Below are 56,915 nucleotides of genomic sequence, written 5' to 3' on the forward strand. Positions count from 1 at the left end.
CGTGGCTGGTGAGGGTGCGGCAACTGGCGCGGAACTTTATGTTGGGCATGGCACTGTCTGGGTGAATGGCGATAATGGCTATATTGCCATGCAGGTCAGTGGGTTAGAAGTGCTTCCGGGGGCCGGTCTCACGGATTCAGGTAGCAGAGAACTCGATAGGCATCGTGAACAGAAATTGGATTTGCGTGATACAGTGCGTTTCGAGGTGTAATGAGACGCATAAGAAATGTTCGTGCAGAATCATTGCCTTGGGGGAAAATATAACTTAATGCATCTGCGAAGTGATCACTGTACAAAGCAGGGTTGCATATTATCTGAATCTGGTCATCCAAGAAGGCGGCGTCAATCGGACGGACAAATCGCTCGGGCTCTTGTGACTTGCGGTTGGAAAGTGTTTTAGCAAGGTCTGATTTTATTACTCTGCTACCATCAGTTTTTTGAGCGTCGAGATAGTCTTGACCATATGCCTCGGTCAGTTTTGTATCAATGAGCCTCCGAAGCCAGAGTTCAAGCCCTTCGATTGCACGCTTGCAGCCATCCCGCATTTGAGTTTCTGATATTGTGTGAAGTGGCATGTTTATGTATACTCCCTCGGGTCGTCAACTACCTCACCTAGTCTATCTGGTGTAGTTTGAAGTTCAGCATTCGCCAGAAACGGACGTGTAGCGCGATCTGGCATATGCCAACAGGTAGAAGCGCCCAGATGACCCTTAGCATTGCTAAGCAACAGAAGTCCAAGCACAACCACTTATTAACGGTTATCTTGGAACCCCCGCCGGATCCATGCAATTACAAAACCAAGCAAGTACAAGATGATAACGGGACCCACCCAACCCAAAAAGCCATAGCTTATAACCTTTAGTCTAGTAGACTGATGTTCTTGAAGCACCTGCTCGTGCTCCATGTATGCCGGAGAGAAATTGACTGGGACGTTTAGCGTGCTGTTAATGTCACTGACAAAGGTTTCATATGAATCGGCCAACGGCCCTTCGCCCTCACTTAGAAAACGACGAACCCTCGCTTTAGCCAAAATTAGATTCTGGCGCTCTTCAAGGCTCAAGTCCGCTTTTCTTTCACTATGATACTGATCAAGAATGCCAATTGTGCTTTGAGAGCGCGACATGTCCGCAGCATTTTTCGGATTAACATCTACCAAATATATCATAGCCACAACCACACCTGCGTATAGCACAGAAGATGCGATCCATAGCCTATGCCACCCATTGAGACGCCTCACTCTCTTAGCCCCCAAGCACTACTCAGAATGCGCACTCTTTTTTGACTGAGCTTGCCAGCCACTTAAAATCAAAAAAATACACGATGCCTAAGTTTTGTCGAAACTCTTTGATCCACTCTAGTGAAAATAGCATAGAAAAATAATACCAACAATATGCTGGCTTCTTTTTTGGGAAATTCGGCTGGTGTCATGGGGTAATGATTAACGCTTATCCACATCGGCCAAAGTTCTTCTTTCGGCCAGAAGAAGACGACCAGAGAGTCCTCATATAACGACAACAGCACGCGCGGGGGAATTTTAGCACCTCCCCGATCAGCCCGATCGCCTAGCGTAAAGCGACCTAGTTAATCTGCTTGTTAAGCTCAACTGCTATCTCTCGCTCATCGAGCTTAGTAGAATATATAGGGAAGGATTTACCTATAACACGCAACAACATTTCTCGCATATGATCAGATGTTCTGAGGCCCAAGTGGATTCCAGTGATCCTTCCGGAAACGCAGAAAAAATCCTCATCCGATATTATCCGATATTCCTTTTCATACTCCCAGTGCTTGCTTTTTATCCTCAGTACCTCGTATGATTTAGGTGAAGTCAAAAGAGAGCAAGAAAACTCTCTTAACTGATCAACATAATCGACCTTATACAAAAACTTCGCATCCACTTCCAACTCTATTTCAATTGCTATTCCGGTATGGCCACCCGCGTAATGGGACCACATACGCACGTCAGATTTTTCTCCAGAAAGACTGCACACCCGTGTTCCACCAGGAATAGGAAGCTCAGATATTGATTGTGGCTTCTTAACGGTGCGGTGGCCTCCGAGTGGTGCAAAATTCAGAGGGCCACTATTAAGTGAGCCGCCAATATGCATAACTGATAGAAAAACCCCTTCAAAGGGATCATTGAGTTTGTTATATGCTGCACAATGCAATCGCTCATTTAACAGTATATCGAGCGTGTATTCGATGTTGGCAAGCGAACGAAATTTATAGAGTTTCATAGGCATTTAACATAGATAAATTCGCCAAGAGTGTTCTCAGCAAGGTCGGCACTGGGTCGGCAACTGCATCAACCACCACAACAGCATAGCCAAAAGTTCTCGATCCGGCCAAAAGCGGACAATCATAATTCCCTAAAATAGAAATTCGGAAAACATCCATTACCCTTAATTAATAATGACAGAAGCATTTTGGGCCATCCTAGAGATTTGACCCTAGGAGAGCGCCCCATGAACACTCCCTCTGAAAAACATCACTCCCCGTGGAACAAGGGCAAGCTGGTTGGCCAAAAGCACCCGCTCCGATTGAAAGACGTTTGGGCTATTCGTGTCAGGCTTCAACTCAATAATAGACAACGTGACTTGGCGCTGTTTGAACTAGCCATTGATAGCAAGCTAAGAGCCTGCGATTTGGTCGCATTGCATGTCCGAGACGTCTCTCACGGAGATATGATATCTTCCCGAGCCATCGTAATGCAGAGAAAGACCCAAAGACCGGTCCAATTCGAGATAACCGAAAAGACTCGTAGCGCACTACGCCAGTGGATCAAGAACGAAAGCCTTGGAATGGATGATTTTTTATTTCCGAGTCGAAAATCGAGACAGCTTCATTTATCTACCCGTCAGTATGCTCGGATAGTAAAGAACTGGGTGACATCCATTGGTTTGGACTCATCTTCTTATGGGACTCACTCACTCCGGAGAACGAAAGTCACGATCATCTACCGTCAAACCAAAAACTTGAGAGCGGTGCAACTTCTCCTTGGCCATACGAAACTGGAGAGCACTGTCAGATATCTTGGAATAGAAGTCGACGATGCGTTGATCATGGCCGAACAAACTGATGTCTAGCTGCAAGGTGCCGGGAGAGTATTCGACACCAAGAAGGTATGACAATGCGCCTCGGCGAAACGCGTCGCCGAGGCGCTACTGGCAGAGATGCACTTCAGCGGTGATCAGTCATCATGGCCCAGTTGCAGGGCCACAAAGTAAGCACGGCCCTCTCGGTTGAGCAGCACAGGCACTGCTCGGTCATCCGGCAGGCTGGTTAGCATCTCCTTCAGCTGTTGTGGACCCTCTACCGGCTGCTGGCCCAATCTGACCAGCACATCGCCGGGGCGGATACCGGCGGCAGCGGCGTGGCCGGTCGGGTCGACCTTGGCGATGCGCACCCCGTGCTCGAGACCGAGCCGGCGCTTCTCCATCTCGGTTAATGGCTGGACCGCGATGCCGAGTCGAACCGAGTCGCCATCGGATTGCTCGGGGCCGGCATTCGGCCACTCGCCGACTTCCACCGTAATGGTCTCGCGCTGGCCATCGCGCAACACAGAGAGCTCAACGTCTTCGCCAGGCGCAGTCTCACCGATCAGGCGCGGCAGGGTCGTGGAGCGGTCCACTTCCTGGCCGTTCACTTCGAGGATGACGTCTCCTGCCTGAAGGCCACTGTCCGCCGCGGGGCCGCTGGGGTCGAGTTCGGCGACCAAGGCACCCTCGGCCTGCTCCATGCCGAAGGATTCCGCGAGGTCCTTGGACACCGGCTGGATGCTGACGCCGAGCCAGCCGCGGCTCACGTAACCCTCTTCGCGAAGCTGGTTGGCGACATCCAGTGCCACGTCGATGGGGATGGCGAAGGAAAGGCCCATGTAGCCGCCGCTACGAGTCAGGATCTGGGAGTTGATGCCCACGACCTCGCCATCCAGGTTGAAGAGCGGCCCGCCCGAGTTGCCCGGGTTGATCGCCACGTCGGTCTGGATGAAGGGGACGTAGACGTCCTGGGGCAGCGTGCGGTTGATGGCGCTGATGATCCCGGACGTCACAGAGTGATCGAAGCCGAAGGGGGAGCCGATGGCGGCGACCCACTGGCCGACCTTGAGGTCGGTGGATTCACCGAGCTCGAGGGTAGGAAGATTGTCCGCCTCGACCTTGAGGACCGCCACGTCGGTCTTTTCATCGGCACCGACCAGCTCCGCCTCGAGCTCACGGCGGTCGTTGAGGCGCACCAGGATCTCGTCGGCCTCCTTGACCACGTGGGCGTTGGTCATGATGTAGCCGTCTTCATCGAAGATGAAGCCGGACCCCAATGACTGGCGTGGCGTATCACCTCGGTTGGGTGCGCCATCAGGTGGCATCGGGATGCGGTCGCCGAAGAAGTGGCGGAAGATCTCCGGCACCTCCTGCCCACCAAATTGCCGAGAGGACGTCATGGACCTTTCGACATCGCGGGAGGTGGAGATGTTGACCACGGCCGGCGCGGCCTTGTCGACCAGCTCCGTGAAATCCGGCAGTCGTGACTCGGCAAGGGCTGGCGTTGCCACAAGCAACAGCAGGGCCAGGCTCATCAGCCAGGAGAGCGAATGGCGCTTGGGTATCACGATGGGCTCCTGTCTTTCGAGTGCATGAAACATGACAGCGCCCTTGATACAGCGACCACGTGGCAAAGTTCCTTACCCGAAACCAACCCTGGCCTGCGACGGCTTCGCTCAGACCGTCAGCACGGCATTGACCAGCCAGCCGTTGTAGACCACCAGGCCCAGCAGCAGGGCGCTGGCCTCGATGCGATTGATGCGCCCTTCGCCGCGGAACCCATAGCCCATGACGAACAGGCTCACAACCATGGCCATCATCACCGGCCAGTCACGCAGCATGATATCTACTGAAAGGGCCTCCATCGGCGCGATGACACCGGCAATGCCTACCACCGCCAGCAGGTTGAACATACAGGAACCCACGACGTTGCCCATGGCGATATCGTGTTCTCCCTTGCGTACCGCGGCGATCGATGACGCCAGCTCGGGCAGGGAGGTACCGAGGGCCACGATGGTCAGGCCGATGATCAGGTCGCTCACACCCAAGGCACTCGCCACGGAGACGGCCCCCCACACCAGCATCCGCGAGCTCACCAGTAGCAGTGTCAGGCCGACCACCAGCCAGACGATGGCCCGGCCGAGCGTCATGGCATGTGAGGCAAGCTCCTGCTCGGTCTCCGCGGCCAGCGGGTCATCCTTGCCACGCAGTGCCGTCCAGATCGTCCAGCCCATGAGACCGAAGAACCCGAGCAGCAGTAGCAAGGATTCCAGTCGGCTGAGCTGTCCGTTCCAGAAGAGTGCCCCGGCCACGGCCCCAAACAGCAGCAGCAGCGGCAGTTCACGGCGAATGATCGTCGAGTGGACGGCGATCGGCACGATCAGTGCCGTCACTCCGATGATCAGGCCAATGTTGTAGATGTTGGATCCTAGCGCATTGCCGAGGGCCAGGTCGGGGTTGCCATCCAGGGCCGCCATAATGGATACCACGATCTCCGGTGCCGAGGTGCCGAACCCGACGATCACCATGCCAATTACCAGAGATGGCAGTCCGAGATGTCCGGCCACAGCCGCGGCACCCTCGACGAAGCGGTCGGCACTCCACAGGAGCAGCACGATCCCCAGGATGATGGCCAGAATTGGTAACAGCACAGCGTCTCCTCAATGGTCGCGAGTGGCATGACAGCGTCCCGTCAGATGCCGATGTCTTCGTCGTAATCATGGTCGGCGTGGCGAATCAGTTGGCTATCCTCATCACAGTCGGGGTCATGCACGAAGGTGCGCGTGACATCGACCTCCCCCAGGCTCTGGATAGTGCGACGCCCGAGCAGCACGGGATAGTTCATGTCATCGCGATCCTCCAGGCTGAACTGCTCCTCATGGAGGGTCTGGCCCATGCAGATCGTCATCAGTACCACGGGGCGACGATCCTCCCCACCGGCGCCACTGACCAACAGGTTACGAAATACCTCACGTTCGAAGGTGCGTGATACTACCTCATCCGTGTCCTCATCCTCGACTTCGACGGTGAAGCGCACCCACTCCTCGCCGTCACGTTCGAATGTCTCGATCTCTTCGGCTTGCATCGAGGAAGTGAGCGCACCGGTGTCCAGTTTTACCTTAACCTCGGCCCCCCAGGGTTCGACGGTGGCGGTCTCCACCCAGCCATAGGTCGCCGCGTCTGCACCCATGGCGGCGGTGGCCAGCCCTCCGGCGACAACCAAGATCGTTGCATAACATGCTGATTTTAAATATTTCATATCTAGGCTACTCCTTGCTATAGAACGGTATGCCGCCCTGCGGCTTAGGGCCTTGTGCCAAGCCCCTCCCTGACCAGGTCACTACAGTGAAGTTCCGGATCCCGATAAGTTGGTATGAAGGCAGGACTGGAGGATCCTGAGTGAGGCCGTCAGAATAGCGCCGCAGACCCACCTTGGAGCACCCATGTGAATATCCTGATGTTCACCAACACTTTCCTGCCGATTGTCGGTGGCGTTAGCGAGTCAGTGCAGCGCCTAAAGCGACAGTTGCAGGGGCAAGGGCACAGGGTATTGCTGGTAGCGCCGAAGCTGGAGGGCCAGCCGAAAGAGGAAGAGGGCGTGATCCGAGTCGCCGCCGTTCAGAACTTCAATGGCAGCGACTTTTCCTTGCCGGTGCCGATTCCCGGACAGCTGTATGACGCCATCGAGGCCTTCGAGCCCGATATCGTGCATTCCCATCACCCCTTCCTGCTGGGCGATACAGCCTGTCGCGCCGCCGAGACCTATGGAGTGCCGCTGGTATTCACGCACCACACCCTCTACGAATACTACACCCACTATGTGCCAGGGGACTCGCCACGGATGCAGCGCTTCGCTACCTCCCTGGCGACGCAGTACACCTGGCTGTGCGATGCCGTGATCGTCCCCAGCGAGAGCATTCGTCAGCTGCTTCTCGAGCGCGAGGGCAACCCAGCCATCAGCGTGGTGCCCAGTGGCGTCGCAACGGCACGGTTTGCCCAGGGGAATCGGTGCTACTGGCGTGAGCGTCTCGGGATCCCTCAACAGGCCTACGTGATTGGGCACGTAGGTCGCCTGGCTCACGAGAAGAATCTGGCTTTTCTTGCCGAGGCGGTTAGCCAAGCCCTCCAGGCTTGCCCGACGGCTCATTTCCTCGTGGTGGGTGAAGGTGCGGCTCAATCCAGCATGGTCAACATTGCTAACTCACGGGGCGTTTCCGACCGCCTGCACTTCACCGGTCGACTGCAGGGCCAGGGACTGATCGACGCCTACCACACCATGGATGTCTTTGCCTTTGCTTCCCACAGCGAGACCCAGGGGATGGTGGTGGCCGAAGCCATGGCCGCCGGCCTGCCGGTCGTGGCGGTGTCGGCCCCCGGCATCCGCGAGGTGGTGATTGATGGCGACAACGGTCGTCTGCTTGACAGTGACGATGTCGAGGCGATGGTCGATGCCCTGGTGAGCCTGCAGGAACCCCGGCGCCGTCTTCCTCTTTGCGAGTCTGCACTGGTGACGGCCGCGACCTATGATGAAGCCCGTTGTGCCGAGCGGTGTCTTGCCGTGTATCGGCAGGTCATTGCTCAAGGTGGCCCCTTAACCCACGCCGACGATGGCGGATGGGACCGGATACGCAGCCGACTGGGCGCCGAGTGGCACATGCTGTGCTACCGGGGCCGTCTGCTCAAACGCCTCGTGCGGTCGGAACTGAGTGAGCATGGCCCCGCCTGGTTGCCGGAAAACAGCGAAGGTGCCCCAACACCTATCGGAACGGTCGACAGTGACGTCGATACTGGATCGGATCGCTGATTGGGGGGTTCAAGGCACTTTTCGTCAAACCCAGAAAAACGCCTTACCACCGCAGTCAGGAAACATTAAGCAGGCTATAGGGTGCCTCGCAGGCGTGCCGCTCGTCGCGTTCGTCGATGCTGCCGAGGGCATAGTTGCGGTCGTTGTCGTAGGCCACGAAGAGTCGGTCGTGATCCAGCACCGCGAGCCCTTCCGCCTTGTGCTCGAACTCCAGCGGTAGACCCACCGGCGTGGTCACAAGCGTCGGGCGACGCCCGGCACGGAAGTCCTCCAGGCCGACCTCCCACAGGTAGCCACCAATATGCTCCTCGCCATTCGCCTCGACCTCGTAGCTATTCAGCAGGTAGAGGCGTGCGTGGTAGGGGTCGTACTCCAGGCTTGAGAGGCCACAGTCATAGCGCACCGCGGGGTCATCACCAGGCTCGAAGGCATAGAGTTCGCGGAGCTGGTCGATGAACACCAGGTTGCCGCCCTCGCTGATCTCGTAGTGGGCCCCCACGACCCGGCTCACATAGGCGAAGTCATCGTGGGCACGCCCCTGCTCACGCACCCCGAACAGCAGCAGGCCGTCGCCCCGCTCCCCGGGGATGGCGGCGAGCCCCTCGATCTTGTAGTAGGGAAAACCGATGGCATGATCGAGCTTGCTTCGCAGCTCCAGCGAGCCCTCCACGCCATCCCGCGGGTCCGGGTCCACCACCTGCACCCGCTCCGGCTCGCCCAGCGGCCAGATCAGCAGGTGGTTGTAGTCGTTGAGGGCGTGGCTCTCCGCATCGATACGATCGAACCCCGTGGTGGCCAGCACGTGGCGGCCATCGGCGGTGAGGGCCAGGTCCTCGTACTTGACCGCCTGCTTGATCAGCGGGGTGGTGAAGTACTCGAGCCGACTGTCGTCGGGCCCCTGGGGCGTCATCGGCACGGCAAACACTGCCGAGCGCGCCTCGCCGGGGATGGGCTTGTCGCTGGCCAGTATCAGCCGCTCGCCGTCGAAGAGCACCGCGGACACCTCGGCATTGACCAGCTTACCTTTCTCATCCCGCAGACCAGCTGTGAAGCAGTGGATCGTACCTTGCTGCAGAATTCTGGCGCTCGTCATGGTGGAGGATCCTCCTGGATATCGGGGGGCAAATGAGAGCTTACTAGGCCTATGTGCGAGGGTCGAACGCTCAGCGCATCAGGATGGTGACGGTGCTGTCGTTTTTTCCGGCGTCGCCAGGTAGAGGGGGTAAGAGAGCTGCTAGACTGGAAGCGAGCCTGCTTGCTCTACAGGCGCTGGCGACAACCACGTTACCGAGGAGCGAAAAATGGGATCCAAAGACGAGAGAGACGTAGAAAAAGGTTACCCAAAGGCCGACTTCGTGGCCAAGCTACGTCGACTGGCGGATGCCATCGAGAATGGGGAACGCTTCGACATTCAGATTGCCGGCGAGCGCATCTATGTTCCCGCCAGAGCCGAATTCACCATCGAACACGAACGGTCGGATAATGAAGAAGAGATAGAATTTCAGATTAAATGGAAAAATCAATAGACCAGTGTATCTAATAGGATCGCCACCTCTATCTCAGCGACAGGATGAAGGAACTGAGTGGATCACTTGAGCCAAAAACACCAACTCGGGCCGCACTCCCCCGATTTCACTTTCTCAAAAGTGGAGTCATAGATGTCGAAGGCACCAACCGACTGTGCTATGTAGAGCTGCTCAGCCAGTTAAGCCTGACCTTAAATTGATCAGCTTCTACTGACGGATGATTTCGGCCAAAAGCTGTCTTTTTGGTGTCACTGATATAGCACCTGAGCTCAAATGTGTGAGGCGATGCCCGCTTTTGCGTCAGCAAAAGTGGGTGGCGCGTCAAACGTCACCTACAACGATTTGTTAGATTTCGGCGGTACGGCGCATGGTGTAATGCCCATTTGTTGACCTGTCGGTGAAATAATTGCCGCGAAGCACGTCATTTGATTCTTGGCTGACCTTGAGAATGGCTGCTCCTATGTGAGGGTCCTGCTTTTTTGCCGCACCAGCAGTACTTATGTTTCTGTAGATGTAATACAGGCCAGGACGCGAAGATTGGGCGTCTTTATGGGGAGTGACCATCAATGTCTCAGACTCTGATTCGTCCGAAGACAGTTCGATACTTAACTTCAAAAGACTCTGTTTGATGAAAGCAGTCGCAATCTTCTCGCCAGTTTTGTTACCCCAGTTCCAATGAATATCAACCGTCCACTTACCGTTGAGATCGGGGAAGACCCAGTCGTTTAGCTTAGGAATCCACTGCCACACTGCCCTCCACCCGCCTATTGCTATGCCCAGCAGTACTAAATTCAGAATAGCCACGCCTTTTAAAGCCGTTTCAAATGATGCGAGCCCAGATGCTCCAACCAGCAAGGAAATTAGCACCACAATACCCGCGTAAAGGCCGGCGATCCAAGCGATCAACTTTGTTATCGGTAGTAGATTAATCAACGGGAAGACCACCTTCAAAAACCAAGATTCCGCCTCTTTCGCTCAGAAGGCCAGTGCACACAACCCCCTCGATTAGCGACCCTAATCTAGCTGCCATGTACCGAGAACCTACATTTACACTACCAATAAACTCTCGACATTCTGCAGCAGGAAAAGGTGCGAAATACTGATTTCGCTGCATCAACTGCCACTGTCCAGAAACGATTTGGAATCCATCATGACAAGGCCGGCTGTATAAACTGCATTCGGCAATCTGCTCGGCAAGATCCTGTTGAGCAGGAAAATCGGCATCAGTACAAAGTGAAACAATAGGCAGACGCTCTAAATTTTCCGTTACAACAACTCCAACGCCGCAGAACTCCTCGTTTGGGATGGAGTCACGGACTCTCAGCAGCAGGCTTCTTAATCGTTTGGGTGGGGTCATCGACAATCCTTTATACGAAATCTAGCGGCTGCGCGCAGCGGTAGGTTTGTGGGCTGTATTGAAACATACCAGCCCGACTGACGCCACTGGTTAGGCATCCTGCAAGCGGACACCAAATTGAGTCTCACTTTAAAGCCTTTTGAAGTCGGTATGCGTGTTCGAGGTTCTACGTTTTCTAAGTTGAAACTTTTAATCAGGATTTCAGCATTATCAACTCGCTTCAGCGTGTCGTGCTCCCTGCGCCCTCATTTCACACCGTAGCTGCTAGGTATTGTCTTGCCTAAACGATCCTTACCCAATCGTCTATGACCTCCCAGCGCTTTGGTGCGTCGCCCGAGGATGTGTACACGGCCACACCCTGTGCTCCATCATCAGTGCCTTGGATCACCATCACCATGCAGCTCAATCTGAAATCTGATCGTTGCACCATTTTGGATATGGTGCTGAGATCTTCGGATGATGCCGTAGGGTGGGTCTGAGGGTGGGTATGCCAGTCACCACAGTAGTAAAGCCCTCGTCCCCGCTGCTTCTTAATCTCGCGTTGAGCGCAGTCTGGTTTGGATCGATAGCCGAAGCGTGTACGCAAGTCACCTAGGTAAGGACCGGTGGCCACCTTGATCTCTAATATCCCGTCCTTCAGATGTCCAAAGAGTTGCCCACCAGCTTCTAGCTTCCAGAGCCGGTTCTGTATGTACCTAGCCATATAATCCAGCGCACTCTTCCTCAGCACGATGTGCTGAGCAGAGGTAGGCAAATGCGCCCTAATGATTGGTTCCATCGTCATTTTTCCCAAGCCCTTGAGATTTCACAATGACTCCGATCAAAGAGCTCAGATGGTACTCCGCCGCGCTCGATTACTATGTCTCTATTACCCAACCACATTCGATTCGTCGATTGGGGGACCTTGCCCAATATGACATCAATTATGAGGCGTTGGGCCATTAACACCGTGCTGGACATGTCGACTGCATCGTAGGGATGGAATGTTACCCCGCAGCCAGCCTCACCTAGTACGACATTTTTTTGGCTCCAACCGTGTGTTAGCCGACCGAAGTAAAAGCCATCGGCATCCAGGCCCTCGCTGAAACGATCTCGGCCAATCAAGGCTACCGCATGGCCCGCGAGTGCGAATTCTTCGGTCCACGTCCAAACACGGGTAGGCGGGTGTTCTATAGTGTCTATCCAGTGGTCTATTGCTAGTTCGGCTGGCAGGTCGAGTCCAGCCAACACCAAAACGTCACATTGGGCCAAACCTTCAAGATCTCCGGGCTTCAAATTTTGGAAGGCTCTGGTATGCGGCTGCACATCCCGAACATGGGGAAAGTCCCTTCGGATCTGTGCAGATATAGCGTCAGCTTTTAGCCATCCGAGCCACTCACTACCAAGCACATGTCGGCCAAGGTTTTGCGGCCTGATTTCGTCGTAGTCCACTAGGGTTAGGGAATCAACACCTGCTTGAGCAAGGCCGCGTGCGAGGAATCCGCCGATGGCACCACATCCAACAATCCCTACTGAGGCTGTCCGGAGGCGATCAAGGGTTATGTTTGAGTCACGACCATGCACCCAGAACGGGTCAATTCTCTCAATCGACAGGGGCACAATAGCCTTGGCGAAGAATGTGTTCGCAACAAAACGTGCAGGTCGTGGACTTGACTTGCGAAACCCCTTCTTCAGAAACTTCGCGCTTGCGCCGCTGATGCTTGCAGCTGCAAACATCGGTGCCCCATTTATCATGAACCCCATTACTAACGGCAAGTCATATCCAGCACGCACGTGACGTTCAATGTGCTCACGCCCCACCAAATTGATAATGTCTCGCCCCTTGACGGGATACTGGTCTGGTGTAGGAATCTGCGCCGGCCAGACAACACGGGTGGTTAGCAGGGCTTCAGCTTTTATTCCAGCATTTTTGAGCCACGAAGAAAGTTCACTAGGGTCATCAGCAAAGATGATTTGTCCAGTCCTCGCTGAATGATAGTAGATATCGCGGTCATTCGAACGGGGTGAGAGCAGCGCATAGCAGTGAGGCTCCTTGGAGCCAATCTGCTGCGACCAGTACGAGAGGAACTCACGACGAAATTCTATGGTACGTGCTTCCGAGTCCATGGCTAGTACGTCCACGGCGTGCTGAAGCATTGTCAGCACTCGTGGGCCCACGTGAGCGGAGTATTTGGTGGTCGTCAAGCACAGCACACCATCTCGCTCTATATGAGGCCAGTGCGGCGCGTTATCCATGACTGCCTGCGGAGCAACTACCCGCGGCTCAGAGAGGGGAAAGGCATCATCAATAGTGAGGAAAACGTAGTCGACAGACGGATGCTGTAGATAGCCCTTCGGTAGGTCTACTCGCCAGGTAGCCGCGCAGTGCAGCCGCCTCGGAATAAGACACTGCTCACCATCGCGTATTCGCCGCCAGCCACCAGGACTTGCGAACTTTAGTGCGGCTTCAATAGCTCGCACTTGTTTTGACTGGAAGTTCAGAGCTTAGCTCCCCCAACCGTAACGCCCATTGCCGTCATCGCGGGTATCCGTCTTGCTCTCCGTCGCTACGAAGAAGGTCTTAGCGTCGGTGCCTGAATTACGTGGGTCAGGTAGATTGCCAAAATAGGTGGTGTTAAACACGCTGTCCCATGCATCCCGCGCTTCGTTGCGGGTACAGTCATCTTTCTCAAGTGTTGCCAAAATTTCGAGAGCATCGGACATGCAGTTCCGGAAAAAAGTCACCTTCTCATCACCTTCCTTGGCCAGTTCAGTTGCATTTACCGGGTGCTCGACCTTCGTAGATGTCGCCAAGCGGGAGTTGATCACCTTCCAAGTTTCGAGCAATGCTTGGTCGTCTCGGTTCTTGAAGGGCCTGAACTCGTCTACTACAAGTCTGGTGAGGGCAATTCCACTAGCAGTCTTGTTTTTCCACTCTTTGCGGCTTCTAGCAAAAGCTTTAGTTAAGCGAACAACATGCCTCATCTGTAATCCGTCAACACCATCTTCACCATTCAGTTGGCTGATGGCATTCCTAAACCACTGGGTGACGGCGCGAGCATCAGAGACCTGCCACATGTTGCCGCTAGCCAGCTCGTATATTTCCTTCTCTTTATCCATGCCTTCATCTTGAACCTGGATCCGATAGACCGGCATATCGATGTGATAGCCGGCCTGATACTCTTGGCGAACACAGTTATTATGAACCTCAGCAGGACTCGCAAATCTGAGGTCGTACGATAATGCGTCGCACACTCTTTGACGCGCCTGTAATGGCGTCAAATCAACGCCGTCGCCATTTTTCAGGTCATTGGGAAGAAAGTACACGCCATCGTCGATATCGTAGTCGCAATCTTCATCCTGGATCATGGTCCTCATCTGATAAGAGCCTTGCGAAGAGACTATTTTGGGTTGAGCATGATCATTATTATTCAATCCATTCTTTAGGCGGATGCGGCCGTTATCGCGCCTTTCCCTCATATCCTTACGATCCTTGTCACGCAGTGTGACTTTTTCGCCATGATACTTTGACATCTCACTGCTGCAATCGAAAACGCTCATTTCATTTCCTCACCTCGTTGAACTGCGTACCCTTCTGAAAGAGCAGCACGAAAGGCCTCCAGCTTCGAGCCCGGCTCATTAGATTTTGCCCAAGCGAAATCGACATCAGATATGGCCTGCCGCCGCAACGCGTTGAGCACAACAGGCCTGGCGTCGTCCATATTCTTCAGGTAAGCCAGCAGTTGCTCGGATGGACATTGGGCGGGCAATCTGTATGCAAAGTTGTCTGGTCCGCGAACAGTTGTGATCTTGTTGCTGATGTAGTCGTAACCGACCGCCTGTGCGTTGAGGCTGGTCTCGATGGCGCGCAATCCGCCCTTCCAGCCGACAGCACCACGGTAGCGCTGAGCGTCAGAAATCTCCTCACCCCCTTGGGCCGGCAGCGATCCCAGCATGAAAAGGTGGATAGGACGCTCATTTTGCCCAGTGCTTGCCAGAATCTCGCTAGCCTCAATCGCGCCTAAAGCCCCCGGGTTGTTAGCCCACAATCCACCGTCTGTATAGACGACTCTCGCACCGCTGCCAGGCTCTTGGAGTTCCGCCAGTGCGCGTAGAATCGGCGCCGCGCTGGTTGCCATGCATGCATCGACTAACGTGCGTTGGTCATCTCGACCGTTTAATCGTTCAAGGTGACGGGTCTTAAAGACTACTGCAGCGTGGCGCGCCATATCGATAGCAGGGATGGCCAACCGGATGCCGCGCTTTTCCTGGATATTTAAGAATGTGGTTTCACCCAAAGTTTCTTGCAGGGCCTCCCTGAGGGCGTTCTCACCATGCCTCGTGCCGCAGCCTAATGCTCTAATGATCCCCCCGATAAAGGGCCACGTCCTTAGCCGTTGATAAGGAAATATCTGAGACCCGTGCTCGGCGTAAAGAGCTTCCACATCCTTTAAAGGCCTTCCCGCGGCCAATGCGCACGCGACGATCCCCCCCGTGCTCGTCCCTGCGATCAAATCAAAACAGCGGCCGATATCAACAGGCGGCTGATCCACCCCAGAAACATGGCTGGCGAAGTGATTAAGGTAGGCAGCTTGATATATGCCGCGCATTCCTCCCCCGTCTAGGCAAAGCACTCTAAAAGGCGCCATAGTTCTCCTACATTTTAATTCCCCGAGTGGGGCAGTCATCACAACCTTTAATCCCAGAAACTTGGCCAATCTTCAGAGAGCAGCCCAATGCCGGCCCGAGAGGAGATCGAGCTCAATGTCCGCTAAGGGTCGTGAGCTGACATACCACCGGAACCAGTAAAGGGCTTTTACATTGGCGGGTATGAGGTTCCATTTCGCATTCCCTTGCTATGCCTAATCCTCAGTCAGGTTAGCAGTATCATGCTGAGCCTGCTCGCGACCTTCGTGGTGCATGGGCTTGGCAGGCCGCGCCTCCTGCTTGATACTGTATAAATATCAGGTATCGGAAGGAGCCCACCATGCCACACGCCAAATTCACCCCCGCGGATCCGGCACCGCCGCCTATGGCATTGCCACACCCCCTCGCGCGGACGCGGGCCGGGATCTCTGGCTTCCCGAGCCCGGCCCAGGACTACGAGGGGCGGACCCTGGACCTCAACGAGCGCCTGGTGAAGCGACCCTCGGCCAGCTTCTTCATGACCGTCACCGGCGACAGCATGGACTCCCTGGGTATCCACGACGGCGACCTGCTGCTGATCGATCGTTCTATCGAACCCCGGCCAGGCCACATCCTGGTGGCGCTCGTAGAGGGCGAGATCACCGTGAAGCGCTACCAGCTGAAGGGGCGGCAGCCCTATCTCTGCTCGGCGAACCCGGCCTATCCGCCTATCCCGCTGGAGGACCTCGACTGTCAGGTATGGGGCGTGGTGCGTTCGGTCATTCACGAGTACCCGGTGTAGCCATGATCGGCCTGATCGACTGCAACAACTTCTACGTCAGCTGCGAGCGAGTCTTCCAGCCCCGACTCGAGGGGCTGCCGGTCGGCGTGCTGTCGAACAACGATGGCTGCGTGATCGCCCGCTCCAACGAGCTCAAGGCGCTGGGAGTAGAGATGGGCACTCCGGCCTTCGAGCTGAAGGCGCTGCTGCGGCAGGGGCGCATCCGCCTGCTCTCCTCCAACTACGAGCTGTATGGCGATATGTCGGCCCGTGTTCAGTCTGTGCTGGAGGAGTTCTCCGCCGGCGTGGAGCCCTACTCGATCGACGAGATGTTCGTGCGCTTCGACGGCTTTGGCCACGACCAGCTGCTGGCCCACTGCCGGGAGCTTCACTGCAAGGTGCGGCGATTCACCGGCATTCCGGTGAGCGTTGGGGTAGCCCCCACACGGACCCTGGCCAAGCTGGCCAACCGGGCAGCCAAGAAGGTGCCGGCCTATCGGGGGGTATGCGTGCTATCGGTGGATAGCACCGAGATGGAGAACCTGCTGCGGCATACCGAGCTGGGTGACATCTGGGGTGTGGGCCGCCGGCTGGTGGAGCGGCTGGCTCTGATGGGGATCCGCTCGGCCTGGGACCTCGCGCAGGCCGACCCCAAGGAGATTCGCCGGCGCTTCTCGGTGACCCTGGAGCGCACCGCTCTGGAGTTGCGTGGTATTCCCTGCATCGAGATGAATGACGCCGACGAGCCCCGCCAGCGCATCATGACCTCGCGCTCCTTCGGCAAGCTGACCGACAACCGGGCCGAGATCCACGAAGCGCTGCGCCAGTTCGGCCAGCGCGGTGCCGAGAAGCTGCGTGGCCAGGATAGCCTGGCCCGTGCCGTCTACGTCTTCCTGAAGACCAACCGGCACCGCCCCGACCTGCCACAATATTCGCCGGGAGCCGTGGTCGAGCTGACGCGGCCCACCGACGACAGCCGCGAGGTCCTGCACGCCGTCAACCAGGCCTTCGCTGCCATCTATCGGCCCCACTACCGCTTCATGAAGGCCGGGGTGATGCTGATCGACCTGATCGACGCCAACCGCCAGCAGATGTCGCTGCTGGACACTCCCCAGAACGCTGCGGAGCGCGAACGCAGCGAGAAGCTGATGGCGACCCTGGATGCTCTCAACCAGCGCATGGGGCGTGGCACCGTCAAGCTGGGGATGCCCAGCCCCAACGCGGCCTGGCACCTGCGCTGTGCCAATCGCTCGCCACGGTGGAGCACCCGCTGGCCGGAGCTGCCCAGCGCGAAGGCCAAGTAGCGAAGCGCCTCAGATCTCGACGGCGGTACCGCTAAACACCTCACCATAGCGGCCGATCAGTCCTCTGGGGCCGAGCAGCAACCAGGATCCCCTTTTCCTGACCTGGGTCATTTCTTCGTGGCTGTAGGGCGCCTACCCTTCACTGGCACAACATATGGTGTATATGGATCTATATTTCACCACATATAGTGATACACACAATGAAGGGGTACTCCATGGGAAGCCTGCAGTCCGGCACCGTCAGCGTGGCGTCGACGGTCAACGAATACCTGCAGCGTGCCGACTGGCGCGTCAATGCCAACGCCAACCAGGGCTACTCACTGGGCGGGCTGATCCTCAACGCCTCCGGCAAGTTGATCGCCAACTACTGGCTCGACGAGGTCTACCCCGCCGCAGTGGGTGAGGCCCATCGCGAGGGCGACCTGCATATCCACGACCTGGACATGCTCAGCGGCTACTGCGCCGGCTGGTCGCTGCGCACCCTGCTGGTCGAGGGCTTTAACGGGGTGCCGGGCCGGGCGGAGAGCGCCCCGCCCCGTCACCTCTCCAGCGCACTGGGGCAGATGGTCAACTTCCTCGGCACCCTGCAGAACGAGTGGGCCGGCGCCCAGGCATTCAGCTCCTTCGATACCTACCTGGCGCCCTTCGTGCGTCGCGACCGGCTCGACTACCCGGCGGTGAAGCAGGCAGTGCAGGAGTTCATCTACAACCTCAACGTGCCGTCACGCTGGGGCAGCCAGACGCCGTTCACCAACCTGACCTTCGACTGGACCTGTCCGGCGGACCTGCGCGACCAGGTCCCGGTCATCGGCGGCGAGGAGCAGCCCTTCACCTACGGCGAGCTGCAGGCCGAGATGGACCTGCTCAACCGCGCCTACCTGGAGGTGATGGAGGCGGGGGATTGCCAGGGCCGGGTGTTCACCTTCCCGATCCCCACCTACAACATCACGCATGACTTCGACTGGGAGAGCGACAACGCCGAAAGGCTCTTCGCGCTGACCGCCAAGTATGGGCTGCCGTACTTCCAGAACTTCCTCAACTCGGACCTGGAACCCCACATGGTGCGCTCCATGTGTTGCCGGCTGCAGCTGGACCTCAGCGAGTTGCTCAAGCGCGGCAACGGCCTGTTCGGCAGCGCCGAGCAGACCGGCTCGCTGGGCGTGGTGACGATCAACTGCGCGCGCCTAGGGCATCGTTTCGCCGGCGACCAGGCGGGGCTCTATGCCGAACTGGACCGGTTGCTCGAACTGGGTCGCGACAGCCTGGAGATCAAGCGCGACTGCATCCAGCGGTGGATGGACGACGGCCTCTATCCCTACAGCCGGCGTTACCTGGGGACCCTGCGCAACCACTTCTCCACGCTGGGCGTGAACGGGCTCAACGAGATGGTCCGCAACTTCTTCGAGGACCGCTTCGATATCGCCGACCCCGAGGGGCAGCAGCTCGCCATCGAGCTGCTGGAGCATGTCCGCGAGCGGATGCGGGCGTTCCAGGAGGCCACCGGCCACCTCTACAACCTGGAGGCGACCCCCGCCGAGGGAACCACATACCGCTTCGCCAAGGAGGACCTCAAGCGCTTCCCCGGCATCCTTCAGGCCGGCACACCGCAGGCGCCCTACTACACCAACTCCAGCCAGCTGCCGGTGGGCCACACCGACGACCCCTTCGAGGCCCTGCTGCACCAGGATCCGCTGCAGACCCGCTATACCGGCGGGACCGTGCTGCACCTCTACATGCGCGAGAAGCTCTCCTCGGCCAGGGCCTGCAAGCAGCTGGTACACACCGCGCTGTCCCGCTTCCGCCTGCCCTACCTGACCGTGACGCCGACCTTCTCGATCTGTCCGGTGCACGGCTACCTGGCCGGCGAACACGAGTTCTGCCCGAAGTGCGACGAGGCACTTCTGGCACAGCACGCCTCGGTGTCCGATGCCACGGCCTGAGGCACATCATCCCTCGTCACACCCGACCACCGAGCACAAGGAGCATCATATGCGCCATACCGTCGAGACCCTGCCCACCGAACAGCGCCAGCGCTGCGAGGTCTGGACCCGGGTGATGGGCTATCACCGCCCGGTCAGCCAGTTCAACCACGGCAAGCAGGCCGAGCACCGCGAGCGTCGGCACTTCAGCGAGTCGACCGCCCACGCATAACGCCATCGCCACCCCTGGCGCCCCGTCAAGCCCGGGGCGCCTGCCTGGAAAGTACCAATGACTGATCCCGAACTAAGCCGGCCGCAGCTGCCCGTGGCTGGCCTGACCCCCATGACCACCCTGGATTACCCCGACCACCTGGCCAGCGTGATCTTCCTGCAGGGCTGTCCCCTGCGATGTGGCTACTGTCACAACCCGCAAATGCTCGAACCGAGAAGGGCCAAACCCGATGAGTGGGCGAAGATCGAGGCCTTCCTGGAGACGCGCCAGGGCCTGCTGGAAGGGGTGGTGTTCAGCGGCGGCGAGCCCACATTGCACGCCGACTTGCCGCTGGCCGCCGCGCGGGTTCGCGCCCTGGGTTTCAAGGTCGGGCTGCATACCGCCGGCGTCTATCCCCGGCGCCTGTCGGCGATGCTGCCCCATCTCGACTGGGTGGGGCTGGACGTGAAGGGACCTGCCACGCAGTTCGACGCCATCGTCGGTCGACTCGGCATGGGCGCCGCCCATCAGGAGAGCCTGGCCCAGCTGCTGGCGAGTGGCATCACATTCGAATGTCGCACCACGGTCCACTGGCGCGACTTCGATCTGGAAGACCTGGACGGCCTGGCATTGGACCTCGCCTCACAAGGCGTGGAGCACTATGCCATCCAGGTCGCACGCACGGGGCAGTGCCTGGACGAGGCCTATGCTCGCCCAGTGATGCGGGCCCCCTCGACTGCCGATCTGCAGGCGCTCGTGGAGCGCCTGCAGCCCGCCTTCCGGCGTCTCGAACTGCGTTTATGAAGTACTTGAGGCATGGGCTCTTCTCGGCCAATGGTTCGTACCATGGGCAATTACACGGGACCCTACACCTAGGGGCTAAACACCTAGACTGAAAATACCTTGGCGTCTGGCCCGAGTGGCGGGAGCCACTTCAGCTCATTGGAGATGCACCGCCTCGAAGCGGGCAAGTGCCTCGCCCTCTTCACCGACGAGCGTCAAGTTTTCGCCCTCAACCTGCCAGCTGGTGATGTCGCCGAGCGCATCGAGAAATTCTCTTTCGAGTTCCATCACTTCGCCAGGGCAGGCCATCATGGTGGTGGCAAGCTGACCGAAAGTTAACCGATCGCCGTCGCGTTCATAGTCACCCATCATGCGGTTGCAGCCGGTGGAGCCTGACAGGTGGGCGTCCTCGGAATGCAGCACCAGATGCGCTTCGCGCGCCTCATCGATGGTCACCGCCTGGCGCTCACCCACCAACACCAGCTTCCAGTAGGTATTCTCCAGGGGCTCATTGGCATTATCACCACCCGAGGTCGCATCAAACCCGGCGCACCCGGCAAGAGCCAGGGTGCCGACCAGCAGTGCCGCAAGCGAATACTTCTGTTTCATCGTGGTCACTCCATTGCCATTCATGAGCCTTATCAGGCCACCCGGCGGCATAAGGTTCCGCCACTTGTAATGGAAGATTGAGCCCGCCGAACGCGTCCACCACCTGCACACGATCACGCTTCATCGCTCCACCTCGATCAAGGCCGGATCATCCTCCACCGGCTTGTTGACCCGGTTGCTCACCGGCCAGTGAGTCAGCCGCTCGTGCGGGAGGTGGTGAACCAGGTGGCGGATCGTCTCGCGGTCGGTCAGCTCGGGATCGAGCCAGGGCTCCAGGCTCTGTTGATCCAGGATCAGCGGCATGCGGTCGTGGATCTGTTTGGCAATGCCGCGGGCCGGCTCGGTGATGATGGCGCAGCAGGCGGTGTCATCGTCTAAGGGCGCCCAAATCCCGCCCAGGAAAAGGGGCTGTCGGTCCTCTCGGGTGATGAACCAGGGCTGCTTGCCTCCCTCTGCTGGCATCCACTCATACCAGCCATCGGCGGGTATCAGGCAGCGGTGCTTGTGGAAGGCACCGCGAAAGTAGCGCGAGCTGTCCAGACGTTCGGCCCGAGCGTTGATGGGTGCGGGGCCGCTATGCCCGGCCCACTGGGGCCGGTAGCCCCACCAGATCTCGTCGAACAGCGGATCACCGTCCATCGAATAGCGCAGCACACCCGTGATCCAGGTACCCGGCGCGACGTTGTAGCGCGGCTGCCAGACGTCCGATGGTGGCGGCAACCGAAGCGCGCGAGCGACGGTGACAGGATCGGCGTAGAGGGCGAAGCGGCCACACATGACGGATCAACCTCCCGATGCGAATGGGCCGCAGACCAGTGGGTACAAGGGTCGCCGCACAACATTGCACACGGCTGCTTGGTTCCCCCGGCTCTGGACCTGGTAATTCTAGCTTGCCGAGGATAACCTGGTATCATACGCGGCCCAGAGTCAGGCGCGACCAACCAAGGGCTACGTCAAAGCTGTATGCAGGGTTAATGCTCACGTTGCCTGGGCGGGCTCGGCGGCCACTCTTCATGCAGGTTAGTGCTCTGGATGAGATTCGAAATGTCGGGCAAGTTCTCGCGGCAATGCTTGAAGCCACACTCCCAGACGACCAGGACACGCCAGCCCAGGTGCTGCAGCTCCACATAGGCCCTGTTGTCTCGGCGGACATTGCCAAGGAACTTCTCCTCCCAGAACGCCTGACGTGTCTTCGGAGTCGTGGTGTAGTAGCAGCCGGGGTGCCGATGCCAGAAGCAACCATGCACGAAAACAGCCAGCTTGTAGCGAGGCAGCACCAGGTCGGGGGAGCCGGGAAGGTCCTTGCGATGAAGTCGAAAGCGGTACCCCAAGGAATGAAGGTATCGGCGCAGGAACAGCTCCGGCTTGGTATCACGGCCTCTGATGCCTTGCATCATGCGCGAGCGGGTCGTGCTGTCAACGACGTCGTTCACGCCAACCTCCTGACCATGAACATATTGCAGGTTCTCAACAATGACTAAGCCGGTTCAACTAGTAGATCTGTTCGCGGGCCCCGGGGGTCTTGGCGAAGGGTTCAGCTCTATCAGGAGACCGGATCGCAGCCGTCAGTTCAAGACGCTGGTGTCGGTCGAGAAGGAAGCATCGGCCCATCGCACCCTGACCCTGCGTGCGTTCTATCGCCTGTTGCTCGACAGCGATCGTGGCATGGATGCCTACTTCGAATACCTGCAAGGTGGAAAGCATCCAAGCAGCAGGGACGATGTCAAGGACCTGTGGCTGGAAGCTGAGCAGGAAGCTCTACGCCTGGAGCTCGGCGGCGAAGACGGCAACCATGCCTTGGAAGAGCGACTGCATCAGGGACTGGACCATGACCGCGACTGGGTTCTCATCGGTGGGCCGCCCTGTCAGGCCTACTCCGTTGTCGGGCGTGTTCGCAACCGCGGCAACAAGAGCTACCGGCCCGAAGAGGACAAGCGACACTTCCTGTATCGCGAGTACCTGGACGTGATCGCCAGGTTCCGGCCAGCGGTCTTCGTCATGGAGAACGTGAGGGGCATGCTGACGTCTCGGGTCGGCAAGGAGAGGATCTTCGGCCAGATTCTGGAGGACTTGCGAGACCCTGTTAAAGCAACCGGGCATGAAGGTCCAGAGGGCTGCAGCTCTGCAAGTGAATACACAATCTTCTCCCTCAAGGACGATCGCGTCTACTTCCCGAGAACAAAGGGACTTTTCAATACCCCTGATCCACTAGAGGAACACGAGTACAATTCCTTCGTGATCAAGGCGGAGGAGCACGGTATACCTCAGGCTCGCCACCGAGTCATCTTGGTCGGCGTCCGAAACGACATTGTAAAAGGCGTTGGCGTTCAGACGATGGCCACCAGCCTGAAGGTGGATAGCACTGATGATGAGAAGCGAACGGTCGAGCAAGCCTTCATCGGCCTTCCGCCACTTCGAAGCGGGCTGAGCCGTGAAGACTCCTATGAGGCATGGCACGAGGCCATCAAGCGGGTAGCTACTAAGGTAGCGAATGAGCTGCGATCTCAACCGAGCGAGCACCTCGAACCTGAAGACAGGAAGCGTATCGCAGCCGAGCTTAAAGAGATCGCGGAAACGCCACACGAAGAACTACCAAGGCGCCATGTGCCCAATGGAAAACCCAGACCTGTCGGACCGACGACCGAGCTAGAGAAGTGGTACCATGGTGCGCAGGACCCGAACACCAAAGGCCTGTGGTACAACCATGAGGCAAGAAGCCATATGGAGAAGGACCTTGCCAGGTACCTCTACTGTGCAACCTTTGCCAAGGTCATGGGATACTCACCAATTGGCACCAAGGAGATCTACCTCGACTACCTTGCTCCCATGCATGCCAATTGGAAGACCGGTAAATTTGCGGACAGGTTCAAGGTGGTTCTTAAGGATCAACCTTCCAAGACGATCACCAGCCACATATCCAAAGATGGTCACTACTTCATCCACTACGACCCCAAGCAATGCAGGAGCCTCACCGTACGTGAAGCAGCAAGGCTGCAGACATTCCCTGATGACTACTACTTCGAAGGCAACCGCACCGAACAGTATGTCCAGGTAGGCAATGCGGTCCCCCCCCTGCTCGCTCGGCGTATTGCCAACAAGGTGGTGGAAATACTGGAGCGAGCCCAGAGAGGAGAGCTTCAGCAACCTCACTCCAAGGTGCTGCAGGCCTGAACTAAGACGCCGGGTTCAGGTCTGGCGTGTGAATAAAACTAGCGGCACCATCACCAGTTCATCAGCAATCTGATAAGCCAACTTTACGTTAAAAACCTCCTGTAAAGCCGTCATTTTTCAATTTTTCAAGGGCTTTCATAGCTATGCCGCACTGCCTTTCAGTTGGAATGGAGTGTGGAATCTTACTACATCTGTCCAGAACTCCGGCTTCTGTTGGGGTAAGAAGCTTAGCATTCATCCCCCACTCAAGTGCCTGCTTCCAGAACACCCCCCCACACTCAACAACAAATATATAGGTATTCGCTTCTGAAATTTCGGATTGTTCTTTTCGCTCTTCATTGACAACTGATGCAGCTTCTCCAGGTGTTGAAAGATAATCTTTAAAATCTAAAGAATATTTTATACCCCTTTCCTGAACCTGAGCCCAGCAAGCCTGTTTTTTGGCCCACTCACTCATATTCCTGACACCTTCCGGGGGATGAGTGATTACATCATGAGCAATTTCAGCTGCGAGCAAGAGAGCACGTTCCACAGGTTCAGGGACAGACTGCTGACGCCAGATCCTGTCAAGATCAACGCACTGACCTTTTTTATCTATATCGTGTGCAATCTTCGCCATGGAATAGGTAACGATATTTGCCCTGTAACCGCCTTCATACCATGACTGTTGAGGAACTACCTTTTCGAGGCGGCGGAATATGATCGCCTTCGCAATCATCCTCTTGTACCAAGTCTCATCGAAACGTTTATCAGACTTTTTCCATTCTTTTCCAACTTCTTTTTGGAAAGCGACGAAGTTTTTCTGGGCGCCTTGACTCACTACATGAGGAAAACCAGCCCATGAATTCTCGAACTTTGCCAAATCTGTCTTGTTAAAATACTGAGATCGAGGATATTCAAGATCGAATTTCTTGCGTTCTGCCTCAGTACGCCGACTACGCTCATCAGGATATTGGCCACGCGCCCTCTCGTAGAACCACTTGGACTCTTGGTATGAGTTTCGACCTTTAGGTGCAAGGATCCGCCGAGAAAATTCCTGTAAACGCATCTGGAAAGGGTGGTTAGACGCTAGGTCAGCATCATTGACCTTATTCTGGCTGTTTGCATAAAGCGAAATATTAGGAATTATTTCTTCTGACGCCTCTCGCGGGACAACATTGAGCTTCATCTGAACATATACTTGATCCAAACGAGCCTTCGGACGATTAGGCCTGGGCTTGCGAGCTGCATGGATCGAGGCAGTTGTCTGTCCTCCGTTAACAATCTGCAAGTTATCTGCACGAACCAGAGTCGGGCCATTATCTGTCTCGCGTATCTCAACATTATCCGCTGTTGCCGTGATGCCATTGTTGTAGGCAAAGAACATTTCAGGCTCATTTTCCAAGGTCTCACGAATACCTTTGTTTACCTTTCCACGAGCCTGAAGAAAGCTACGAACGTTCGCCTCGAGAAGCCGAGTTCCCCATTTATCGTAAATATCGCCAAGCTGGCTTCCACGAATAACCGCCATATAACTTTCCAGTGCCGAATCACTCATCGATGCACTCAGCACAGGTATTGCACCACCAAAATCCTTCTCGAAGTCAATTACAAGATCTTCTCGAGTTTGGCCTGACCGAATAAATTTCTCAATCCTAGCCAAGTCCCATACACTGTATGTAATTGGTTTTTCATCGATAGTCCCTGCCGGAAGTGCGTCCGCCTTTACTCGCTTCTCAGCGTCCGTCACCAAGATCAGTTTAATTTTTGAAATACTAGACCATGTAGTAGAAATGAGATCAGCCAACATGAAACCATGACTAGTTTCCTCGAGCCTCTCCCGAAAATCTTCTCTTAGCGCATGTCTAAGAAAGACAGACAATCGATTGAAACGTGACTTTAGTTGTTCACCTTGGAAACGGCGCACTTCATCTGTGACCTCAAAATCACAGATAATCAAGCTCAGAATACCCTGCGCATCCCGAGGATCGCCACCGTAGCCATCTACTTGCAGTGCAACACCGTTCTGGCCTGTTCCCTCGAAATACGCATAATCCGCGCCATCCAGTTCGCCCGCCTCGGTCAGGATGTCGCCCATCTTCTCGAAAAAAGCTTCCTTTGTGTAGATCCCACCAGCATCTGCATCAACCTGGACATCGGCGACAAGTTCCCTGTGAAATTCACTGAGATCCGACATGTATCACATCCCTTATTTACTATTGTAAGATTGAGTCTTTTGGATTTCAGACAGAAGCAGGTCATCCGTAGCAATGAAAGGAGAGCAAGCATCAAGTGAAACTGAATATTTCACATTGATAACACCCATCGGTACGGGCGAGGAAATGCGAGGAAAGCCCTCCTCTACAAGGAATGTCATGCGCCTTCCTATCGTCCATCGTCTATCACTGTAATCATGAGCCCAGTCAAATCCTGCTGCTGCCAGCAGTCGTTCCCATGTTCCATAGGCAGCTAGGGTCGTGGATTGAAAGATATCCTCGACGACTTGGACATGATCCGAAAGAGTCATCCCCTCTGGCTTGATTGCGGCATCGACGTCATAGACCAGCAGGAAGACATCCGCCCCTGTGACATCCGCGAGCTGGTCTGCGGATGAGATCTGTACCTGAGGCCTTGCAGCCCCCCTGCGCGCTTTCACCTCCATGCACATACCATGAAGCTCGAAATCTTTCGCGCCATCCTCGGGGCCTCGCCACGCTTCGATCGCCGCTTCCGCCCCGATCTCGGCACAAAGAAGCTGGAGCACCTGGAGCTCCCCGAGCAGGCCTCTCTGTTCCTCGACACTCAAACGCTCAGAAGATCCCCCCCGGAGCAGATGATGCCAACGAAGAGTGCGCCGCACAGCCCTATCAAGGGCATCTGACGGAGTTTCTCCCTGCTCACCGGCTGATACGATATCCTTGCAGAGACTGGCAAAAAGGTCGACCTGCTCAGGATCACGGAGTGCGACGAGCAGCGCATCTCGCGAACCCAGTTTGCGATATCTGATATCGAGGCTCTTGATCTTTGGAAGCGGGAGAATCCTCTCCGCACCATCAGGCAGGGCCAGAGCGAGCGCCACGTTGTCATTTTCGACAACCGCCCAGAAAAAATCGTGTTGGCCTCGCTTGTCAACGCGGCGCGCTTCATCGAACCCTAGCCCCTGCCAAGGATATGATTCAGACATCTGCCATCTCCGCATCTTCATCGAGGTCTTCATCACCGAACAATTCGCGCAGCATGGTCGTATTCATGACATATTCCACCTTTTCATCGGGCCGCGATGAGACGGGGAAACTGATCCCGAAAGCGACGACAGGTTTCTTTGGGAGAAGATGCTGATACCTCTCTCGGTTCTCGGTCTTTTCAGGAAGTCTGACTGAAAGCAGGAAAAGCACGAGAAGCGGCTTATTTCTCACTCGCCGGTAGATATAGTCAGGAAAATTTGTCTTCCCGGTTTTCTTTATATTATGAAACTCCAAGAATTCGGCTTCAGCGCGAGAGGCGTCTTCTTGAGCAACACCAATTTTCTCAACACCTCTAGAGGCAACTCGGGCACGCCGCCCACTTATCGACAATATGCCATCCTCGATATTTTCGAGCCCGATGCTACGTCGCGCAGGCCCAATTGGCCAACCAAGGATATCGCTGACCTCTTCTTTTTCCCTGACGCTGACTAAGAAGACATCCCATTTTTCCAGTTCATCATGGGCTCGCTGATCAATATATCTGAGCAGTGGCTCGATAGTTGTTCCGACACTTTCTCTAGCATTCCGGAACCGCATCAGAAAGCTACCCACAAGAGAAACATCAACATTTCTCAGCAGATAGCCGCCCTTCTCGGGTTTGATATTACTTGGTTCATACCCGTTTTCACGGAGGGCAGTAACGAATTCCCTAGCCGCACTCCGATTGCCCTCCAAAACATCAGGAGCATTCGTCAGCTTGTGGGTCTCGACATAACCATTCGACAGACCGATTTTCACATGTTTCTCGCCCGAACCGAGTTTGTTTCGCGCGGTAACCAAGAGTGACGAAGGGTGGCTACGCACGGCCAGCCCAAACTGCAGGGGCGTCGCCCTATCCCTCTGCATACGCCTGAGCTCTTCGTGGAGCTCCTCGGTGGCTTCGGCGATATGGGCATACCAGCCGATTGCCTGAGGCGGCATCCAGATCCGGCACAAATCCTCGTAATTCCCCCGGTAGCCAAACCAGCGCCCCATCTGCATAAGGGTGTCATACATCATAGAATTGCGGAGGAAGTAGGAGACGGTCAGCCCTTCAAGAGTGAGGCCTCGCGATAGAGAAAACCCCCCAACTGCAATTACGGTCAAACCTCGCTCACCCGCCACCGAGTAGTCTAAGTCATTGACCCGACTGTTCACCTCCACGACCTTCGCACCTCCAATCGAACTGAGCAACTGCGCCTGGATTTCGTCCCAGTTCGACCACGCTTCATGGAACTCGGTGGCCCATACATCGCGTAGTGCAGCAATCTCTGGATCTAGAAGGCCCCGCTGACCCAAAGACGCGTTGATGCGGATAGAATCCCGGATCGTATCAAGCGCATCCTTAAGCCTGTTGCGGATCAGACCCTGCATCCGCGTGAAACGACTGGCATTCACCAACATCGAGGCGTGCTGATCGCGCTGTCCACGCAAATCACGGATGGTCCTCGCGACAAGGAATGCCCGGAGCGCCTCGATCATGCTGGGAGGAAGCGACACGAGATCGTCGTCTTTTTTGTGCCGGATCGGCAATACATCTTCGTTGTCGATTATGTTGCGTAGATAATATGGCTCTTCCTCGTCCGGCATGCCATCGAGGAAAACCTTGCGCGGACCGAAATAATTGTCCGGGGCATCGAGGCCGATGATGAAATCCCGAGGAAAAAGATCTTCCATTTCCATCGCTTCATCTTTTTCTGGATCGATGAAGATATTTGCGAACGGGGTTGCGGTGTAACCCACGTAACAACTTCGGCGGAAAAGGCCAAGTAGCTCCCGGATCTGACTGTTGATCCGGGAGACCTCGTTACTCCCATATTTCACATTGATCGAAGCATTGTCAGCCTCGTCATCGATCAGCAGCATCGGCTGGTCGACCATTTCAGAAGAGTGATTCGCACTGTGCTCTCGTAGCCATTCGGTCAGGTTGCGAAGGGTATGAGTATTCTTCTTGATCACCAGCACAACGGGGACCGCGTAAGAGGCGATCTGGCTCGTGTTCGAAGTCGCAGTGGCCTTGTTGAAGTCTCGGATCGTGTTGGTGAGGCTAACCGGCGTAAACCTGTCATCAAACTCAGCAACTCCAATCAGCTTGGGCCTTTCACTGGTGCCCACTTGGGCTAGTCGGCCGGTATCGCGACCGATGAAGCCTTCGTCAATCCGGCCTTGCGTCTGGTTGCGCAGATTGTTGTGCAGGCCGGCAATCACGATGATCAATCGGTATCCAACGTCGGCGGCCTTGCAGGCTAGCCCGGTGTAGTTAGCTGTCTTTCCGCTCTGTACATGCCCTACGACCATGCCCTTGCGATCCCAGGCTCTTTTATCTCGTGGATTACCGAGGCGCCCGAGGATCGTGTCTGTTACTTGGTCCGTGCCGGAGATGACGTCTTGGGGAAGCTTGTTCTTTAAAAGAAGTTTCTTGTAGCGCATCCAGTAATACCAAGGGTCAGACCCGCTCTCTATTTCCGGCCGGACTGAATCGAGCCAAGGCTCAAAATCATCCGCCGCAACAACAAGGGAACCAAGTCCCATGCTGACACCGATCCGTTCCTCGATATCGCGAGCCAGTATCTCAGCGTCTTCATCGGTCACATCAGAGAAGCGCGATAGTTGCCGAAAATCTGCAATCAGCTCTCGAATTCCTTCAGGAGTGCGGGGAGCGCCACTCGCTAGCATTTGAGAAACGGTGTTATCGAGCATGTCGAGATGATTGGTCATTCCGGCTCCCCTTGTTGGAGAATTTCTGTGAGCACAGGCTCAATTCGTTCCCATTCTTCACGGAACATATCGGTCGTCTTGAGCATGGAGCGAATGCTGGATTTCGAGATTCCGCGGTCAAGCAGGTGCGGAACCATCGAGTGCAGGGCCTGTTCCAGAGCATCCGTTTCGGCAATCGATGCCTTCACTGTCTCGGCGTGACCCAGCATGTCTGCATGCAATGAGTCCACCGGGAGGCCTGCGCCGACGAGCGAAATGCAGTTCCTGAAGTCCTGCCGCAGAGAATCTGGCAGCCGTTCTTGGAACTCGACAAGGGCTGGATGGTCGAGGTTCGGCTGATAAATAATCGTCCCGTCAGTTAGCACACGGTGCCACATCGGCACTCGTGTCTCATCCGTCAGCTTCTGCCCCTTCTTTCTGTAGGTCCGCTTGGAGGTCTGGACGAAGCGTTCGACAATCTTCTTGAGCCGCTCACGAACAGCCGGTGGTAACTGAGCGGATGCCTTCTTAACGTCGATCTTCCAGTCGGAATCCATCGTATTCGGTATATCCACACGAATACGGCAAAGCTTGGTCAGCTCGGTCTGCCTTGCCAGGCCGAGCCAGCTACCGCTGATAATCAGGCGGTCTCCTCGGTAGATGTAGAATCCCTGAGACCTGAGGTGGCCTTCGGGCCCACCAAGCTCCTCCCACTCCTCACGTCGCAGCACATTGTGATGCGGAATGGTGAAACTGCGAATACGCACGACACCATGCGCGAGAGCCAAAGTTTCTTCGGGGTCTACTTGGGTTGCGGGATTTTTAGATGCAAATGGGTCTATAGGTACTAAATCACGACCATTTATCGATATTGAAAGCTTTCCCTTCCCACTGCGTTCCATGAAGCGATGAAAGACAAGGCGTAGATGCCTCTCAGCATCCGCCAGTGCACTGTTAATGTGCTGTGCTCGCTTACTAGCATCTTGCTGATATCCACCATCAACACGATCAAGCTTTTCCCATAAAACCAAAGTTCCGTTGCCAAGAAAAAGATGCGCATGAGGTATATTATTATCGTCTTCAATCAGCGAGACCTCCCATCGGTCAGTCTCAGCAACTTCATCCAAATCCCATCTCGCACCTGCCAATACACCATCGCATCGCGTAAGGATGGTCAACCTGCGACATTGCGAAAAGCTGGCACTCTTAAGACCGAGACCGAAGCGACCTAGGTCAGTTGACGCCCTATCTTCTCGGGGATTCTTGCTGCCAAGGCGTAATGCCTCAATAAGCTCCGTACGTGACATACCACAACCATCGTCTATGATGGCAATGGATGGAGCATCGCTAAGAGTATCTGCGTGGATATGGACCTTAGAAGCCCCTGCAGTTATTGAATTGTCAACTATGTCCGCGAGAGCGGTTGACAGGGTATACCCTATATCCCTCAAACTCTCTATCAACGCTGAGGCGTGAGGTGTGGCATCCGCTTTTATCAGCTTCCCTACTTCCAATTAAATAACCTGCTATGCCGAGGATATGCTGTTATGTCATCCCCAGCTTAGACCACTTCCTAAGCTGAATGAAACCAGGTATTACAGCCAGCTCAGCGACACTCCCACGTCCGCTGCTGCAGCCCCGGCTCAGCCCACACACCCAAGCCTGCTTGCCGTGACCTCTGCTCGGCTACCGAATAACGCCACTCGTCGCAGTATCGGTCGTACACTGCCCTCGCGGGCCGCGCTGATTTCTCCGATGGTGGCGGCGATCACGCTGCCGGTGCCGGGCTTGACCTAGGCAATGCCCGGTAACGGGATGGTCACGACCGCCAGCAGGACCGCACAGGCCAGCTTCCCCCCCAGCCTATGGCTCGCATCCGGTGCCGCTCGTTGCCGGAAAGCGCAACGCCACCGCGCAGGCCAGAGCCAGAGCCACTCCACGCCGGCCGGCCGGCGTCAGCATATCGACTACCGGATGCGAGGCATAGCCGGCCACTACAGCAAGCCATACGCCGTAAGGCAAAAAGGGGACACAGCACCAGAGCCAACACCACACATGCCAGCAGCGAGTGTGTCAGGGTCCGGTGGCCGAAGCGGTAATCAAGCAGCTCGGACAGCCACGGGAACAGGCGGCCAACGATGCCGTGGCGCCTGTCAAGATCCGGAAGAAGTCCCGCGGCGGCAACCAACCAGGCCTCCGATAGTGTAGGGGAGTGCCCCACTCCGAGGCTGTCCTCGATGAAAGCCGCCTGACCGGCAATCATGTGAGTCGGTGCTAGCATGGGAGTCACCCACTCAGCAAGGAGATCCAAGGATGGCGCGCTTCACACTCGAGAGGGGCCGCTGGTATGGATGGAGCATGTACCCGGGATACGGTGGCCCCTACTTCTCGCCAATTCGGGTCGTCGAGCTGCGTCCGCTTGGGACCGGCAAGAGCCTCCTGCAGCTCAGGTTCTCAAACGTCAACTACGCCGCCGGCGTGCAGCTGTTTGAGAACCCGCTGCGGATCCTCTACCGGGCTCCCGACCACATGCTGGCTGCCCTGGTGAAGGATGCCGACCAGCCACCGGAGCGCACGGCAGTAATCAGCCCGCTGACCTGGGCATGGCTGAATGCCTGCGACCCACATCACCGCTTCGACAAGCGCTTCAAGGATGCCGAGCAGGCGGCCACGCACTATTATCAGAAGGTTACTTTTTGAGATACGTAGGCTGGCTCGCATCCAGCCTGTATGCTGGGATGGGCTTACCCGGCATCAAAATGGAAAGACGGATCAGGCTGGGCCCCGGGTCAGTTGGCGGGTTTCTCCACCAAACAGCCTTCTCGACAGGGTGACGAACAGCAGCGAGACCGAAGCCGCACGACCAATCATTAAAACTATCACAAACTGCAATTTTGATTATTTTTACCTATAGAACGATATTTTCAGATCTCCCGATTCTGCTGAACCACCGATGCCTACTAAGCAAAAAATGGCGGGGGTACCTGCGGGGGTACCAAGAAATTTAAAAAATATAAATAACTGAAAAATCAACTTCTTGCCGATGCTTTTAGCGGGACGCCGCCTCCACCAACTCAATACGAATTAAGCACCTACGGGTGCTTTTTTCGTGTCTGGCCGCCGCCATCCCTCCTTCCTATCCCTTCGACACCACGATGATCACCGCCACCAGCACCCCACCCGCCAGGGCCAGCAGGCTGAACGGCCTGCCCTCCTGCTCCGCACGCGGCAGCAGGTGGGTGGCGCCGACGTAGATCAGTGCCCCCGCCGAGAGGGCCAGCAGGGTGCCGAGCCGCGGCGGGTCGAGCACGCTGATCAGCGGCCAGGGAGCCGGTCAGCAGGCCGACGCTGAAGGTGACGGCGTAGATCATGCCATCGATGAAAGAGTGGAAGCCGATCCCCAGCAGCGAGACCAGGCCCATGGCGTACGCCTCGCCGCCGGGATCCCTCTCGCAGACGAAGGCGGTGACGAAGCGGTTGAAGAGGTGCAGCCCCATGAAGCCGACCAGCAGTCAGGCGGGCGCCCCGGGGCTCATGGCGATGGCGCGCGGCACGATATGCAGGAAGGAGGCGGCGATCAGCACCCCCGCGGCGACGCACATGAAGTAGGCGGTATGGCGCTGCCCCCAGTCGGCGAAGCGGCGGATGGTGAGGATGCCGAGGGTGGTGACCACCGCGGCGGCGGCACTCGCCGCCAGCGCCATCCAGAAGGTGTTGTCCATGCCAGTCCTCCCTGATCGACGGTGTTACCCACCACTCTAGCGCCGGCGACGGCAGAGGCCCCTGCGGCATCTTGCGGCACCGGCGATGCCCATGGCGAGGGGCCGTCATGCGCCTACGACCAAGGTCGCAGACTTGACGCGAAAATCCCTTGCGGCCAGCCTCAAGGGGCGCCATCATCAGCGCCCACTCGCCGGCCCCCTGCCGGGGCGGTCGGGCGAGGCCAAGACACTTATTCTCTACCCGATCTGGATTCCTACCCATGAGCAAAGTCCTGATTATCGGCGCCGGCGGCGTCGGCGGCGTGGTGACCCACAAGTGCGCCCAGCATCCCGAGGTCTTCGACGAGATCCTGCTGGCCAGCCGTAACGAGGCGAAGTGCAAGGCGATCGCCGCTCAGCTGGATCGCCCGATCCAGACCGCCCGGGTGGACGCCGACAGCGTCGATGAGCTGGTCAAGCTGATCGAGTCGTTCAAGCCCGACGTGCTGATCCACGTGGCCCTGCCCTATCAGGACCTGACCATCATGGAGGCGTGCCTGAAGACCGGCGTGCCCTACCTCGACACCGCCAACTACGAGCACCCCGACGAGGCGAAGTTCGAGTACAAGGAGCAGTGGGCCTTCCAGGACCGCTACAAGGAGGCCGGCAACATGGCCACCCTGGGCTGCGGCTTCGACCCGGGCATGACCAACATCTACTGCGCCTACGCCCAGAAGAACCTGTTCGACGAGATCCACCGCATCGACATCCTGGATGCCAACGGCGGCGACCACGGCTACCCCTTCGCCACCAACTTCAACCCGGAGATCAACATTCGCGAGATCACCGCGAAGGGTCGCTACTGGGAGAAGGGCGAGTGGAAGGAGACCGACCCGCTGGCGGTGAAGCGCAAGTTCGACTTCGACGGCATCGGCGAGAAGGACATCTACCTGCTCTACCACGAGGAGCTCGAGTCCCTCAGCCAGAACATCAAGGGCCTGGAGCGCATCCGCTTCTGGATGACCTTCTCCGACAAGTACATCACCCACCTCAAGGTGCTCGAGAACGTCGGCATGACCAGCATCGAGCCGATCAAGGTGGGCGATGCCGAGATCGCCCCGCTGGAGTTCCTCAAGGCGGTGCTGCCCGACCCGGCCTCGCTGGGCCCGCGCACCAAGGGCAAGACCAACATCGGCATCATCGCCGACGGCATCAAGGACGGTAAGCGCCGCAAGGTGCATATCTATAACATCTGCGACCACCAGGCGTGCTACGAGGAGGTCCAGTCCCAGGCGATCTCCTACACCACCGGCGTGCCGGCGGTGACCGGCGCCATGCTGATGCTGGAGGGCATCTGGAAGGGTGACGGCGTGTTCAACGTCGAGCAGCTCGACCCCGACCCCTTCATGGCGCGCATCGGCGAGATGGGCCTGCCGTGGCAGGTGGTCGAGCTCGACCCCGACCACGATCCCCTGGCCTGAACCATGGCGAACGCACGCGAGCAGGGCCTGGACTTCGATGTCCGGTCCTGCCCCTCTCCGGCCTATGTGGTGGACGACGCCCTGCTGCGCCGCAACCTGGAACGCCTCGGTGAGGTCCAGGAACGCAGCGGGGCCCGCATCCTGCTGGCCCTGAAGGGCTTCGCCATGTGGGACACCTTCCCGCTGGTGCGCCGGTACCTGGTGGGCACCACGGCCAGCGGCCAGGACGAGGCACGCCTCGGCGCCGAGACCTTCGGCGGCGAGGTGCACTGCTACTCGCCGGCCTTCACTGAGGAGGAGATGCGGGTGGTGCTGCGCTACGCCGACCACCTCAGCTTCAACTCCCCGGGCCAGTGGCGGCGCTTCCGCGAGACCATCGCGGGCGCGCCGCGCCGGGTCTCCTGCGGCATGCGGGTCAACCCCGAGCACTCCACCGGTTCGGTGCCGCTCTATGACCCCTGCGCGCCGGGCTCGCGGCTCGGCACCCGGGCGGCGGAGCTCACCCCGGAGGTGATGGAAGGCCTCGAGGGGCTGCATTTCCACACCCTGTGCGAGCAGAACAGCGACGACCTGGAGTCGACCCTGGCGGCCTTCGAGGCGCGCTTCGGCCACCACCTGGCGGGCCTCGCGTGGGTCAACTTCGGCGGCGGCCACCATATCACCCGCGACGACTACGACGTCGAGCGGCTGGTGAGGGTGATCCGCGACTTCCGGGCCCGCCATCCGCACCTCACGGTCTACCTGGAGCCGGGCGAGGCGATCGCGCTGAACACCGGCTACCTGGTGTGCACGGTGCTGGATATCGTCGACAACGACGGTCCCATCGCCATCCTCGACACCTCCGCCACCGCCCACATGCCCGACGTGCTGGAGATGCCCTACCGGCCCGAGATCATCGGCGGCGGCGAGCCGCAGGAGAAGGCCCACACCTACCGCCTGGGGGGCATGACCTGCCTGGCCGGTGACGTGATCGGCGACTACTCCTTCGACGCGCCGCTCGAAATCGGCGACCGCCTGGTGTTCACCGACATGGCCCACTACACCATGGTCAAGACCACCACCTTCAACGGCATCCGCCTGCCGTCGATCTGCCGCATCGACGAGGCGAGCCGCCAGGTCCGCACGGTCCGCACCTTCGGCTACGTGGACTATATGCAGCGGCTGAGCTGAGCCCCGCCCTGCCCACCGCCACTGAAGCCCCCTGATGTTACATATAGGGGGCTTTTTCGTGCCCACGCGACACCCCGGCCCTTCACCACCACCGTCGCGGCCTCATAAGGTGGAGGAAAGCCACCGCACAGGGAGTCCGCGATGCCGGAGGTCTACAAGCTCGGCGGCGCCTCGATCCGGGACGCCGATGCCATCCGCCACCCGGGGGAGCTGCTGACCCGCCAGGTGCCGCCACCCCGCGCCCTGGTGATCTCCGCCATGGGCAAGACCACCAACGCCCTCGAGGCGCTGCTCGGCGACCTGCCCGTGGTCACCGAGAAGACCACCGCCAGCACCGCCCAGTGGCTGCTGCCCGCGGACGCCTGCCCGGAACGCTGGCGACTGCCGTAGCGCCCGGGGCCGAGGCGCACTCCAGACGCCGAGGGCACCTTGCGGACGCCGGAGACGCCAACGCCGGGGCGGCAGCCGCCCCGGCGCTGGTCTCCTGGCGCGTTACCGACCGACCTCAGCCGGCGGCGGCCTGCATCGCCAGGGCGGTATCCAGCATGCGGTTGGAGAAGCCCCACTCGTTGTCGTACCAGGCCATGATCTTGACCAGGCGACCGTTCACGCGGGTGTGGTTGGCGTCGAAGGTCGAGGAGTGGGCGTCGTGGTTGAAGTCGATGGAGACCAGCGGCTGGGCGTTGACCGCCAGCACCGGGGAGGCCTCCGCCGCCTCGGCGACGATCTCGTTGATCTCCTCCTTGGTGGTCTCGCGACCGGCGGTGAACACCAGGTCCACCAGGGAGACATTGATCACCGGCACGCGCACGGCCAGGCCGTCGAACTTGCCGTCGAGCTCCGGCAGCACCAGGCCCACCGCGGCGGCGGCGCCGGTCTTGGTGGGGATCATGGAGTGGGTCGCGCTGCGCGCCCGGTAGGGATCCTTGTGATAGACGTCGGAGAGGTTCTGGTCGTTGGTGTAGGCGTGCACCGTGGTCATCAGGCCGTTCTCGATGCCCACGCTGTCGTTGAGCGCCTTGGCCACCGGCGCCAGGCAGTTGGTGGTGCAGGAGGCGTTGGAGACCACGCGATGGTCATCGGTCAGCACGTCCTCGTTGACCCCGTAGACCACGGTGGCGTCGGCGTCCGGGCTCGGCGCCGAGATCAGCACCCGCTTGGCGCCGGCCTCCAGGTGCTTGGCGGCCGCGGCCCGCTTGGTGAACAGCCCGGTGCACTCCATCACCAGGTCGACGCCCAGCGACTTCCAGGGCAGGGCGGCCGGGTCACGCTCGGAGAGGATGGCGATGCGCTGGCCATCCACGGTCATGCTCTCCTCGTCATGCTCCACCTTGAAGGGGAAGTGGCCATGCACGGTGTCGTGACGCAGCAGGTGGGCGTTGAGGGACGGATCGCCCAGGTCGTTGATGGCCACCACCTGCACGCGGTCACGGTAGCCGTTCTCGTACAGGGCACGCAGCACGTTGCGACCGATGCGTCCGAACCCGTTGATGGCTATCTTGAGCGTCATGTCCTCTCTCCTCCAGTGGCGTCTTGTAGGGGTGTCTCGGTAGAGCCCGCTGGCAGAGATCCGGCGCGTCTCGTGGGAACCGGCTTGGTAGCCCGCGGCTCATGATATGGGACCACAATGTGACGCAAACCGATCACGGACTCAAGGATTTTTTAGTAACTTTACAACATAACGTCTCGACATCTTGTCACGAACCGGGCATCGATTCGCCCTGAAACCCTAGGGGAATATAAGGCTGCAAAGGTTCTTGGCGAGGCTCGGCCCGGCAAGTTTCCGGCGGAGGCCATGTAGTAAACTTACCTTGCAAGGAGTATTCTTGTAGTCTGACAACAAGCCATTTCCCGAAGGAGGCACACCGCATGTCGACCCAGCCGCTCCACACCCCCATCCGCCGCACCAAGATCGTCGCCACCCTGGGCCCGGCCAGCGACCGCGAGGGCGTGCTCGAGGCCATGATCGCCGCCGGCGTCGACGTGGTGCGCCTCAACTTCTCCCACGGCTCGGCGTCCGACCATCGCCGCCGCCTCGCCGCGGTGCGCGAGATCGCCGAGCGCCTGGGCCGCAGCGTCGCCGCCCTGGGCGATCTCCAGGGGCCCAAGATCCGTATCGCCCGCTTCGCCGAGGGGGCCGTCAGCCTGGAAGAAGGTGCGCCCTTTATCCTCGATATGGCGCTCGATGGCGAGGCCGGCAACCAGGAACGCGTCGGCTGCGACTACAAGACCCTGGCCGACGACGTCGCCCCCGGCGACCGGTTGCTGCTCGACGACGGCCGGGTGGTGCTCGACGTCACCGCCGTCCAGGGGCGCGAGATCCACACCACCGTGGTGGTGGGCGGCAAGCTCTCCAACAACAAGGGCATCAACAAGCAGGGCGGCGGCCTCTCCGCCCCGGCGCTCACCGACAAGGACCGCGCCGACCTCCAGACCGCCCTGGACATCGGCGTCGACTACCTCGCCGTGTCCTTCCCGCGCAGCGCCGCCGATATGCGCGAAGCGCGTGAGTTATTGGGTGAAGCCGGCCAGGAGATCGGCCTGGTGGCCAAGCTCGAGCGCGCCGAGGCGGTGGCCGATGACGCCACCCTCGACGGCATCATCCAGGCCTGCGAGGCGGTGATGGTGGCGCGCGGCGACCTGGGCGTGGAGATCGGCGACGCGAAGCTGATCGGCACCCAGAAGCGCATCATCAAGCGCGCCCGGGCGCTCAACCGCGCGGTGATCACCGCGACGCAGATGATGGAGTCGATGATCGAATCGCCCCTGCCGACCCGCGCCGAGGTGTTCGACGTGGCCAACGCGGTGCTCGACGGCACCGACGCGGTGATGCTCTCCGCCGAGACCGCCGCCGGCGACTTCCCGGTGGAGACCATCGAGGCCATGGACCGGGTCTGTCTGGGCGCCGAGCGCGAGCGGGTCGCCCAGGCGTCGGGGCACCGCATCCACGAGGGCTTCACCCAGATCGACGAGACCATCGCCCTGTCGGCGATGTACGCCGCCAACCACCTGCAGGGCGTGGCGGCCATCGCCTGCATGACCGCCACCGGCTACACGCCGCTGATCGCCTCGCGGATCCGCTCGGGGCTGCCGATCGTCGGGCTGGCCCACAGCCCGGTGGCGCAGCGGCGCATGGCGCTCTATCGTGGGGTGGTCTCGCTGCCCTTCGACACCAGCGAGATGGCCGCCACCGAGCTCAACGCGCGGGCGCTCCAGTTGCTGGTGGAGCAGGGCATCGCCGAGGCCGGCGACCAGGTGATCCTGACCCGCGGCGATCACATGAACGCCCACGGCGGCACCAATACGATGAAGATCCTCGAGGTGTGAGCCCATGACCGACATCCGCCCGCGACGCACCGTGAAGCGCACCCTCCCCGAGCGCAAGCGCATCGCCCTGATCGCCCATGACGGCAAGAAGGAGGAGCTGCTGGAGTGGTCCGGCCGCTGGCGCGACACCCTGGCCGCCCATGAACTCACCGGCACCGGCACCACGGCGAGTCGCGTGGCCAAGGCGCTGGGGCTCCCCGTGAAGGGACTGCTGAGCGGCCCCCTGGGCGGCGACCAGCAGATCGGCGCGCTGCTCACCGAACAGAAGCTCGACCTGCTGATCTTCTTCTGGGATCCCTTCGCCCCCCAGCCCCACGACCCGGACGTCAAGGCGCTGCTGCGTCTGGCGGCGCTGTGGAACGTGCCGGTGGCCTGCAACGCCGCCAGCGCCGACTTCCTGATCAGCTCCCCCTGGCTCGACCGGCCCTACGAGATGACCATCCCCGATGCCGGCGCCTGGATCTCGGGCCGGACCACCGACTGACGAACAACGAGAGACGCGAGGCTTACGATGTTCCAGCTGACCCGCAGCGTGACCTGGCAGGCCCTCAAGGGCCTGCATGAGCAGACCGCCGACGACCGCATCCGCGACTACTTCGCCAAGGACCCCAAGCGCTTCGAGAAGATGAGCCTGCGGGTGGGCGGCCTGTTCCTCGACTACTCCAAGCATCAGGTCTCCGAGGAGGTGCTCGACAAGCTGATCGAGCTGGCCGAGCACTCGGCCCTGGTGCAGCGCCGCGCCCAGATGTTCTCCGGCGACATCATCAACGTCACCGAGAACCGTCCCGTGCTGCATACCGCCCTGCGTAACCTGGGAGAGGGCCCGCTGATGGTCGATGGCCAGGACGTGCTGCCGGAGATCCAGCGCACCCGCGAGCAGATCAAGCAGTTCTCCGAGGCGGTGCGCAGCGGCGAGTGGAAGGGCTACAGCGGCGAGCGGATCCGCGACGTGGTCAACATCGGCATCGGCGGCTCGGACCTGGGCCCCAACATGGCCTGCCGGGCGCTGCTCAAGTACCGCCACCCGGACCTCAACTTCCACTTCGTCTCCAACGTCGACGGCACCCATATCCAGAAGGTGCTGTCGCGCCTCGACCCGGCCACTACCCTGTTCATCGTCTCCACCAAGACCTTCTCCACCCAGGAGACGCTGCTCAACGCCAAGACGGCGCGCCGCTGGTTCCTCGAGAACGCCGGCGAGGACGCCGACGTGGGCGCCCACTTCGTCGCCGCCTCCACCAACCGCAAGGCGGCCATGGAGTTCGGCATCCGCGAGGAGAACGTCTTCGAGTTCTGGGCCTGGGTCGGCGGGCGCTATTCCATGTGGTCCTCCATCGGCCTGCCCATCGCGCTCTCCATCGGCTACGACGGCTTCATCGCCATGCTGGAAGGTGCCTACGAGATGGACCAGCACTTCCTGAAGGCGTCCTTCCGCGAGAACATGCCGGTGCTGATGGCGCTGATCGGCATCTGGTACATCAACTTCGTGGGCGCCGAGACCCAGGCCATCGTGCCCTACGACCAGGCGCTGCATCAGCTGCCGGCCTTCCTGCAGCAGCTGGACATGGAGTCCAACGGCAAGTCGGTGGACATCTTCGGCCACCCGGTGAACTACAAGACCGGGCCCATCGTCTGGGGCCAGACCGGCTCCAACGGCCAGCACGCCTTCTTCCAGCTGCTCCACCAGGGCACCCGCTACGTGCCCATCGATTTCATCGCCTCGCTGAAACCGGAGCCGGGCTTCGAGGATCACCACTTCGCCCTGCTCACCAACATGCTGGCCCAGGCCAACGCCTTCATGGAGGGCAGCCAGCAGGGCAGCCGCCTCGACCCCTACAGCTGCCCGGGCAACCGGCCGTCGAGCACCCTGCTGCTCGACGAGCTGACGCCCAAGAACCTCGGGGCCCTGATCGCGCTGTACGAGCACAAGGTGTTCGTCCAGGGGGTGATCTGGAACATCAACTCCTTCGATCAGTGGGGCGTGCAGCTGGGCAAGCAGATCGCCGGCGAGATCAGCGAGCGCATCGACACCAACGTCGGCGACTTCGACCCCTCCACCCAGGGGCTGCTGGCCCTGGTGCGCGAGCACTTCCCTGCCGGCGCCACGGCCGAGCCCAAGGCCGCCGAGCCGGCCACCAAGGCCAAGCGAAAGCACAAGGCCTGAGCCTGAGACCCGGCGGGTCTCAGGGCCGGGCAGCCAGGCGGTGCCCAGCCCAATAGCCGAGCCAGGCCGCGGCCAGCCACAGCCCCAGGCTGACCAGGAGATAGGTCAGGGCCAGCCCGGGGCGTGCCTGTGCCAGCAGCTGCAGGGTCTCCAGCCCGAACAGCGAGAAGGTGGTGAAGCCGCCGCAGAACCCGGCCACCAGGAAGGGCTGCCAGCGCGCCACCCAGCCATGCTCGCGATGGACGGCCCAGGCGGCGAACAGCGCGATCAGCGCCGAGCCGAGCAGGTTCACCGCCAGGGTCGCCCAGGGGAAGCCGGGAGTGGCGAGCCACAGGCCGAGCTGGTGGCGGGACAGGCTGCCCAGGCCGCTGCCCAGCCCCACGGCGGCGTAGGCGCGCCAGGCGATCACGGAAGCCCCCCGCCCAGCCAGACGCCCAGCGCCAGGGCAGCGAGGCCGGCGAGCAGGGTCGCCGACACATAGCCGGCGGCCGCCGTGGCGCGCCCCTGCTGCCAGAGGGTCAGCGTCTGCAGGCTGAAGGAGGAGACCGTGGTGTAGCCGCCCAGCAGGCCGGCCCCCAGCAGCGCCCAGGCGGTGTTCGTGGCCACCTCGACGGACGGGGCGCCGGGCAGGCCGAGGGCGGCGGCCAGCAGGCCCATGGCCAGGGCGCCGCTGATGTTCACCGCCAGGGTCCCCCAGGGCAGGTGGCTCCCCAGCCGCCGTCCCAACAGGTTGCCGAGCGCCAGGCGCCCCATGCCCCCCAGGGTCCCGCCGACCAGTACCGCCAGCCACTCCGGCATTCGCACCGCTCCCCGTACCAAAAAAAACGCCACCCGAGGGTGGCGAAAGAGTATCGCATGCTTGCCGCATCGACGGCAGGAGGCGCCGCCGATGGGACAAAGATGACACACAAACCCCAGCATGTACAATTAATGTACATGAATCTGCCGCCACGGGCCGCGGGGTCGTGGCCCCACGGCAAAGCCCGTATCATGTCGGCTGGACACTTCATCGCCCCACACGCCAAGAGACGGAGGTCACCGCGTGAATCCCAAGCAAGCCCTACCCCTGATGCTTGGCTGGCTGCTGCTCGCCCTGCTGGCGCTGGCGGCTCCCGCCCAGGCCCAGCAGGACGGCGGCGAGAACGCCCCGCCGGCCTACGCCACCCTGGCCGACCTGCTGGAGAACGAGCAGACCCGCCAGGAGCTGATCGACCAGCTGCGCGGCATGGCCGGCGACGTCGCCGCCTCGGCCCCCGCCGAGGCGGTGGAGGAGGAGGCCTCGCTGCCGCGGCAGCTGGCCCAGGTCACCAGCCGCGTGGCCGGCGACGTCGGCGCCCAGTTCGATGCCATCGTCTCCGCCATCGGCGGCATGTTCTCGAGCGACCTGGAGAGCACCTTCGATACCGAGGCCTTCATGACGGCGGCCATCAACCTCGGCCTGGTGATCCTCGCCACCCTGGCGCTGTTCATGATCTTCCGCCGCCTGGCGCGGCCGCTGTTCACCGGCATCAGCCAGTGGTCCCTCAACGGTAGCGGACTGACCCCCATCCTGCGCCTGGTGATCTGCGTGGCCCTGGCCGCGGCGGTGGACGTGCTGGTGGTGGCCTTCGCCTACCTGGGCGGCAACCTGATCGCCACCTTCGCCATCGGCGAGACCGGCGAGCTCTCCACCCGCGCCTCGCTGTTCCTCAACGCCTTCCTGGTGATCGAGCTGCTCAAGGCGAGCGTGCGCATGCTGTTCGCCTCGCGCTACGAGGGGCTGCGCCTGCTGCCGATCACCTCCGGCGAGGCCTCCTACTGGAACCGCTGGATAGCCCGGCTGATCGGCCTGGTGGGCTACGGCCTGATGGTGGTGGTGCCGCTGGTCAACGCCTACGTGGCCCCCGCGGTGGGTCAGGGGCTGGGCACTCTGATCATGGTCGGTGCCTTCCTCTACGCCGTGGTGGTGGTGCTCAGGAACCGCAAGCGCCTGCGCGACGCCCTCAACCACAAGGCGAGCCAGGCCAGCATGGCGGCGAGCCGCGTCACCCTGCAGCTGTTCGCGCGCATCTGGCACCTCTTCGCCCTGGCCTACTTCGTCATGGTGCTGACGGTGACCCTGACGCGGCCGGTGGACGCCCTGCCCTTCGTGCTCTTCGCCACCCTCAAGACCATCGCCGCGGTGGTGGTGGGGCTGCTGCTCTCCAGCTTCCTGACCCAGACCATCGGCCGGCGCATCCGCCTCTCCGATGACCTGCGGCGCAAGCTGCCGCTGCTCGAGCCGCGCCTCAACAGCTACGTGCCCAACGCCCTGCGGGTGATCCGCACGGTCATCGTGGTGCTGGTGGTGATGGTGGTGCTCAACGCCTGGGGCGCCTTCGACCTGGCGGCCTGGTACGCCTCCGAGGCGGGCCGCGGCCTGGTCGGCAAGGTGGTCAGCGTGGCGGTGATCCTGGCCATCGCGGTGATGGTGTGGCTGGCGCTGGCCAGCCTGATCGAGCACAAGCTCAACCCCGAGACCGGCGGCGGCGTGCCCTCGGCCCGCGCCCAGACCCTGCTCTCGCTGTTCCGCAACGCCCTGGCCATCACCCTGGTGACCATGACGGCGATGATCGTGCTGGCCGAGATCGGCATCAACATCGGCCCGCTGATCGCCGGTGCCGGGGTGCTGGGCCTGGCCATCGGCTTTGGCGCCCAGAAGCTGGTCCAGGACATCATCACCGGCATCTTCATCCAGGTGGAGAACGCCATGAACACCGGCGACGTGGTCACGGTGGGCGGCATCACCGGCACCGCCGAGAAGCTCAACATCCGCTCGGTGGGCATCCGCGATCTCTCCGGCACCTACCACCTGGTGCCCTTCTCCAGCGTGGACACCGTCTCCAACTACATGCGCGAGTTCGGCAACCACGTGGGCGAGTACGGCATCGCCTACCGCGAGAGCATCGACGACGCCATCGCGCAGCTCCAACTCGCCTTCGAGGACCTGCGCGCCAGCGAGGAGCACGGCCACAAGCTGCTCGAGCCGCTCAACGTGGCCGGCGTGGTGGCCCTGGCCGACAGCTCGGTCAATATCCGGGTGGTGATCAAGACCACCCCCGGCGACCAGTGGGCGGTGGGCCGCGCCTACAACCGCCTGGTCAAGCTGCGCTTCGACGAGGCCGGCATCGAGATCCCCTTCCCCCATACCACCCTTTACTTCGGCCAGGACAAGACCGGCTCGGCTCCCCCCGCCAACCTGCGGGTCATGCAGCAGGACTTCACCATCGATGGCAGCCCTGCCGGGCAGCCCAAGTCGGGTGATCAGGTCACGGACGACCGCTACACCCCGGGCAAGTCGCGCTCTCGCCAGGCAGATGGCGACGGCCAGTCGATCGCCAACCCCGAGCACGAGAAGCCCAGCGGGGATGATGTGGAGGAGAACTGATCCCGGCGCGGACCGCCGCGCCGCCGAACCACAGCGGGGCCGCCTTGGGGCGGCCCCGCTGTTTTTCGATACATCACAGACTGGCGTGAGCCAGTTCGACAGGATCCATGAGCGGCCGGCACTTCACGGGCGGACAGGCAGCAGTGGTGGGAGGCAGGGTTCCCCGGGCGAATGGAGGCCAAGGGCCTCCCGGTAATGTCTTTAACGATTGCAACACCGCCTGGGCGCCTGGCGGCGCCATTCGCCCGGCAGAGCCGGCCTCCCACAAGGCTGCATTCACGCTACCCTTTTCTTTCCTGCTCCACCGTCTTCGTGCGTCGGAAACGCGAAGGGGGCGCCGAGGCGCCCCCTTGCTTGGGTGGAGTGGGGAAGGGTCGGGCCCCGTCAGGACGCCTTCTTCTGCTCCTCCTTGCCCTCGCCCAGCACGTCCTTGTCCTCGCTGGGCTGGGGCAGGGAGGGCAACGACTTGTCGAGCAGCTCGACGCTCTGGCGGTAGTAGAGCTGGCTCTTCTGGTGCTCACCGAGGTTGGCGAAGAGCCGCGCCAGCTCGGCGCAGACCACGCCGCTGGGGCGCTGGCGCTGGCTCGCCTCGAAGTACTCCTTGGCCTTGCCCCAGTAGGCGTTGCGCAGCGCCAGGCGACCCAGGGTGAGCAGCAGGTCGGGATCGTTGGGGCGCTCCTGCAGCCACTTCTCGGCGGTGACCAGCTGGCGCGAGGCATCCACGTCGAGCAGGCCGTAGCGCAGCACCAGGCGGCTGTCCCAGTGTTCCTTGAGGGAGTGGCGCAGCAGCCGCTCGGCGATGGGTTCCTGGCCGCCGCGCACCAGCGCCTCGGCGTAGAGCACGATCAGCTCGACGTCGCCACGCAGGTGGTCGGGCATGTCCGCCCACAGGCTGCGCACCGTCTCGATGTCGCTGCCCTCGCGGGCCTCGCGCACGATCAGCTCGCGGTAGGCGCGCCGCTCCAGCTGGTCGCGCTCCTCCGCGGAGATCAGCTGCTGGGCGCCCAGTCGCGGCATCAGGCGGCGCAGGCCGTCCCAGTCGCTGACGCTGAGGTAGGCCTGCTTGAGCTGCTTGAGCACCTGGGGGTGGTTGGGCAGCTGGCGGTCGAGGCGGGTGAGGATGGCCAGGGCCTCCTCGTACTGCTGGCGGTCCAGCATCAGCTGGGCCTGCATCATGCCCACCGCGGTGTCGGCGCCCTCGGTGCTGAGGTGGGCGCGCTTGAGCAGGGTATCGGCCTGCTCGAAGCGCCCCTGGTAGTGGGCCGCCAGGGCCGCGGCGAGGTAGTTGACCAGCGGGGTGCTGGAGTCGTCCGCCGCCTTGACCAGCGACTTCTCGGCCCGCTTCCAGCGCCCCTCGGCCAAGGCCACCAGGCCGCGCACGGTGCGCTTCATGGCGTTGCGGTGGCGGGTGCGGCTGTTCCACACCTTGAAGCGCGACACCGGGCGGCTCAGGCGCATCAGCAGGCGCAGCGCGAAGTGCAGCACCAGGAAGGCCGCCAGCAGCAGGACCAGGCCGAACCAGAAGGAGGTCTGGAAGGAGGTGTCGCCCACCCGCACCAGCCAGTAGCCGGGTACCGACATCATCAGCTGCCCGAACAGCGCGCCGATGGCCAGCCCCAGGACGATGATCAGTATCAGCTTTCTCATGCCTCATCTCCCTGGCGCGACTCGAAGCGCCGCTCGATGAATTCGGCCAGGGCCTGCTGGGACGCGCTGATGTCGGGCAGCTCGGGACGCACCGCCGCGCCCTTCAGCTCCGCGAGGCGCTCGAGCACCGACTGCACGCCGCTGGCACCGGTGTCGTAGTAGCCCTCGATAAGGGTGATCGCCTTCTCCAGGCTGGCCTGGTAGAGCTCCGGCTCCTCCTTGAGCAGCGCCAGCTGGGCCTGCTCGATCACCAGGCGCACGCTCTGGCGCAGGTAGGACTCCTGCTCCGGCGAGATCAGCGCCTCCAGTGCCTCGTCGTGCTGGCGCACGGTGACCAGGTCCTTGAGCTCCTGGCCGAAGCGCGACAGCTGCTGCTGCCAGGTGCCGCTGGGTGCCTCCTGCATGCTGGAGCGGGCGGTGATCTCCTCGATCTCCTGGGAGAGCGGCTGGCCGGCGATCTGCTCCTGCTGGGCGTTGAGCGCCAGCCACAGGCCGGTGCGATCGACCTCGGGCACCGACTCCAGGGCGGCGAGCTCGCTGGCGATCTCGCGGCGCACCGGCACCAGCGCCGGGTTGTCGGCCTCCTTGAGGCGGGCGTCGGCGGTGCGCAGCAGCGCCGCGGCGCCCTCGACGTCGCGCTCCAGCTGCAGGCGCTGGTTGGCCAGGCGCAGCAGGTAGGCGGCCTCGGCATGCAGCCAGTCGCGCTCGTCGGTCTGCTGCTCGCTGGAGAGCTCGGCCAGCACCCGGTCGAGGGTCTCGTCGACCTCGCCGCGATAGTCGCTGAAGTCGCTCTCCAGCGAGGCGATAGCCTCCTCCAGGGCGGCCTGGCGCTCGGCCTCGGCCTCCTCGAAGCGCGCCTGCAGGGCGTCGAGGTCGCTGGCGGTGGCGGCCTGGCTGGTGCGGGTCTCCAGCTCGGCGATGCGCGCCTGCTGGGCCTCGAGCTTCTGCCACGCCTGCCAGCCGAACAGGGCCGCGGCGATGGCCAGCAGGATCACCAGCACGATGGCCACGGCGCCGGCCTTGCCGCCCTTGCCGTCGCCGCCCCCTGCCGCGGGCGCGGCCGGGGTGGCGTTACCGCCGCCGGTGGCGCGGTTCGACGGGGTGGCCTTGGCAGAGGACGGGTTCGCACCGGGCTTGCCGCCCGTCTCCTTGCCCTTGTCCGCCTCGCCGGCGGAGCTAGACGCCGCCTTGGCGTCGGAGCCACTCGTCGCCGAACCGGCGGCCGCCTGGCCACCCTGGGCGCCGGCCTGGCTGACGCCCTCCTGGCGGGACTTGTCCTGGTTGGCCTTATCATAGCGGCGAGAGCGTCGCCGGCCGGCGGTGCCTCCCTTGCCGGCCCCGTCGCCCGAGGTCGCCGATTGTGCGCCGTCAGACGCCTTCTGCTCTTCCTGCTCGTGTGGTTGCTTGCTCATCTTGTCGCTAGCCCTTTTCGAGATCGTCTTGATCGACATCGGCTTCCTGCGGGTCACAGGCATCGGCCACGGCCGTCGCCAGCGCCGTCGGGGTGGCGCCGCGCGCCACGACGGGGACACGAAACCCCAGCTTGCCGGCCAGTGTAGCCAACCGGGCGCTGGAAACGATTAGCGGTTGGTTCAAGGCGGCGCCCGTGCACCATCTTGCCAGATATTCGAGGATTTCTCCGCTGCTGACCACCAGCGCGCGGAAGTCGCCCGCCGCCAGGCGCTCGGCCAGGTCGGGGGTGGGGGGAAGGAGGCGGCGGCGGTAGAGGGCCAGGCGGGTCACCCGGGCGCCACGCCCGGCGAGGGTGTCGGTAAGCAGGGGGCGCCCGCCCTCCCCGGCCACCAGCAGCACCTTCTCGTCGTCGAGGGTGCGCAGCGAGCCCAGGGTCAGCAGCGCCTCGCTGGTGTCCTCGCCGGCCGCCGCCGGCGGCACATGGACGCGCACCCCGAGGCGACGATGCAGGGCCTCGGCGGTGGCCGCCCCCACGGCGTAGTAGTCGATGCCCAGCGGCAGCTGGGGCCAGAAGCGGTCGAGCGCCTCGGCCAGGCACTCGGCGGCAAAGGGGCTCACCACCACCACCCGCCGGAAGTGGTCGAAGTCGAGCCAGGCGGCGCGCTGCTCGGGGGTCTCGGGCAGCGCCTCGAGACGCATCGCCGCGAGGCGCGCCACCGGATGGCCGCGGGCCTCGATCGCCGCGGCGAGCACGTCGCCGCGCTCACCGGGGCGGGTGATGATCACCGGCGTCGAGGCGGCCATCAGCCGGCGCCGTAGACCTCATCGAGGATATCGCCGGCCCCCATCTCGAGCAGCTCCTCGGCGACGCGGATGCCCAGCGCCTCGGGCTCGTGCATCGAGCCGCGGCCCTCGGCGCGCAGCACGCGGCTGCCGTCCGGGGTGCCCACCAGGGCACGCAACCACAGGGTCTGGCCGTCATCCTCGAACACCGCATGGCCACCGATGGGCACCTGGCAGCCGCCCTCAAGGCGGGTGTTCATGGCCCGCTCGGCGCGCACCCGGGTGGCGGTGGTGGAGTCGTCCAGCGGGGCGAGCAGGCTGATCAGCTCGGGGTCGTGGAGCCGGCATTCGATGCCCAGGGCACCCTGGCCGCAGGCCGGCAGGCACACCTCCGCCGGCAGCTCCTGGGCGATGCGCGCCTCGAGCCCCAGGCGCTTGAGCCCCGAGGTGGCCAGCAGGATGGCGTCGAACTCGCCGTCGTCGAGCTTGCCCAGGCGGGTCTGGACGTTACCGCGCAGGCTCTCCACCTGCAGGTCCGGGCGCGCCTCGCGCACCTGCAAGGCGCGCCGCAGGCTGGAGGTGCCCACCCGGGCCCCCTCGGGCAGCGCGTCGAAGCTGGCGTAGTGGTTGGAGACGAAGGCGTCGGTGGGCTCGGCGCCCTCGAGGATCACCGAGAGGCCCAGCCCCTCGGGGAAGTGCATGGGCACGTCCTTCATGGAGTGCACCGCGATGTCGGCACGGCCATCGAGCATCGCCTCCTCGAGCTCCTTGACGAACAGCCCCTTGCCGCCGACCTTGGCCAGCGGGGTGTCGAGGATCTTGTCGCCGCGGGTGACGATGGGCACCAACTCCACCTCGAGCCCCTCGTTCAGGGCCAGCAGGCGGTCGCGGACATGTTCGGCCTGCCACATGGCCAGTTGGCTCTTGCGCGTGGCGATACGCAGCTTGGTGATGGGTTGCACGAGGTTCTCCCTGTACCGGTTCCCTGGTCGACGGCGGAGGCGCCGGCGCCCGGCGAAGTGGCATGCGTGACGCACGGATACCCTCATCATAAAGCACCCGGCGGGGGAGGAAAAATCCACGCGCCGCGCGCCCGGGGCCATCGCGGTCGGCCGTGCGGTGATAGAGAAAGGCGCCGGGGACAGGTCGAAGAGGGGGTCCTATTATGCCAGGGATGGCATCGGCAGCGTCCAGGGCGGGGTTTACAGCGTCCCCTCGAAGGCCTGTCGCCGGGAAAGCCTTGAGCGCTGTTTTAATCTGCGACAGCCCTGCCGGGCGCCCCTCGCCTGGCCCGGCGACTCTGGTACACTCCTGCCCTATCGCGTCGGCCGCCGTGCGAGCGGTGGCCGCAGGGGCCGATGCCCCAGCCAACCGCAACCCGTCAGGCAGGATCCCGACCGATGACCTCGACCCCTTCCAGCTCCGGCACCAACCAGTCCTGGGGCGGCCGCTTCAGCGAGCCCACCGACGCCTTCGTCGCCCGCTTCACCGCCTCGGAGGCCTTCGACCGCCGCCTGGCCTTCCACGACATCCAGGGCTCCATCGCCCACGCCACCATGCTGGCCCGGGTCGGCGTGCTTACCGAAGCGGAGCGCGACGCCATCATCGCCGGGCTCGACGAGGTGCGCGGCGAGATCGAGCGCGGCGAGTTCCCCTGGTCGGTGGAGCTCGAGGACGTGCACATGAACATCGAGGCGCGGCTGACGGCGAAGATCGGCATCACCGGCAAGAAACTGCACACCGGCCGCTCGCGCAACGACCAGGTGGCCACCGACATCCGCCTCTTCCTGCGCGACGAGATCGACCAGGTGGCTGCCGAGCTGGCCCGCCTGCGCCAGGGGCTGATCGCGCTGGCCGACCGCGAGGCCGACACCATCATGCCCGGTTTCACCCACCTGCAGACCGCCCAGCCGGTCACCTTCGGCCACCACCTGCTGGCCTGGCAGGAGATGCTCGCCCGGGATCACGAGCGGCTGCTGGACTGCCGCCGCCGGGTCAACGTGATGCCGCTGGGCGCCGCGGCGCTGGCCGGCACCACCTACCCCATCGACCGCCACGTCACCGCCGAGCTGCTGGGCTTCGAGCGCCCCGCCGAGAACAGCCTCGACGCGGTCAGCGATCGCGACTTCGCCATCGAGTTCACCGCCTTCGCCAGCCTGCTGCTGATGCACATGTCGCGGATGAGCGAGGAGCTGGTGCTGTGGACCAGCGCCCAGTTCGATTTCATCGACCTGCCCGACCGCTTCTGCACCGGCTCCTCCATCATGCCGCAGAAGAAAAACCCCGACGTGCCCGAGCTGGTACGCGGCAAGTCCGGGCGGGTCTATGGCCACCTGATGGGCCTGCTGACCCTGATGAAGTCCCAGCCGCTGGCCTACAACAAGGACAACCAGGAGGACAAGGAGCCGCTGTTCGACGCCGTGGACACGGTCAAGGACTGCCTCAAGGCCTTCGCCGACATGATCCCCGCCATCGAGCCCAAGAAGGCACAGATGGCCGAGGCCGCCCGCCGCGGTTTCTCCACCGCCACCGACCTGGCCGACTACCTGGTGCGCAAGGGGGTGGCCTTCCGCGACGCCCACGAGATCGTCGGCGAGTCGGTGGCCTTCGGCCTGCGCGAGGGCAAGGACCTCTCCGAGATGACCCTCGACGAGCTCCGCCAGTTCTCCGACACCATCGAGCAGGACGTCTTCGAGGTGCTGACCCTGGAGGGCTCGGTAGCCGCCCGCAACCATATCGGCGGCACCGCCCCCGACCAGGTGCGTGCCGCCGCCCAGCGGGCCCGCGAGGCCCTCGCCGCCCTGACGGGAGGCGCCTGATGGCCCGCCATGCCACCCAGGCGCTTGGCCTGGCGCTGATCCTGGCCCTGGGGCTCGCCGGCTGCGGCCAGAAGGGGCCCCTCTACCTGCCCGGTGACGAGCAGGCCGCCGAGCAGTACGGCCCCCGCGAGGCCGCGCAGGATGACGACCAAACCGACGCGGACGACGACGCCGAGGGAGGCGAGGAGTAGCCATGGACCACTTCAACTACCGCGACGGCGTGCTCTACGGCGAGGAGGTCCCGCTGACCCGCATCGCCGAGGCGTTCGGCACGCCCTGCTACGTCTACTCCAAGGCGACCCTGGCGCGCCACTTCCGCGCCTACACCGAGGCGCTGGGCAGCCACCCCCACCTGATCTGCTATGCGGTCAAGGCCAACTCCAACCTTGCCGTGCTGGGCCTGCTGGCACGCCTGGGGGCCGGCTTCGACATCGTCTCGGTGGGTGAGCTGGAGCGGGTGCTGGCCGCCGGCGGCGACCCCGCCCGGGTGGTGTTCTCCGGCGTCGCCAAGCAGGCGGCCGAGATGGCCCGGGCGCTGGAGGTGGGCATCAAGTGCTTCAACGTCGAGTCGCGCCCCGAGCTCGAGCGCCTCAACGAGGTGGCCGGGCGGCTCGGCAAGGTGGCCCCGGTGTCGCTGCGGGTCAACCCGGACGTCGACGCCGGCACCCACCCCTATATCTCCACCGGGCTCAAGGACAACAAGTTCGGCATCCCGGTGGACGAGGCGCTGGCGGTCTACGAGCTGGCCGCCTCGCTGCCCCATGTGAAGGTGACCGGCCTGGACTGCCATATCGGCTCCCAGCTCACCGAGCTCGCCCCCTTCCTCGACGCCCTCGACCGCCTGCTGGTGCTGCTCGAGCGGCTGCGCGAGCGCGGCATCGAGGTGGAGCACCTGGACCTCGGCGGCGGCCTCGGCGTGCCCTACCGCGACGAGCACCCGCCGACCCCCTTCGATTACGCCACCGCCCTGCTCGAGCGCCTGGCCGACTGGGAGGGCAGCGAGCGCCTGACCCTGCTCTTCGAGCCGGGGCGCTCCATCGCCGCCAACGCCGGCGTGCTGCTGACCCGGGTGGAGTTCCTCAAGCCCGGCGAGACCAAGAACTTCGCCATCGTCGACGCCGCCATGAACGACCTGATCCGCCCCGCCCTCTACCAGGCGTGGCAGGCGATCCTGCCGGTGGACACCCGCCGTCCGCGGGAGAGCGCCACCTACGACGTGGTGGGCCCGGTGTGCGAGACCGGCGACTTCCTGGGCAAGGAGCGCGAGCTCGCCATCGCCCCCGGCGACCTGCTGGCGGTGCGCTCCGCCGGGGCCTACGGCTTCGTGATGGCCTCCAACTACAACAGCCGCCCGCGCCCCGCCGAGGTGATGGTGGATGGCGACGAGGCCCACCTGGTGCGTCGCCGCGAGCGCCTCGAGGAGCTGTGGGCGGGCGAGGCCCTGCTGCCGGATGACCAGGCGACGGAGGACGCGCGCTGATGCTGCTGCACTTCACCAAGATGCACGGTCTCGGCAACGACTTCATGGTGGTCGACCTGGTGACCCAGCGCGCCCGCTTCACCGACGACCAGGTGCGCCGCCTGGCCGACCGCCGCTTCGGGGTCGGCTTCGACCAGCTGCTGGTGGTGGAGCCGCCCCGGGACCCGGAGATGGACTTCCGCTACCGCATCTATAACGCCGACGGCAGCGAGGTGGAGAACTGCGGCAACGGCGCACGCTGCTTCGCCCGCTTCGTGCGCGACCAGCGCCTCACCCACAAGCGCGAGATCCGCGTGGAGACCGCCGGCGGCCCCCTGGTGCTGAGGGTGGAGGACGACGGCCGCATCCGCGTCGACATGGGCGAGCCACGCTTCGCCCCTGAGTCGCTGCCCTTCGAGGCGGACGAGGACCGCGTGCTGCACCCCCTGGAGGTCGACGGCGAGCGCCTGGAGGTGGGCGTGGTCTCCATGGGCAACCCCCACGCGGTGCTGCGGGTCGACGACGTCGACACGGCCCCCGTCGAGCGCCTGGGGCCCGCCATCGAGGCCCACCCGCGCTTCCCGAAGCGGGTCAACGCCGGCTTCATGCAGGTCGTCTCGGCTCGCGAGATCCGCCTGCGCGTGTACGAACGCGGCAGCGGCGAGACCCTGGCCTGCGGCACCGGCGCCTGCGCCGCGGTGGCCAGCGGCATCCGCCAGGGGCTGCTCGAGAGCCCGGTCACCGTGCACCTGCCCGGGGGGGAGCTGACCATCGAGTGGGCCGGCCCCGGCCACCCCCTGTTCATGACCGGCCCCGCCGAGCGCGTCTTCGACGGTCGCCTGGTACTCTATTGATTACCCGCTGAAGCGCACATCCAATTCCGCGACCCCCGCGAGGAGATGGCATGTCACGAGCCGCCCCAGAACCGCGCAAGACCCTCGACCCGGACCGGGTCGCCGAATGGCTCGCCACCCACCCCGACTTCTTCGTCGGCCGCGAGGGGCTGCTGCAGCAGCTCCGGGTGCCCCACCCCGAGGCGCGTGGTGCCACCTCGCTGCTCGAGCGGCTGGTCCATGACCTGCGTACCCGCGCCGAGCAGGCCGAGTGGCGCTTGGAGCAGCTGCTGGAGTCGGCGCGCCACAACGAGGCGCAGTACCGGCGCACCCGCGAGCTGGTGCTGGCGCTGGCGGAGGCGCCGGACCGCGACGCCCTCGGGCAGGCGCTGGCCACCCAGCTCGCCGAGCACTTCGCCACCCCGGCGGTAGCGCTGTGGTGCCCGGCCAGCCTCACCGACGACGAACCGCGCCCACCCCAGCCGCCGCGCCAGGTACTCGACGAGCACGCCGGGTCGCGGCTCGCCGCCCTGCTCGACGGCCGCGCCAGCCGCTGCACGCGGCTGACCCCCACAGACTGGAAGCGGCTGCTGCCCCATGTCGGTGCCCCGCGCCGCTCGGGCAGCTGCGCCATCACCCGCCTGACCCTGGGCGAGCCGCTGGGCTACCTGGTGCTGGCCAGCCCCGACCCGGACCACTTCCGCGCCAGCATGGATACCCTGTTCACCGAGTACGTGGGCGAGGTGGTGGCGCGCTTGCTGATGCGCCTCGGCCCGCACCATGACTGACGCCGCAGGCCCCCTGGCCGCCGCGGTGGAGGCCTTCCTGGCCGGGCTTGCGCGTACCGCCAGCCCCGCCACCCTGGACGCCTACCGCCGCGACCTCGCCGCCCTGCTCGACTTCCTCGACGCCCAGCGGGTGCACGACTGGCACGCCCTGGACGCCGCCCTGGTGCGCCGCTTCCTGGGCGGCGAGCGCGCCCGCGGGCTCGCACCGCGCAGCCTGGCCCGACGCCGCTCGGCCTGCTCGCGGCTGGCCGACCACCTGGTGGCCGAGGGCCTTCTCGACCACAACCCGGTGGCGCTGGTGCGCACGCCCCGCCAGCCCCGCCACCTGCCGAGCCCGGTGGACGTCGACCGCCTGGCGCGCTTCCTCGACACCCCCCACGACGGCTCGCCCCTGGCGGTGCGCGACCAGGCGATGCTGGAGCTGCTCTACTCCAGCGGCCTGCGCCTCGCCGAGCTGGCGGGGCTCGACCTGGCCGACCTGCGCGGCGAGCGGGTCCGGGTGCTGGGCAAGGGCGCCAAGCCACGCCAGGTACCGGTGGGAAGCCGTGCCCGGGCGGCGCTGAGCGCCTGGCTGGGGATCCGCGCCACCCTGGCCGCCGACGGCGAGCGCGCGCTCTTCGTGGGCCGCGGCGGCCACCGCCTGGGCCACCGCGCCATCCAGCAGCGCCTGGCCCGCGAGGCGCGGCGCCGCGGCCTCGACGAGCACCTGCACCCCCACCGCCTGCGCCACTCCTTCGCCAGCCACCTGCTGGAGTCGAGCCAGGACCTGCGCGCCGTCCAGGAGCTGCTGGGCCACGCCAACCTCGCCACCACCCAGGTCTACACCCGGCTCGACTGGCAGCACCTGGCGGCCAGCTACGATGCCGCCCACCCCCGGGCGCGACGGCGCCGCGACGAGGGCACCCCAACATGACCCTCGAGGCGATCACCTTCGACCTGGACGACACCCTGTGGGACAACCGCGGGGTCATGCAGCGCACCGAGCAGGACCACTACGCCTGGCTCGACGCGGCCCTGGCCGACGCGGCCGAAGGCCCCGCCGGCCGCTTCGCCGAGCGCTTCCCGCTGGAGGCCTTCATCGCCCGCCGCCAGGCGCTGGCCGCCGCCCACCCGCCGCGTCGCGGCGACTTCACCTGGCTGCGCCGCCGGGCCCTTGCCGAGCTGCTCGCGGAGCACGGGCTGGCGGCCGGGCCCGCCAACCACTGGGCGGACCGGGCCATGGAGCGCTTCATGGCGCTCAGGCACGAGGTGGAACCGCACCCTGAGGTGGAGACGCTGCTCGAGGCGCTGGGACGACGCTACCGGCTGGCCAGCATCACCAACGGCAACGTCGAGGTCACCCGCCTGCCGCTGGGGCGCCACTTCCCGGTGGCCATCGCCGCCGGCGAGCTGCTCGCCCCCAAGCCCGACCCGCGGCCCTTCCTGCTGGCGCTGTCGCGGCTCGGCAGCCACCCGACGCGGGCGCTGCACGTCGGCGACGCCTGGGAGGAGGATGCCCTGCCCGCCCGACGGCTAGGCATGCAGGCGGCGTGGATCGGCCCCGACGACCGCCCGATGCCGCCCGGCATCCACCGCCTGGCGCATGTCCGCGAGCTGCCGGAGCTGGTCCGCTGGCTGGAGGCACAAGCCTGAAAGCCGTCGAGGAGGGCAGTGGACGAGACGATGACGGCTGTCCCCGGGAAAGCTCGAACGGACGTTACGCCTCTGTGGGCCCTAGCAGCCAGGCATCCAGGCGGGTCTCGAGCTCCTCGATGCCCTGGCCCTTGAGGGCCGAGAAGAGCTGGACGGTCACCAGGTCCTCCCACTCCCGCAGGCGCGAGCGCACCTGCTGCAGGGCGCTGGCCGCCGCCCCGCGCTTCAGCTTGTCGGCCTTGGTCAGCAGGATATGCACCGGCATCGACTGGTCGTCGGCCCAG

Annotated in this window: 53 protein-coding genes and 1 pseudogene (1 of these 54 running past the window's edge); 25 read left to right on the top strand and 29 right to left on the bottom strand. The window is 62.0% G+C overall.

The genetic code is table 11. From position 1 onward, the window contains the following. A partial coding sequence (locus Q673_RS36880) for a hypothetical protein (RefSeq protein WP_235048460.1) occupies positions 1–211 on the top strand: 211 nt, incomplete at its 5' end. A 1,366-nt stretch (positions 212–1,577) separates the two neighbouring features. Here the strand turns inward: Q673_RS36880 and Q673_RS35660 are convergent. Next, a complete protein-coding gene (locus Q673_RS35660; RefSeq protein WP_161629658.1) occupies positions 1,578–2,237 on the bottom strand; it encodes a DUF2971 domain-containing protein in 660 nt (219 codons plus the stop codon). Between the two features lie 228 nt (positions 2,238–2,465). Between Q673_RS35660 and Q673_RS35665 the strand changes: the two genes are divergently transcribed. Continuing rightward, complete coding sequence (locus Q673_RS35665) at positions 2,466–3,086, top strand: tyrosine-type recombinase/integrase (RefSeq protein WP_081711921.1); 621 nt, start codon at positions 2,466–2,468, stop codon at positions 3,084–3,086. Between the two features lie 104 nt (positions 3,087–3,190). Here the strand turns inward: Q673_RS35665 and Q673_RS18875 are convergent, their stop codons facing one another. The 3 genes from Q673_RS18875 to rloA3 form a co-directional block, all read right to left on the bottom strand. Further along, positions 3,191–4,573: a DegQ family serine endoprotease gene (locus tag Q673_RS18875; RefSeq protein ID WP_031217445.1), complete on the bottom strand. Its 1,383-nt coding sequence runs from the start codon at positions 4,571–4,573 to the stop codon at positions 3,191–3,193. Between the two features lie 141 nt (positions 4,574–4,714). Continuing rightward, positions 4,715–5,689: a calcium/sodium antiporter gene (locus Q673_RS18880; protein ID WP_023004120.1), complete on the bottom strand. Its 975-nt coding sequence runs from the start codon at positions 5,687–5,689 to the stop codon at positions 4,715–4,717. A gap of 41 nt (positions 5,690–5,730) precedes the next feature. Continuing rightward, positions 5,731–6,297, bottom strand: coding sequence for a retropepsin-like aspartic peptidase RloA3 (gene rloA3, locus Q673_RS18885; protein WP_031217446.1), 567 nt, complete (start codon positions 6,295–6,297; stop codon positions 5,731–5,733). A gap of 186 nt (positions 6,298–6,483) precedes the next feature. Here rloA3 and Q673_RS18890 point away from each other — a divergent pair, with 186 nt between their 5' ends. After that, complete coding sequence (locus Q673_RS18890; protein WP_023004122.1) at positions 6,484–7,842, top strand: glycosyltransferase; 1,359 nt, start codon at positions 6,484–6,486, stop codon at positions 7,840–7,842. A 55-nt stretch (positions 7,843–7,897) separates the two neighbouring features. On the opposite strand, the gene Q673_RS18895 is transcribed toward Q673_RS18890, so the two are convergent. Further along, positions 7,898–8,935, bottom strand: coding sequence for a hypothetical protein (locus tag Q673_RS18895; RefSeq protein ID WP_031217448.1), 1,038 nt, complete (start codon positions 8,933–8,935; stop codon positions 7,898–7,900). Positions 8,936–9,143: 208 nt separating this feature from the next. Here Q673_RS18895 and Q673_RS18900 point away from each other — a divergent pair, with 208 nt between their 5' ends. Then, a complete protein-coding gene (locus Q673_RS18900; RefSeq protein WP_023004124.1) occupies positions 9,144–9,368 on the top strand; it encodes an amphi-Trp domain-containing protein in 225 nt (74 codons plus the stop codon). Between the two features lie 345 nt (positions 9,369–9,713). Here the strand turns inward: Q673_RS18900 and Q673_RS36325 are convergent, their stop codons facing one another. The 6 genes from Q673_RS36325 to Q673_RS35680 form a co-directional block, all read right to left on the bottom strand. After that, positions 9,714–10,274 carry a hypothetical protein gene (locus Q673_RS36325; RefSeq protein ID WP_152527038.1) on the bottom strand — a complete coding sequence of 187 codons (561 nt, stop codon included), beginning with the start codon at positions 10,272–10,274 and terminating at the stop codon, positions 9,714–9,716. A gap of 19 nt (positions 10,275–10,293) precedes the next feature. Continuing rightward, positions 10,294–10,725, bottom strand: a complete 432-nt coding sequence (locus tag Q673_RS36330) for a hypothetical protein (RefSeq protein ID WP_152527039.1) — start codon at positions 10,723–10,725, stop codon at positions 10,294–10,296. A 280-nt stretch (positions 10,726–11,005) separates the two neighbouring features. Further along, the gene (locus Q673_RS37185; protein ID WP_081711922.1) at positions 11,006–11,509 is read right to left on the bottom strand and encodes a Mov34/MPN/PAD-1 family protein; all 504 of its coding nucleotides are present in this window, start codon (positions 11,507–11,509) and stop codon (positions 11,006–11,008) included. Then, positions 11,506–13,185, bottom strand: coding sequence for a ThiF family adenylyltransferase (locus Q673_RS35675; protein WP_081711923.1), 1,680 nt, complete (start codon positions 13,183–13,185; stop codon positions 11,506–11,508). Before Q673_RS35675 ends, Q673_RS37185 begins: the two co-directional genes overlap by 4 nt. Positions 13,186–13,209: 24 nt before the next feature. Beyond that, positions 13,210–14,265 carry a cyclic GMP-AMP synthase DncV-like nucleotidyltransferase gene (locus Q673_RS36335; RefSeq protein ID WP_152527041.1) on the bottom strand — a complete coding sequence of 352 codons (1,056 nt, stop codon included), beginning with the start codon at positions 14,263–14,265 and terminating at the stop codon, positions 13,210–13,212. After that, the gene (locus Q673_RS35680) at positions 14,262–15,392 is read right to left on the bottom strand and encodes a CBASS cGAMP-activated phospholipase (RefSeq protein WP_081711924.1); all 1,131 of its coding nucleotides are present in this window, start codon (positions 15,390–15,392) and stop codon (positions 14,262–14,264) included. The genes Q673_RS36335 and Q673_RS35680 overlap by 4 nt, the downstream gene beginning before the upstream one ends. A gap of 299 nt (positions 15,393–15,691) precedes the next feature. Here Q673_RS35680 and Q673_RS18915 point away from each other — a divergent pair, with 299 nt between their 5' ends. From Q673_RS18915 to Q673_RS18935, 5 genes are all read left to right on the top strand, one after another. Next, positions 15,692–16,132, top strand: coding sequence for a LexA family protein (locus tag Q673_RS18915; protein ID WP_023004125.1), 441 nt, complete (start codon positions 15,692–15,694; stop codon positions 16,130–16,132). 2 nt (positions 16,133–16,134) lie between these two features. Beyond that, positions 16,135–17,415 (top strand): Y-family DNA polymerase, encoded by a 1,281-nt coding sequence (locus tag Q673_RS18920; protein ID WP_023004126.1) that lies wholly within the window; start codon positions 16,135–16,137, stop codon positions 17,413–17,415. Positions 17,416–17,630: 215 nt separating this feature from the next. Next, positions 17,631–19,355 (top strand): ribonucleoside triphosphate reductase, encoded by a 1,725-nt coding sequence (locus tag Q673_RS18925; protein ID WP_023004127.1) that lies wholly within the window; start codon positions 17,631–17,633, stop codon positions 19,353–19,355. A 49-nt stretch (positions 19,356–19,404) separates the two neighbouring features. Beyond that, a complete protein-coding gene (gene nrdD / locus Q673_RS18930) occupies positions 19,405–19,566 on the top strand; it encodes an anaerobic ribonucleoside-triphosphate reductase (RefSeq protein WP_023004128.1) in 162 nt (53 codons plus the stop codon). Positions 19,567–19,623: 57 nt separating this feature from the next. Then, positions 19,624–20,349, top strand: coding sequence for an anaerobic ribonucleoside-triphosphate reductase activating protein (locus Q673_RS18935; protein WP_023004129.1), 726 nt, complete (start codon positions 19,624–19,626; stop codon positions 20,347–20,349). 135 nt (positions 20,350–20,484) lie between these two features. On the opposite strand, the gene Q673_RS18940 is transcribed toward Q673_RS18935, so the two are convergent. The 3 genes from Q673_RS18940 to Q673_RS18950 all read right to left on the bottom strand — a co-directional run bounded on the left by Q673_RS18940 (position 20,485) and on the right by Q673_RS18950 (position 22,370). Further along, on the bottom strand, positions 20,485–20,937 hold the full coding sequence (locus tag Q673_RS18940; protein ID WP_023004130.1) for an META domain-containing protein: 453 nt from the start codon (positions 20,935–20,937) through the stop codon (positions 20,485–20,487). A gap of 120 nt (positions 20,938–21,057) precedes the next feature. After that, positions 21,058–21,714, bottom strand: a complete 657-nt coding sequence (locus Q673_RS18945) for an SOS response-associated peptidase (RefSeq protein WP_031217451.1) — start codon at positions 21,712–21,714, stop codon at positions 21,058–21,060. A 194-nt stretch (positions 21,715–21,908) separates the two neighbouring features. Beyond that, positions 21,909–22,370 carry a very short patch repair endonuclease gene (locus Q673_RS18950; RefSeq protein WP_023004132.1) on the bottom strand — a complete coding sequence of 154 codons (462 nt, stop codon included), beginning with the start codon at positions 22,368–22,370 and terminating at the stop codon, positions 21,909–21,911. A gap of 40 nt (positions 22,371–22,410) precedes the next feature. Here Q673_RS18950 and Q673_RS18955 point away from each other — a divergent pair, with 40 nt between their 5' ends. Continuing rightward, the gene (locus Q673_RS18955) at positions 22,411–24,108 is read left to right on the top strand and encodes a DNA cytosine methyltransferase (protein ID WP_023004133.1); all 1,698 of its coding nucleotides are present in this window, start codon (positions 22,411–22,413) and stop codon (positions 24,106–24,108) included. A gap of 88 nt (positions 24,109–24,196) precedes the next feature. On the opposite strand, the gene Q673_RS35685 is transcribed toward Q673_RS18955, so the two are convergent. From Q673_RS35685 to Q673_RS37190, 5 genes are all read right to left on the bottom strand, one after another. Beyond that, a complete protein-coding gene (locus Q673_RS35685) occupies positions 24,197–26,284 on the bottom strand; it encodes an AIPR family protein (protein ID WP_081711925.1) in 2,088 nt (695 codons plus the stop codon). 12 nt (positions 26,285–26,296) lie between these two features. Next, complete coding sequence (locus tag Q673_RS35690; RefSeq protein WP_081711926.1) at positions 26,297–27,271, bottom strand: PD-(D/E)XK motif protein; 975 nt, start codon at positions 27,269–27,271, stop codon at positions 26,297–26,299. After that, positions 27,264–30,029 carry a Z1 domain-containing protein gene (locus Q673_RS18970; RefSeq protein ID WP_031217453.1) on the bottom strand — a complete coding sequence of 922 codons (2,766 nt, stop codon included), beginning with the start codon at positions 30,027–30,029 and terminating at the stop codon, positions 27,264–27,266. The genes Q673_RS35690 and Q673_RS18970 overlap by 8 nt, the downstream gene beginning before the upstream one ends. Further along, positions 30,026–31,522, bottom strand: a complete 1,497-nt coding sequence (locus tag Q673_RS0117830; RefSeq protein WP_031217454.1) for an ATP-binding protein — start codon at positions 31,520–31,522, stop codon at positions 30,026–30,028. The genes Q673_RS18970 and Q673_RS0117830 overlap by 4 nt, the downstream gene beginning before the upstream one ends. Positions 31,523–31,827: 305 nt before the next feature. Further along, positions 31,828–32,289, bottom strand: a complete 462-nt coding sequence (locus Q673_RS37190) for a metal-dependent hydrolase (protein ID WP_152527042.1) — start codon at positions 32,287–32,289, stop codon at positions 31,828–31,830. A 32-nt stretch (positions 32,290–32,321) separates the two neighbouring features. On the opposite strand from Q673_RS37190, the gene Q673_RS18975 reads away from it, so the two are divergent. Then, positions 32,322–32,708, top strand: coding sequence for a hypothetical protein (locus tag Q673_RS18975; protein WP_023004140.1), 387 nt, complete (start codon positions 32,322–32,324; stop codon positions 32,706–32,708). 436 nt (positions 32,709–33,144) lie between these two features. Here the strand turns inward: Q673_RS18975 and Q673_RS36780 are convergent, their stop codons facing one another. Continuing rightward, entirely contained in the window at positions 33,145–33,318 is a 174-nt protein-coding gene (locus tag Q673_RS36780) for a hypothetical protein (RefSeq protein ID WP_023004141.1), read from the bottom strand. A 202-nt stretch (positions 33,319–33,520) separates the two neighbouring features. Beyond that, the gene (locus Q673_RS36785) at positions 33,521–33,730 is read right to left on the bottom strand and encodes a hypothetical protein (protein ID WP_023004142.1); all 210 of its coding nucleotides are present in this window, start codon (positions 33,728–33,730) and stop codon (positions 33,521–33,523) included. Between the two features lie 260 nt (positions 33,731–33,990). Here Q673_RS36785 and Q673_RS18985 point away from each other — a divergent pair, with 260 nt between their 5' ends. From Q673_RS18985 to Q673_RS18995, 3 genes are all read left to right on the top strand, one after another. After that, positions 33,991–35,190, top strand: a complete 1,200-nt coding sequence (locus Q673_RS18985; protein ID WP_023004143.1) for a saccharopine dehydrogenase family protein — start codon at positions 33,991–33,993, stop codon at positions 35,188–35,190. A 3-nt stretch (positions 35,191–35,193) separates the two neighbouring features. Then, positions 35,194–36,360: a carboxynorspermidine decarboxylase gene (gene nspC / locus Q673_RS18990; protein ID WP_023004144.1), complete on the top strand. Its 1,167-nt coding sequence runs from the start codon at positions 35,194–35,196 to the stop codon at positions 36,358–36,360. Positions 36,361–36,501: 141 nt separating this feature from the next. Beyond that, positions 36,502–36,750: a hypothetical protein gene (locus Q673_RS18995; RefSeq protein WP_023004145.1), complete on the top strand. Its 249-nt coding sequence runs from the start codon at positions 36,502–36,504 to the stop codon at positions 36,748–36,750. Positions 36,751–36,865: 115 nt separating this feature from the next. Here the strand turns inward: Q673_RS18995 and gap are convergent, their stop codons facing one another. Next, a complete protein-coding gene (gap, locus tag Q673_RS19000) occupies positions 36,866–37,870 on the bottom strand; it encodes a type I glyceraldehyde-3-phosphate dehydrogenase (RefSeq protein ID WP_023004146.1) in 1,005 nt (334 codons plus the stop codon). A gap of 359 nt (positions 37,871–38,229) precedes the next feature. Between gap and pyk the strand changes: the two genes are divergently transcribed. Genes pyk through pgi form a run of 3 tightly spaced genes read left to right on the top strand, consistent with a single transcriptional unit; the run spans position 38,230 to position 41,851 of the window. Continuing rightward, positions 38,230–39,687: a pyruvate kinase gene (pyk, locus tag Q673_RS19005; RefSeq protein WP_023004147.1), complete on the top strand. Its 1,458-nt coding sequence runs from the start codon at positions 38,230–38,232 to the stop codon at positions 39,685–39,687. Between the two features lie 4 nt (positions 39,688–39,691). Further along, on the top strand, positions 39,692–40,171 hold the full coding sequence (locus Q673_RS19010) for a methylglyoxal synthase (protein WP_023004148.1): 480 nt from the start codon (positions 39,692–39,694) through the stop codon (positions 40,169–40,171). A 27-nt stretch (positions 40,172–40,198) separates the two neighbouring features. Further along, positions 40,199–41,851, top strand: a complete 1,653-nt coding sequence (pgi, locus tag Q673_RS19015) for a glucose-6-phosphate isomerase (RefSeq protein WP_023004149.1) — start codon at positions 40,199–40,201, stop codon at positions 41,849–41,851. 19 nt (positions 41,852–41,870) lie between these two features. Here pgi and Q673_RS19020 read toward each other — a convergent pair whose 3' ends face one another. Further along, on the bottom strand, positions 41,871–42,260 hold the full coding sequence (locus Q673_RS19020) for a fluoride efflux transporter FluC (RefSeq protein WP_023004150.1): 390 nt from the start codon (positions 42,258–42,260) through the stop codon (positions 41,871–41,873). Next, entirely contained in the window at positions 42,257–42,649 is a 393-nt protein-coding gene (locus Q673_RS19025; RefSeq protein ID WP_023004151.1) for a CrcB family protein, read from the bottom strand. The genes Q673_RS19020 and Q673_RS19025 overlap by 4 nt, the downstream gene beginning before the upstream one ends. 244 nt (positions 42,650–42,893) lie before the next feature. Here Q673_RS19025 and ybiO point away from each other — a divergent pair, with 244 nt between their 5' ends. Next, a complete protein-coding gene (ybiO, locus tag Q673_RS19030) occupies positions 42,894–45,257 on the top strand; it encodes a mechanosensitive channel protein (protein ID WP_023004152.1) in 2,364 nt (787 codons plus the stop codon). A 384-nt stretch (positions 45,258–45,641) separates the two neighbouring features. On the opposite strand, the gene Q673_RS19035 is transcribed toward ybiO, so the two are convergent. From Q673_RS19035 to hemC, 4 genes are read right to left on the bottom strand one after another with little or no spacing between them, the layout of a single operon-like run. Then, complete coding sequence (locus tag Q673_RS19035; protein WP_023004153.1) at positions 45,642–46,904, bottom strand: heme biosynthesis HemY N-terminal domain-containing protein; 1,263 nt, start codon at positions 46,902–46,904, stop codon at positions 45,642–45,644. Then, positions 46,901–48,316: a uroporphyrinogen-III C-methyltransferase gene (locus tag Q673_RS19040; protein WP_023004154.1), complete on the bottom strand. Its 1,416-nt coding sequence runs from the start codon at positions 48,314–48,316 to the stop codon at positions 46,901–46,903. Before Q673_RS19040 ends, Q673_RS19035 begins: the two co-directional genes overlap by 4 nt. 7 nt (positions 48,317–48,323) lie before the next feature. Continuing rightward, positions 48,324–49,121 (bottom strand): uroporphyrinogen-III synthase, encoded by a 798-nt coding sequence (locus tag Q673_RS19045; protein ID WP_023004155.1) that lies wholly within the window; start codon positions 49,119–49,121, stop codon positions 48,324–48,326. Then, entirely contained in the window at positions 49,121–50,062 is a 942-nt protein-coding gene (hemC, locus tag Q673_RS19050) for a hydroxymethylbilane synthase (protein WP_023004156.1), read from the bottom strand. Before hemC ends, Q673_RS19045 begins: the two co-directional genes overlap by 1 nt. Positions 50,063–50,500: 438 nt before the next feature. Between hemC and argH the strand changes: the two genes are divergently transcribed. The 7 genes and pseudogenes from argH (at position 50,501) to Q673_RS19085 (ending at position 56,631) form a co-directional block, all read left to right on the top strand. Further along, complete coding sequence (argH, locus tag Q673_RS19055) at positions 50,501–51,919, top strand: argininosuccinate lyase (RefSeq protein ID WP_023004157.1); 1,419 nt, start codon at positions 50,501–50,503, stop codon at positions 51,917–51,919. Next, a pseudogene (gene lptM / locus Q673_RS37140) lies at positions 51,919–52,035 on the top strand (LPS translocon maturation chaperone LptM); the annotation flags it as partial. The gene argH and the pseudogene lptM, both read left to right, overlap by 1 nt. Positions 52,036–52,112: 77 nt before the next feature. Further along, entirely contained in the window at positions 52,113–53,399 is a 1,287-nt protein-coding gene (gene lysA, locus Q673_RS19065) for a diaminopimelate decarboxylase (RefSeq protein ID WP_023004159.1), read from the top strand. Beyond that, positions 53,399–54,232 (top strand): diaminopimelate epimerase, encoded by an 834-nt coding sequence (dapF, locus tag Q673_RS19070; RefSeq protein ID WP_023004160.1) that lies wholly within the window; start codon positions 53,399–53,401, stop codon positions 54,230–54,232. Before lysA ends, dapF begins: the two co-directional genes overlap by 1 nt. 50 nt (positions 54,233–54,282) lie before the next feature. Next, the gene (locus Q673_RS19075) at positions 54,283–54,999 is read left to right on the top strand and encodes a DUF484 family protein (protein WP_023004161.1); all 717 of its coding nucleotides are present in this window, start codon (positions 54,283–54,285) and stop codon (positions 54,997–54,999) included. Next, a complete protein-coding gene (locus Q673_RS19080) occupies positions 54,992–55,912 on the top strand; it encodes a tyrosine recombinase XerC (protein WP_023004162.1) in 921 nt (306 codons plus the stop codon). The genes Q673_RS19075 and Q673_RS19080 overlap by 8 nt, the downstream gene beginning before the upstream one ends. Next, positions 55,909–56,631, top strand: a complete 723-nt coding sequence (locus Q673_RS19085) for an HAD family hydrolase (RefSeq protein ID WP_023004163.1) — start codon at positions 55,909–55,911, stop codon at positions 56,629–56,631. Before Q673_RS19080 ends, Q673_RS19085 begins: the two co-directional genes overlap by 4 nt. 64 nt (positions 56,632–56,695) lie before the next feature. Here Q673_RS19085 and yihA read toward each other — a convergent pair whose 3' ends face one another. Further along, positions 56,696–56,915, bottom strand: the end of a protein-coding gene (yihA, locus tag Q673_RS19090; protein WP_023004164.1) for a ribosome biogenesis GTP-binding protein YihA/YsxC. Its footprint extends 398 nt past the window's final position; the window shows 220 of its 618 coding nt (coding positions 399–618); its start codon lies beyond the right edge, outside the window; it ends in the stop codon at positions 56,696–56,698.

It is taken from the genome of Halomonas sp. PBN3 (assembly GCF_000475415.1).
Taxonomy (GTDB): Bacteria; Pseudomonadota; Gammaproteobacteria; order Pseudomonadales; family Halomonadaceae; genus Halomonas; species Halomonas shengliensis.

What these genes read in the sequence shown, in the direction of transcription:
- Q673_RS35660 (WP_161629658.1), bottom strand. Translation starts at nt 2,237, where the DNA reads ATGAAACTCTATAAATTTCGTTCGCTTGCCAACATCGAATACACGCTC.
- Q673_RS35665 (WP_081711921.1), top strand. Translation starts at nt 2,466, where the DNA reads ATGAACACTCCCTCTGAAAAACATCACTCCCCGTGGAACAAGGGCAAG.
- Q673_RS18875 (WP_031217445.1), bottom strand. Translation starts at nt 4,573, where the DNA reads ATGAGCCTGGCCCTGCTGTTGCTTGTGGCAACGCCAGCCCTTGCCGAG.
- rloA3 (WP_031217446.1), bottom strand. Translation starts at nt 6,297, where the DNA reads ATGAAATATTTAAAATCAGCATGTTATGCAACGATCTTGGTTGTCGCC.
- Q673_RS18895 (WP_031217448.1), bottom strand. Translation starts at nt 8,935, where the DNA reads ATGACGAGCGCCAGAATTCTGCAGCAAGGTACGATCCACTGCTTCACA.
- Q673_RS18900 (WP_023004124.1), top strand. Translation starts at nt 9,144, where the DNA reads ATGGGATCCAAAGACGAGAGAGACGTAGAAAAAGGTTACCCAAAGGCC.
- Q673_RS36330 (WP_152527039.1), bottom strand. Translation starts at nt 10,725, where the DNA reads ATGACCCCACCCAAACGATTAAGAAGCCTGCTGCTGAGAGTCCGTGAC.
- Q673_RS37185 (WP_081711922.1), bottom strand. Translation starts at nt 11,509, where the DNA reads ATGACGATGGAACCAATCATTAGGGCGCATTTGCCTACCTCTGCTCAG.
- Q673_RS36335 (WP_152527041.1), bottom strand. Translation starts at nt 14,265, where the DNA reads ATGAGCGTTTTCGATTGCAGCAGTGAGATGTCAAAGTATCATGGCGAA.
- Q673_RS35680 (WP_081711924.1), bottom strand. Translation starts at nt 15,392, where the DNA reads ATGACTGCCCCACTCGGGGAATTAAAATGTAGGAGAACTATGGCGCCT.
- Q673_RS18915 (WP_023004125.1), top strand. Translation starts at nt 15,692, where the DNA reads ATGCCACACGCCAAATTCACCCCCGCGGATCCGGCACCGCCGCCTATG.
- Q673_RS18920 (WP_023004126.1), top strand. Translation starts at nt 16,135, where the DNA reads ATGATCGGCCTGATCGACTGCAACAACTTCTACGTCAGCTGCGAGCGA.
- Q673_RS18925 (WP_023004127.1), top strand. Translation starts at nt 17,631, where the DNA reads ATGGGAAGCCTGCAGTCCGGCACCGTCAGCGTGGCGTCGACGGTCAAC.
- nrdD (WP_023004128.1), top strand. Translation starts at nt 19,405, where the DNA reads ATGCGCCATACCGTCGAGACCCTGCCCACCGAACAGCGCCAGCGCTGC.
- Q673_RS18935 (WP_023004129.1), top strand. Translation starts at nt 19,624, where the DNA reads ATGACTGATCCCGAACTAAGCCGGCCGCAGCTGCCCGTGGCTGGCCTG.
- Q673_RS18940 (WP_023004130.1), bottom strand. Translation starts at nt 20,937, where the DNA reads ATGAAACAGAAGTATTCGCTTGCGGCACTGCTGGTCGGCACCCTGGCT.
- Q673_RS18945 (WP_031217451.1), bottom strand. Translation starts at nt 21,714, where the DNA reads ATGTGTGGCCGCTTCGCCCTCTACGCCGATCCTGTCACCGTCGCTCGC.
- Q673_RS18955 (WP_023004133.1), top strand. Translation starts at nt 22,411, where the DNA reads ATGACTAAGCCGGTTCAACTAGTAGATCTGTTCGCGGGCCCCGGGGGT.
- Q673_RS35685 (WP_081711925.1), bottom strand. Translation starts at nt 26,284, where the DNA reads ATGTCGGATCTCAGTGAATTTCACAGGGAACTTGTCGCCGATGTCCAG.
- Q673_RS35690 (WP_081711926.1), bottom strand. Translation starts at nt 27,271, where the DNA reads ATGTCTGAATCATATCCTTGGCAGGGGCTAGGGTTCGATGAAGCGCGC.
- Q673_RS18970 (WP_031217453.1), bottom strand. Translation starts at nt 30,029, where the DNA reads ATGACCAATCATCTCGACATGCTCGATAACACCGTTTCTCAAATGCTA.
- Q673_RS37190 (WP_152527042.1), bottom strand. Translation starts at nt 32,289, where the DNA reads ATGCTAGCACCGACTCACATGATTGCCGGTCAGGCGGCTTTCATCGAG.
- Q673_RS18975 (WP_023004140.1), top strand. Translation starts at nt 32,322, where the DNA reads ATGGCGCGCTTCACACTCGAGAGGGGCCGCTGGTATGGATGGAGCATG.
- Q673_RS36785 (WP_023004142.1), bottom strand. Translation starts at nt 33,730, where the DNA reads ATGGACAACACCTTCTGGATGGCGCTGGCGGCGAGTGCCGCCGCCGCG.
- Q673_RS18985 (WP_023004143.1), top strand. Translation starts at nt 33,991, where the DNA reads ATGAGCAAAGTCCTGATTATCGGCGCCGGCGGCGTCGGCGGCGTGGTG.
- nspC (WP_023004144.1), top strand. Translation starts at nt 35,194, where the DNA reads ATGGCGAACGCACGCGAGCAGGGCCTGGACTTCGATGTCCGGTCCTGC.
- Q673_RS18995 (WP_023004145.1), top strand. Translation starts at nt 36,502, where the DNA reads ATGCCGGAGGTCTACAAGCTCGGCGGCGCCTCGATCCGGGACGCCGAT.
- gap (WP_023004146.1), bottom strand. Translation starts at nt 37,870, where the DNA reads ATGACGCTCAAGATAGCCATCAACGGGTTCGGACGCATCGGTCGCAAC.
- pyk (WP_023004147.1), top strand. Translation starts at nt 38,230, where the DNA reads ATGTCGACCCAGCCGCTCCACACCCCCATCCGCCGCACCAAGATCGTC.
- Q673_RS19010 (WP_023004148.1), top strand. Translation starts at nt 39,692, where the DNA reads ATGACCGACATCCGCCCGCGACGCACCGTGAAGCGCACCCTCCCCGAG.
- pgi (WP_023004149.1), top strand. Translation starts at nt 40,199, where the DNA reads ATGTTCCAGCTGACCCGCAGCGTGACCTGGCAGGCCCTCAAGGGCCTG.
- Q673_RS19025 (WP_023004151.1), bottom strand. Translation starts at nt 42,649, where the DNA reads ATGCCGGAGTGGCTGGCGGTACTGGTCGGCGGGACCCTGGGGGGCATG.
- Q673_RS19035 (WP_023004153.1), bottom strand. Translation starts at nt 46,904, where the DNA reads ATGAGAAAGCTGATACTGATCATCGTCCTGGGGCTGGCCATCGGCGCG.
- Q673_RS19040 (WP_023004154.1), bottom strand. Translation starts at nt 48,316, where the DNA reads ATGAGCAAGCAACCACACGAGCAGGAAGAGCAGAAGGCGTCTGACGGC.
- Q673_RS19045 (WP_023004155.1), bottom strand. Translation starts at nt 49,121, where the DNA reads ATGGCCGCCTCGACGCCGGTGATCATCACCCGCCCCGGTGAGCGCGGC.
- argH (WP_023004157.1), top strand. Translation starts at nt 50,501, where the DNA reads ATGACCTCGACCCCTTCCAGCTCCGGCACCAACCAGTCCTGGGGCGGC.
- lysA (WP_023004159.1), top strand. Translation starts at nt 52,113, where the DNA reads ATGGACCACTTCAACTACCGCGACGGCGTGCTCTACGGCGAGGAGGTC.
- dapF (WP_023004160.1), top strand. Translation starts at nt 53,399, where the DNA reads ATGCTGCTGCACTTCACCAAGATGCACGGTCTCGGCAACGACTTCATG.
- Q673_RS19075 (WP_023004161.1), top strand. Translation starts at nt 54,283, where the DNA reads ATGTCACGAGCCGCCCCAGAACCGCGCAAGACCCTCGACCCGGACCGG.
- Q673_RS19080 (WP_023004162.1), top strand. Translation starts at nt 54,992, where the DNA reads ATGACTGACGCCGCAGGCCCCCTGGCCGCCGCGGTGGAGGCCTTCCTG.
- Q673_RS19085 (WP_023004163.1), top strand. Translation starts at nt 55,909, where the DNA reads ATGACCCTCGAGGCGATCACCTTCGACCTGGACGACACCCTGTGGGAC.